This window comes from Acidobacteriota bacterium (assembly GCA_018001935.1).
GTDB lineage: Bacteria > Acidobacteriota > JAAYUB01 > JAAYUB01 > JAAYUB01 > JAGNHB01.
On sequence record JAGNHB010000024.1, the window covers coordinates 1 to 57671 of the forward strand.

Consider the following 57671-nt stretch of genomic DNA (forward strand, 5'->3'; position numbering starts at 1 on the left):
TGCTTTCTGTGATGTTACAGAACCGAACCCTCTTCGACATCAACCGAATGAATGGAAAGAACATCCAGGCAGATAAATCGTCGGGTACCACCCGACAATTTAGTGCTTGACATTACGTGGGAAGTCCCAAGATACTCCCACCGGCGCTCCGACGGCCTCCGCGCCGCACTCCCCATCGGTCCATTCAGATTGAACTGACGGGGTTCGGGCGTGCGTCGGGTGGGGGCGATCTTCATCCCCGTCAGGGGATGAATCTGTGTAGAACCGGCGGGAGTTTTGGTCTGTCCCCGCCTCGCGCGCCGCCGGGGGTGGATCGTGCCGCGGGGCGCCATCTCGGGCCGGCGGCGCGCGGGGCGGAGGAAACGTGGCCCCCCCAAAGCTACAAATGTTCGCCCCCTACGGGGGCGGGGCCCGTCGACCGTGGTGCGAACGCTGGTGACCCGCCGGGCTCTTCAGAAACAGATTCGCAACACGCACAAAAACAGAGGGTGCGAAATGTGGTTTCTGGCCGATTGGGCGGCGAGGGCGCCGGCCCGGGTTAGAGGCGGGCGCGGATGCCCTCCGCCGCTTTCCGGGGGGACATGATCCCGAACTGGAAAAGGAGCGTTTCCCCCGATTTCAGCCGGATCTCCAGCGCCTTCTGGAAAAAGGAGCGCTTGAGGACCGCGGCGTCCCCGATGCCGCCGAAGGGGATGACGAGGTGGTCGTCCAGCGTTCTGAAAGGTTGCGCGTGCGAAAGGCGTAAAAACGCCCTGTTGATCAGGGTGGCGGCGTTTTCCTCCAGCGACAGGCCCGCCTGGAAGTGGACGGCGGCGTTGGTCAGGTAGAGCTTGCCGGTGATCTTGGCGGAGTTCGGGGACGGGTCCCCCACGAAGACCGACCACTGCCCCAGGATCGACTCGCCCGGCTGCAGCCAGGTCTCGGCCATGGTTCCCTCCTTGCCCGAAAGCTCGGGCCCCGGATGCACCAGGGGCCCCACCCTCAGGATAGCGCGCGGGGCGGCCGGCCGCAACCATTTCGACGGCGGGCCCGCGCCCTTTTCAAACGGAAATCGACGTCTTGCGGTCCCCGTGCGGAAAATCCTGCACGCCCCGCGTCAACCTGGGCGACAATGAACGGGAGACGACATCCTGTTTCGACGGGGAGGAGACGATCATGAAAACGAGGCCAGGAACAGCCGGTCGGGACCGGGTCCCGGGTTTTGGGGCGGCGCTTTTCGGCCTGTTCGCGCTGTGGGCGCTCGGGGCGCCCCCGGCCGGGGCGGGGCCGTTGCCGAGCCCGCCCCCCGGGGAAGCGGCCCCGGGTTTCGAGGGGCGCTGGGACACCACCTACGGCCCCATGACCCTCGTCCGGGACGGCGACCGGGTCACCGGGTCCTACGTGTTCGGCGAGGCCCGCTGCACCCTCGAGGGGACCGTGGAGAAAGGGAAGTTCGTTTTCACCTACCGGGAGCCGTCCGCGTCGGGGGAAGGGTGGTTCGCGCTCTCGGCGGACGGGACGTCCTTCGCCGGCCAGTGGCGGGAACGGGAATCGGAGGCCTGGTTCCCCTGGACGGGGCGGCGGGGGGACGGCGCCGCCCGGGGGTTCGAGGGGCTCTGGGACAGCCGATACGGGCGCATCCGCCTGGTGGGCGAGGAGGGGAATCACCTTCGCGGCTGCTACGCCGCCCCCGACGGGTCGTCGTCGGAGGGGACCCTGGAGGGCGCCCTGGACGGGCGCAGGTTGAGTTTTCGCTACACCGAGGCGATGGCGAAGGGGGAGGGCTGGTTCGAACTCGCTCCCGACGGGTCGGGATTCACGGGGAAATGGCGGGCGGACGGAAGCGACAGATGGTCGGCGTGGGACGGCACCCGGGTGACGCCGGTCGCCGGCCGGAAGTGGCTGGTGGTGGTGGAGGCGAACTGGGAGCCGCGCCTGGGGGAGCGCGAGTACAGCTTCGGCGCCATGCTCAAGGCGTTCTTCCAGCGCTCGCCCAACGTCCGGGTGCGGCACCGCTTCTTCCGGGACGAGGCGGACGTCCGCTGCTGGCTTTCCGACGTGGCCTACCTCGCCGAGCCGGTGGTGGTGGTCCTCTCCAGCCACGGGCAGCCGGACGGCGTCCCCGCCGGCGGGGTGACCCTGGGCCCGAAGGTGTTCGCGGAGGCCCTGCGCTTTGCCCCGAACGTGGAACTGCTTCACTTCGCCTCCTGCCTGACCCTCAGCGAATCCTTCGGACGAGACCTCCTGGGGCGGCTGGCGCCGGGGGTGTCCTTCCCGGTTTCCGGCTACGCCACCTCGGTGGACTGGGGGGCCAGCGCCGTGCTGGAATTCCTGTACTACGACCTGGTCCTGGCCCGCGACCTGGACCCCGCGGAGGCCGCCCGGCAGCTGAGGGCCCTCGTGAGCTTCGCCGGCGACCGCGACGTGCCCGGCGCCCCCTTCGCCTCCGCCGGTTTCCGTTTCCTGCCGCCGAAACGGAAATGACGGCCTGCAGGAGGTTTGCGCGGCCCCATCGCGATAGCGGTCCGCGAGAATGATCCGCCGGCGCCCCCGGAACCGATCACCAGCCCCCTCCGCCTTTCGACAAAATGCCCGGGGAGATGAACCCCGGCCCCCTACCGGTTTCCAATATCTTGAAAAACGCCGCGGGAAAACCCGGGTGTAAACTGTTCCGGAGGGAAATGCCCATGACGCGATCGTTCCTGGGGATGACGGTGGGCAGGACACAGATGGGCGGGAACGAGGTGGTCTGCATCCTGCGCCGCCCGGCCCGGTGAAACGAGCCGGGGAAACGGACCCGGGCCGCCGGGCGAGGGTCCGGCTTCACTGCCCCCCGGCGAAGAGGGCATGGTTCTGGGTTTTCCACGCCGGGTCCACCGTGCCGAGGGAGGCGCTGCCGGCATAGCCGCCGGCATCGACGTACCAGACCCCGAGGGCGCCGGCCGGGGCGTGCCGCCAGAGGACGTCGCTCCGCCGGTCCCCGTCGAAGTCGCCGATCCCCGCCACCTGCCAGTCCGGGTCCGCGATGCCGCCGAGGTAGCCGGCCCCCTTCACGCCCGCCGCGTCCATGAACCACAGGGACAAATCGCCGGTGTTCTCGTGGCGCCAGAAGAGGTCCGCCCGGCCGTCGCCGTCGGCGTCCCCCAGGCCGATCACCTTCCAGGCGGGGTCCACCGTTCCGAGGCCCAGGCCGCCCCGGTAACCGGTCTCGTCCACGTACCAGACCGAGAGTTCTCCGGTGGGGGCGTAACGCCAGAGGAGGTCCCCCTTCCGGTCGGCGTCGAAGTCGGCCACGCCGGTCACCTTCCAGTCGGTGCTGTCGACCCGGCCGATGTTCCCGGGGGCGCGGTAACCGTTCCCGTCCAGCAACCAGAGGGACACGGTGCCGGACGGGACGTGCCGCCAGTAGAGGTCGGCCCGGCCGTCGCCGTCGGCGTCCGACAGCCCCCCGATCTGCCAGTCGGACCCGACCGCCCCCAGCCACGTGTCCCCGAGGCAGCCGGACGCGGACTCGAACCACAGGACGAGGTCGCCGGTCGTCCCGCTCTGCCAGAGGATGTCCGCCCGGCCGTCGCCGTCGATGTCGCCGAGGCCCGCCACCCGCCAGTCGGGCCCCGGGGCCGAACCGGCGAAAAAGGAACCGGTCACGCCGGCGGGGGCGAGGAGCCAGCCCGACAGGGCGCCGGAGGTGTCATTCCGCCAGAGGACGTCGGAGACGTCGTCGAAGTTGAAGTCCGCCACGGCGGGGTCGAGGGTCTTGACCACCACCCCGGCGTCCGCCGGCGTCAGGGCGCCGAAGGTGGCCGTCACGGTAAGGTCGGCCGGGGCGGCGGCGAAGGAAAGGTCGTCGAAAACGGCGAGCCCGGCCGTGGCGGTCCTTACCGGGGTCCCGCCCAGGGTCCCCGCGGACGGGGTGAGGGTGACCTCGCCGGTGTCGGCGGTCCGGTTGCCCCAGGGGTCGGCGGTCTCGACCCCGAAGGCCGGCCAGGTCAAGCCGGTCGTGACGGGCGTGACCGGCGGCGGCGACCAGCGGAGGCGGCTCGCCGCCGCGGGGCCCACCGTCACCGCCAGGGCGCGGCCGGGGTCGCTGCCGGTGGACAGGCTCCCGTCGTCGGCCTGGACCACGGCGGGCCCGGCCTTGTACAGCGTGAGGGCGGCGGTGGCCCGCCCGTCCGTGAACGTCAGGACCGTGCCGCTGCCGAAGGGGACGTCCGTCCCGTTCCTGTCGGTGACGGCGGGAGGCGTGACGGGGTCGGGCGAGGCGGCCGCACCGGAGAAGACCAGGGTCTTGTCGCCGGCGTAACCCGTGGCGGTCTTCCCGTACTGGTTGATGGCGGTGACGGTCAGGGCCCCGCCGGCCCCGGCGGTCGGGTTCGCCGCCCCGGCCAGCGCCAGGTGGTGCGGGTCGCCGGGGACGCCGACGGCCTGGATCACCACCGTCGGCGTGTAGTACAGGCCGGGGCAGGCGGAGGACGGCTGGAAGTCGATCACGGCCCGGAAGCCGTCGCCCAGGGCCGCCAGGGCGATCTCGAAGGCCCGTTCCTCCGTGGCGGCGTCGGCGCCGACGACGAAGACGGCCTGGTCGTTCAGGCCGCCTCCGCTCACCACGAGGCAGGGGTGCCGGGAGCCGTCGCAGAAGCTCTGCAGGGAGATCTGGCGGAGGGTCACGAGCCTCCAGTCCGCGGCCGAACAGGTGCCGGGCGTCGCCGCGGCGGACCCCACCGCCACGGATGCCCAGAGAAGAAAGCGTCGCGCCGTCAGGGTCCTCATGGTTTCCGCCTCCCGGTTCCAGTGCCCGCCCTCAGGGGACGGGGATGTCCTGAAGGGCCACCGTCGGGGTGAAGTAAACATCCGGGGTCCCCGAGAGCTGACGGTTGACGACGGCCCGCCGCCCGCACCGAAGCGCGGTCAACCCCAGGCGGAAACCCCAGTCGTCCAGCGTGGCGCTCTCACCGAGGATGTAGATGTTGTAGTAAGACGAACCATCCTCGGTCACGGACAGGCAGGGCCGATGGACGCCGTCGATGTAGTGCAGGGTCTGGACCTGCAACACCGTCACCGCACGCCAATCCGCGGCGGGCGCCGGACGAACCGCGGCGCCCTGGCCGGGGGGCCCGACGACGGCACCGCCGATCCCTGCCGTGACGGGCGGTGGGGCCGGAGGGGCCGGCAGGGCGGCCGCCGTCCCTGGCCGGGCCCCGGCGACGGGGACGTTCTGCACGGCGAAGAAGGAGGAGTAGCAGGGAGAAGTGCCCTGGAGGTCGATGACCCCGTAAAATCCCTTTTCCAAGGCGGTGACGGCCATCCGGAGCATCTGCTCCTCCTCGGCGGTGGTGGACCCGATGAGGTAGACATCGGCTGGTGACGGGAGGTCCGGGCCCGTGACATAGACGCAGGGATGCGTGACGCCGTCGGTGTACATCAGGTAACAGACCTGCAAAACCTGGACCAGCTTGAAGTTGGCGCTCGACAGGACGACCCCGGACGTCAGGGCGATCACGGCGGCCACCAGGAGCGATCTCGGCCGGGTTCGGTTCATTGTGTCCCCCTTCGCTGGCGGAATTCGGCAAGGCATCGGCCAATCCAGGCCCGGGTTTCAGTTTTCAATCGAAAACAATTATAGGCGCACCGGTACGGACGTCAAGCGGAAAGGGGACGGTCCCCGCGCGCGGTTCCCGGCTTCCTGAGCAACGGGGACCGGCGAAGCCCCCCGAACCGTTCAACCGTCCCCCCCGGCCGGGGGGAGCGGTTTTCGAATCCGACTTCGGCCCTGTTCTCCCGGAGGTCCGGGTGGGAATCTTGTCCACAATCCCATCCAATTGCTTCCCGACGGGTTCGCACTCAAGGCGCCGGGTCGCCCCCGGGGTCGTCCCGCCGGTACTCCAGCAGGTCGCCCGGCTGGCAGCCCAGTTCCCGGCAGAGGGCCTCCAGCGTCGAGAACCGGACGGCCCGGGCCTTCCCCTGCTTGAGCACCGACAGGTTGGCGAGGGTGATGTCCACCCGTTCGGCCAGCTCGGTGAGCTTCATCTTCCGCTTGACCAGCAACAGGTCCAGGTTCACGAGGATGGCCATCGCGCCCCTCACACCGTCAGGTCCTGCTCCTCGCGCAGGGAGACGCCGCGCCGGAACGCCTCCGCCAGCACCAGAAGCACCAGCCCCGCCAGGACGATCTCCGGGCGCACCTCCGAGGCGAGGAAAGCCCACGGCAGCGAGGCGCCCTCCACGGCGATCGACCCCTGGAACGTCCAGAGAACCAGCAGCTTGAAACCGGGGTTGAGGAGGCCGGCAAGGAGGAGGGCCCAGCCGGCCCGGAAGAGGCAGCGAGGGCTCCCCGCCTCGAAGAATCGCCCCTCGCTGAAGTGCTCGAAGAGGTTGGCGAGCTGGATCACCACCACGAAGTAGAGGCCGAGCGACAGGAACAGGCCGAGATAGAGGGTCCCCACCACGAGGCGGGGGATCCTCCGGTAGCGGTAGGAACCGTAGACGGTGTCCAGCTCCAGGCGGGCCGAGCCGTCCCGGGTTTCCACGACCGGGGGAGCGGCCCCCGCGCGAGGCTGGTCGATTTCGTACAGGTTGTCGATTTTCAGCGGGAAGAGCGTGAATTTCGCCAGGTCGTCCGCGTAGCGCAGGGAGAGCGCCATCCCGCCCAGCAGGCAGACGCCCCAGAGGAGCCCCGCCCCGAAAAAGACATGAATGAACCCCTTGACGATCCGCGGCAGCGTCACCAGCCCGGGTTTTGACATTGGAAACCTCCTCGCCGTCCTTTGAGGCCAGTATCGGCGAGAATCAGCTGATTGTCAATAAGAATTTATTGATTTTCGATAATTTTTTATCGCAAGTCGGGATGATTGGCCCTTCAACGTAAAACCGGGGCCAAATCGCGCAAGATCGTGGAGCCGCTCGCACGAAAGCTCCGGCGGGAGCATGATCTGCGGCTCCTGCCGTCTTCCTTGCGAAAATGTTTGAAATGGCGCCTTCCGGCAGAAGGTGCCTACGGGGCGCTGCGCTTTGCGTCGAGCTCGGCCCAGCGGGCGTAGAGGCGGTCGACTTCCGCCTGCGCGGAGGTCGCGGCGTGGTGGAGGGTTTCCAGGCGGGCCGCGTCGGAGGCGATGGCGGGGTCGTGGAGTTCGTCCGTCAGCCGGGCCAGCTCCGCCTCGGCGCCCTCGATGGCGGCCTCCATGGCGTCCCACTCCTTCTGCTCCTGCCAGGAGAGCCGCCTTGCCGGCCGGACCCTCACGGGAACCGCCGCCGCGGCCGCTTCGGCCGTCTCGCGCCGGCGGGCGGCGCGCCGCTCGCCCCGGTCGGCCTCGAACTGCTCCCGGTCGGCGTAGAGGGCGGCGCCCCCCTCGCCGTCGAGGCCCATCACCGCCGTGCAGACCCGGTCCATGAGGTAGCGGTCGTGGGTCACCAGGACCAGGGCCCCGGGGAAGAGCAGCAGGTTCTCCTCGAGGACCTCCAGGGCGGGCAGGTCCAGGTCGTTGGTGGGCTCGTCCAGGAGCAGCACATCGGCGGGGCGCAGCATGAGCCGCGCGATGAGGACCCGGGCCCGCTCGCCGCCGGAAAGGCTCCCCACGGGCTGCTCCAGCTGTTCCTCCCGGAAGAGGAAGCGCCGGGCCCACCCGATGACGTGCACCGACCGCCCCTGGTACACCACGGCGTCGCCGTCGGGGGCCAGGGCGCGCTTGAGGGTCCACGCCGGGTCCAGTTCGTCGCGGTGCTGGTCGAAGTACACCGCGCGGAGGCCCTCCGCCCGCTCCACGGTCCCGCCGTCCGGCTCGAGCGCCCCCGCCAGCAGGCGCAGGAGGGTGGTCTTCCCCGACCCGTTGGCCCCGGCGAGGCCCAGCCGGTGACCGGGAGCCAGGGCGAGGGAGAGGTCGCCCACGACGGTCCGCCCGCCCAGGGATTTCCGGAGGCCGCGGGCCGCCAGGAGCCGTCGGGAGCGCCGCTCGGTGGCCGTGAAGGCGATCCGGAGGGCGGCGCCCTCCCGCCGGCCGTCCATCTCCGCCAGGCTCTCCACCAGGTCGCGGGCGGCGTCGGCCCGCGCCTTCGACTTGGTGGTCCGGGCCTTGGGCCCCCGCCGCAGCCACGCCACCTCCCGTCGGACGGCGTTGGCCAGGGCGTCGCGCTCCCGGTCCTGCGCCCGGAACCAGTCGTCCCGCTTCTCCAGGAACGCGCTGTAGTTCCCCGGGCTGCAGAATAGGCCGTCGGGGTAGGCGGGGTTGAGTTCCATCAGGTGGGTGGCGGTGTTCTCCAGGAAGTAGCGGTCGTGGCTCACCGTGACGCTGGCGAAGCGCGCGGAATGGAGGACGGACTCCAGCCACTCGATCCCCTCCACGTCCAGGTGGTTGGTGGGCTCGTCCAGCAGCAGGAGGTCGGGCCGGGAGGCCAGGGCCGCGGCGAGGGCGAGGCGCTTGCGCCCGCCGCCCGAGAGGGACGCCGCCGGGGCGTCGGGGTCGGGCAGCCCCGCCTGGCCCTGGAAACGTTCCGCGTCGCCGGGCTCCCGGGCCGCGGCCTCCAGGACCGACCGGACGGTGGCGCCGTCCGGGAAGGCCGGCTCCTGGGCCACGAAGGCGGCCCGCGCCAGCTTCCGGCAGGCCACCTCCCCCGCGTCGGGAGGCTGACGCTGGGCCAGGATCTCCAGGAGCGTGCTCTTCCCCGCGCCGTTGGGCCCAATCAGGGCGTGCCGCTCCCCGTCCGAGACGGTGAGGGAGAGGTCGCTGAAGAGCGGCCGCGCGCCGAACTGTTTCGATATCCCGTTGACGGACAGCAAAAGGGCCATGGGGTCTCTTTCGGAAAGCCTCGATTTCCTGCCGGCGGCAAGGAGGTCTATCTTAGACCGGATCCGGCGGCTGTCAAGCCTCGATACCGCTTTGGGCTCCCGGGAGAAATCGGATGACTTGCGGCGAAGGGATCGCGCAGGGGGAAGGAAACCCGGCAGGATGTAAAGTCGGTTCCCGGTGGTCCCGGACGTCCCCTGGAGATAGCGGGGGTAGCCCCTGATCCGCCCGTCGGCGACGTTGACGCCCTCCCGCCCAAGGGTTAATCGAAATCTCCGCAGTCCGTAAAGCACTTTCTGAAAAGTGACACGGTCGTAAAAAGCCCGGATGAGTGTTAAACTCTCGTCCGGCACCGCAGCGTGTGCGGCGGGGCTCCCGGCCGCGCCCGCCTGCGGCCAAACCACCCCGAGGAGGGCGACATGAACGACCCCGACCGGATCGCGCCGGGCGACGACCTGGCCCACATCGGGCGGACACGCTCCCTGACCAGTCACCCGCCTTCCACGGAGGGGTCTCCTTTCCCCCTCGAGATCGTCCAGGGGCCGGCCCGATCCGACTTGGGGACCCTCGTGGTCCCCGGCCTGGTCCGGAACCTGTCCGACCGCTGGGTCGCCGTGTCCCTGCGGGTGCACCTTTACGACGGGGGCGGGCGGGAGCTGAATGCCACCCTGTCCACCGGGCGGCCCTTCACCGCCACCCCGCTCAACTTCACCCTGCCGCCCTTCGGCAGCGGCCCGTTCCTGGGGGTCACCGACGAGTCGGACGTGGAGGGCCTCGCGGCCTCCTGCCGGCTGACGGTGTACAGCTGCGAGGAGGCCCGGCGGCGACCGCGGGCGGAACTGCGGGACGTCGTCATCGAACTAGGCGACGACGCCCGGGCCACCGGGCTTTACGTCAACACCGGGAACGAGGACTGCCTCTACCCTTCCGTCGTCGGGGCGGGGTACACCGCCGACGGGGCGCTGTTCACGGCGGACGTGACGGCGCTGGGAGACGACGAGGGGAACGCGCTCCCGGCCCTGCCGCCCGGCCAGGCCCGCCCCTTCGTCTTCAGCTTCTCAACCCTCCTCGAAACCGGCATGCTGACCCGGCTGGAGCTGGTGCCCGGCTACGATTCGAAGACCGTGTGATGGGTGAACCCCGTCTCATGCCGGGCCATTCGACGGGGAAACGGGCCCGGGGTCGAGCGGGCCCCTCCCCGGTGACGCCGCCTCCCAGGCCTCCCAGAACGGGCCCCCCAGGGAGTGGATACGGATGTGGCCGCGCTCGGAGAGGGAGTTGAGGATCTTCGTCCGCTCCTTCTGGTACTGGCCCATGGGGTAGAAGTCGAGGATCCCGTTCTCGAAGAGGATGGAGGTGCAGCGCTCACAGGGCTCGATGGTGGTCACCGAAACCGTGCGGATCGACCGGGGGCGGTGCTTGCGCGTCACCTGGCGATAGAAGACCTCCCGAATGGAGGCGTCGTGATAGTAGCCCTGGTAGCAGTCGATCTCGGCGCACGGCGAGTAGCACAGGCGGTCGTCCTTGGCCCCGTAGCGTCGCTTGTTGCAGAAGCTGCGGTCGCAGCTCCAGTCCATCAGCCCGCTCTTGAACCCGTTGTACCCGACGGAGCGGATCTTTCCCGGGGCATTGTTCCCGCCGTCCCCGGAGCGCTCCTCCTCCTCGTCGTCGTAGAGGTCCAGCAGGACCGCGCCCACCTTGCGCTTGAGGCAGTTGGCCCGCAGCCGGGAGAGGATGGCCACCAGGCCGGCGAACTCGATCTCCGGGACCTCGGGGTGGATGCAGACCCTCCCCTGGAAGGGGTTGGACCACGGCCCCGCCCCCGGGTCCCCGTCCTCGACGGTCTGCGAGAGGTCCTCCGGGGACCAGAAGCCCTCCGGGACCCTCGCTTCGGGGGCCATCCGGGCCACCAGGGAGCGGTAGTCCCAGAAGCCGTTGGGCACTTTCTCCACCCGGGGCCGGTCCCCCATGATCCGCAGCACCTCCCGCTCCACCGGCCCCAGGGAGCCGTGGTAGTACAGGATCTTCCCGATCTGCCGGTTTTCCCCCTGCAGGAGCAGAAAGCGCTGGGGCGCGCGCAGGGTCAGCAGCACGCCGCCCCGGGTCATGGAGATCGGGAAGTTCAGCAGCAGGGAGGAGCCCGTGATGTACTCCGTGCCCATCTCCCGGCTGTTGTAGTCGAAGCCGAGGATGTGGCTCTGGTCGCCGCCCGAGAGCAGCACCGCGGCGTCGCCCCGGGGCGATCGCTTCGCCATGGCGAAGAGGATCAGCATGAGCAGCTCGATCTTGCTGGGGCGGCCGATCCGGTTCCAGGGCGTCGGGTCCGGGTCCTGGCCCACGGCGCAGCGCTGGTGGTAGGGAACGATGCCCCCGAAGGCCTCGAGGGCGTGAAGGGTCTGGTAGATCTCCTCGCGGGCGGCCTCGTAGCGCGACCCCGGCGCGAGGCCGCAGAGCATGCGGTAGCCCTCCTCGTTCTGCCGCTGCAGCAGCTGGTGGAAGGGGTAGTAACCCTGTTCGTCCAGGAGGGCATTCATGTCCCGGAACGGGTCGGCCTTTTCACCGGTCGTCATGGTCACCTCGCCTGAAGTCATTGTCGGGCGGCAACCGGGTACGTCCGCCTCGCCGCTTTGAAACCGGAGCGCCCTCGCGCTTCGCCCCGCCTGCCGCCTCCGGTTGCCCCGCCCGCTCCCTGTCCTTTCCGTCCTTTGGGTCGTTTTGGTCCTTTCGTCCTTTAGCGACCGCTCGAGGCCGCTCGGAGACCCGCCCCCCGGCACCGGGGCAACACCACGCAGCGCTTCACCCCAGGGAACCTCACTCGTCCAGGGGGAACAGGGAGAGCTGGTGGGGGTGGGCGGCGGGGTGCGGCGCCTCCGCCGCCGCCGGTTCTTCCGCCCCCAGGTCCTCCGGCGAGGGTGCCGCGCTTGCCCGGGGCGCTTCCGGGGCCCTTGTTTCGGCCGCATCGGGGGCACCGGCAAGCGCGGGGTTTTCGCCTTCGGCCTCCGTCCCGAACTCATCGCCACCCGGCAGTCCGTCCTCATCGGGCCCCGTCGGGGCTTCCTCGACGGGGAGCGGCTCCAGCGGGAGGACCTCCTCGACAACGGCCGGGCTGAGGCGCCGGCCGTGGGCCTTCCAGCTCTTGACGCCGATGAAGCCGGACAGCTCGACCTCCTCCTCGACGCCCGCCTTGCGCCCGCCGAAGACGAGCCTCACCCGCGGGAAGGCGTCGCCGGAGACCGTCACCAGCACGGACTCGGGGTGGTCGCCGATGAAGCGCACCAGCTTCTCGGTGGGCTCCACCGGGAAACGCTTGACGTAGTAGAAGCCGTCCTCGCCCTCCCGGTAGACGGCGGTGTACACCTTCTCCGGGTCGTACTTCTCGACGAGGGTGACGTCCGCCTCGTAGTGGTTGGCGAGATCGAAGTTGGTGGTGGTGTAGAGGCCCGACCGCGTGAAGGCCGCGATGCGGTCGTCGCCGGAGAAGTCGCCCAGGAGCCGGCCGCGGCCGTCGGCGTTGAGGCGCACCACGTCCGGGTCGAACCAGATGGGCCGGCCGCCCAGGGTGGAGACCCCGGTCTCCTTCAGGGCGACCCGGGCCACCGGGTGCTTCGTGACCAGGTTCCCCCTGGACGCGCGCCCCTTGATGGCCACGGCGCTGAAGTCGACGTTGAAGTGGAGTTTTCGCAGCAGCGGCTGCGGCTTGAGGGAGACGGTGACGGTCTCCGCCTCGCCGTTGGCGTTGGCGGTGAGGTAGAGCACCTGGCTCCCCGGCGTGCCCTGGCCCAGGTCGTACTCCTTGTCCCGGGTCACGCCGGTCACGGCGAAACGCTTGATGAAGGCGGGGCCGGTCTTGCCGTCCCGGTAGATGGCGTTGTAGATGGTCCGCTCGTCGTTCTTCTGGAAGACGCCCACGTGGACGATGTCCGGGCCGACGAAGGCCTTCTCGGCCACCTTCGTCACCACGTACCGTCCGTCCTTGAGGAAGACGATGATGTCGTCGAGGCCCGAGCACTCGGAGACGAACTCGTCCTTCTTCAGGCCGGTGCCCACGAAGCCTTCCTTCCGGTTCACGTAGAGCTTCTCGTTGGCCAGCACCACCTTGGCCGCCTCGATGACGTCGAAGCCCCGCAGCTCGGTGCGGCGCTGGCGCCCCTTGCCGTACTTCTCCCGGATCCGTTCGTAGTACGCGACGGCGTACGCCACCAGGTGGCCCAGGTGGTGGTCGACCTGCTCCATCTCCGCCTCCACGGCCCGGATGTGTTCGTCGGCCCGGAAAGCGTCGTAGCGGGAGATCCGCTTGATCTTGATCTCGGTGAGGGCGGCGAGGTCCTCGGCGGTCACCGCCCGCCGCAGGCGCTTCTTGTAGGGCTCGAGCCCCACATCGATGGTCTCCAGGATGGACTCCCAGGTCTCGCACTTCTCGATGCGCTGGTAGATCCTCTTCTCGATGAAGATCTTTTCCAGCGAGGAGCGGTGCCAGTCGTCCTCCAGTTCCTCCCGGCGGATCCGCAGCTCCTGCTCCAGCAGGCGGACCGTGTTCTCCACGGAGATCTTCAGGACCTCCTTCACGCCCAGGAACCGGGGCTTGTCGTCGTGGATCACGCAGCAGTTGACGGAGACGGACACCTCGCAGTCGGTGAAGGCGTAGAGGCCGTCGATCGTCAGGTCGGGCGACGTCCCCGGGACGAGGTGGACCAGGATCTCCACGTTCTCGGCCGTGTTGTCGTCGATCTTGCGGATCTTGATCTTCCCCTTCTCGTTGGCCGCCAGGATGGAGTCGATGAGCGACGAGGTGGTCTTGCCGCAGGGGAGTTCGGTGATGACCAGGGTCTTCTTGTCCAGCTTGGCGATCCGGGCGCGGGAACGGACGCGCCCCCCCTGCTGGCCGTCGTTGTAGCGGCTGCAGTCGGCCAGGCCGCCGGTGGGGAAGTCGGGGAGCAGTTCAAAGGGCCGCCCCTGCAGGTGGGCGATGCAGGCGTCGATCAGCTCGCTGAAGTTGTGGGGGAGGATCTTGGAGGAGAGCCCCACGGCGATCCCCTCGGCGCCCTGGGCCAGCAGCAGCGGGAACTTGACGGGCAGGAGGACCGGCTCCTTGTTCCGGCCGTCGTAGGAGAGCTTCCAGTCGGTGGTCTTGGGGTTGAACACCGTCTCCAGGGCGAACTTCGAGAGTCTCGCCTCGATGTAGCGCGGGGCGGCGGCGCCGTCGCCGGTGTAGACGTTGCCCCAGTTGCCCTGGGTGTCCACGAGCAGGCCCTTCTGCCCCAGGGCCACCAGGGCGTCGCCGATGGAGGCGTCCCCATGGGGGTGGTACTGCATGGTGTAGCCGATGACGTTGGCCACCTTGTTGTAACGGCCGTCGTCCAGGCGCTTCATGGCGTGCAGGATCCGCCGCTGCACCGGCTTGAGGCCGTCCGTCAGGTGGGGGACGGCGCGCTCCAGGATCACGTAGGACGCGTAGTCTAAGAACCAGCCCTCGTACAGGCCGGCGATGGGGCGCAGGTGGTGGAGCGCCGCCCCGGGCGCGACGGCGTCGGCCGGCCCGCCGTTTTCGGGTTCGAGGGTTTCCAGGCCGCCGTTATCCAGTTCTTCGCTCATCTTACGCCGTCTCTTCCAGGGGTTTGACATCCGTGCCGTCCGCCTCGACCCGGTCTTCCTCCACCTTCAGGTTGTCGATGATGAAGACCTGGCGCTCCGGGGTGTTCTTCCCCATGTAGAAGTCCAGCATCCGGGCGACGGCGTCGTCCTTGCGCAGCACCACCGGCTCCAGCCGCATGGCGGCGCCGATGAAGTGCTTGAACTCCTCGGGGGAGATCTCCCCCAGGCCCTTGAACCGGGTGATCTCGGGGTTGGGGCCGCAGGCTTCCACGGCGGCGCGCTTCTCCTCCTCCGAGTAGCAGTAGAGGGTCCGCTTCTTGTTCCGGACCCGGAAGAGGGGCGTTTGGAGGATGTGCAGGTGGCCGCGCTTCACCAGTTCGGGGAAGAAGTTGAGGAAGAAGGTGATGAGCAGCAGGCGGATGTGCATGCCGTCCACGTCCGCGTCGGTGGCGATGACGATGTTGTTGTAGCGCAGGTCGTCCAGGCTCTCCTCGATGTTGAGCGCCGCCTGGAGGAGGTTGAACTCCTCGTTCTGGTAGACCACCTTCCGGTCCATGCCGTAGGTGTTCAGCGGCTTGCCCTTGAGGCTGAAGACGGCCTGGGTGCTCACGTCCCGCGCCGTGGTGATGGAGCCGCTGGCCGAGTCGCCCTCGGTGATGAAGAGGGTGGTGGCCATGCGGTCCTCGTGGTTGGAGTCGAAGTGGACCTTGCAGTCCCGCAGCTTCCGGTTGTGCAGGCTGGCCTGTCGGGCCCGCTCCCGCGCCAGCTTCTTGATGCCCGCCAGGCTCCGGCGCTCCCGCTCCGACTCCTGGATCTTCTTCAGCAGCGCCTCGGCGGTGTCGGGGTTGCGGTGGAGGAAGTTGTCCAGCTCGGTCTTGAGGAAGTCGCCGACGAAGTTGCGCACCGTCGGCCCCTCCGGGCCCATGTCCTTCGACCCCAGCTTGGTCTTGGTCTGGGACTCGAAGACCGGCTCCTCGATCTTGAGGGCAAGGGCGGCGATGGTGGAGGTCCGGATGTCGGCGATGTCGAAATCCTTCTTGTAGAAGTCGCGGAGCGTCTTCACGATCGCCTCCCGGAAGGCCTGCAGGTGGGTGCCGCCCTGGGTGGTGTACTGGCCGTTCACGAAGGTGTAGTACTCCTCGCCGTACTGGGTGCCGTGGGTCAGGGCGATCTCGATGTCGTCTCCCTTCAGGTGGATGACGGGGTAGAGGCCGGGGGCGCCCATGTTGGCCGTCAGCAGGTCCAGCAGCCCGTTCTTCGACTGGAACCGCCGGCCGTTCAGCTGGATGACCAGCCCGGCGTTGAGGTGGGCGTAGTTCTGGACCTGGGCCTCGATGTACTCCGCCAGGAAGTGGTAGTGCCCGAAGAGTTCGGGGTCGGGCTCGAAGACGATCTCCGTCCCCGTCGGCTCCCCGGAGGGCTGAAGGTCGTGCTCCCGGACCAGCTCGCCCCGCACAAACTCCGCCGCCTTGACCTGCCCCTCCCGGAAGGCCCGGATCGCGAACTCGGTGGAGAGCGCGTTCACCGCCTTGATGCCCACGCCGTTGAGCCCGACGCACTTCTTGAAGACCTTGGAGTCGTACTTGGCGCCGGTGTTCATCCGGGAGGCCACCTCCACCACCTTGCCCAGCGGCACGCCCCGGCCGAAGTCCCGCACCCGCACCGAGCGGTCGGCCACCGTCACCACGATCTTCTTGCCGAACCCCATCATGTACTCGTCGATGGCGTTGTCGATCACTTCCTTGACCAGGACGTAGATGCCGTCGTCGGGGGAGGTGCCGTCGCCCAGCTTGCCGATGTACATCCCCGGCCGCTTGCGGATGTGCTCCTTCCACTCCAGGGTGATGATGCTTTCCTCGGTGTATGCGAACTCCGTCATTCCCTCACTCCAGCCCTGAAGAACCGGGTTTCAACCACGAAATACACGAAATACACGGACAGGATCGACGAACACACAAACCGTGGCGCAGGCTCCAGCCTGCGCGGGTGGCAAAGGGTTTGCAAGTCGATGTTGGTGCATTTCGTATCTGTTGGCGAAACCATCGGGATTCGACACGGGGGTGGAACCGTCTCCGCCACGGCTCGGTTCCGCTGTGACCCGGTCGGGGTACGGGCGATTCCCCCGTTCGTTCGCGGTCACGCCACCCGCCCTGAAAACAAAAAGGTTGATTCAATCGGGCGATGACCGTCCGGCGCCCGCACACGAAATCCGGAGTATGGCAGAAACCGGGGATTTTCGAAAGGAAATTCCACGGGCCGGCTTAATCCCCGGCCCCGACCAGGACGAAGGCCGCCCAGTGGAAGGGGTGGGCGAAGTCCCCCTGCGCGGCCAGGTCCGCCTGGGCCCGCCGGAGCGCGTCGTCCCGGGGCACGCCGGCGAGGATTTCCCGGTAGAAGATCTGCATGAAGTGCGCGGTGGACGCGTCCGAGATCGGCCACAGGGAGACGACGACGCTTCGGGAGCCGGCATACAGGAAAGCCCGCGTGAGGCCCAGGATGCCTTCCCCGCCGCAGACCTTCCCCACCCCCGTCTCGCAGGCCGACAGCACGACGCAGTCGCTCTCGAGCCGGAGGTTCTGGATGATCTCCCAGGCCTGGAGCAAGCCATCGTTCGCGGTCCCTTCCGCGTCGGCCGGCTTCCCCGGCGAGGGGCTCAGGGCCAGGGCCGAGTTCATGGGGAAGTCCGGGTCCAGCAGGCCGTGGCAGGCGAAGTGCACGAACCGCGTCTCCCGGGGCAGGCCCAGGGCCTGCGCTTTCGTGGCGTCCGGCCCAAGGTGGACCCGGGCCCGGCCGCCGAACAGGCGGGCGACGTCCTCGATCTCCTGCCGCGTCCCGGGAAGGGGGCCCAACTGGAAACCCCGGGTCTTCAGGGCGGCCAGTTCACCCGGGGTGTCGCCGGGTTTTCCCGGGTCGGGATACACCGGGTCGCCGAGGCCGGCCCAGTTCAGCCCTTTGGACGGGGACCCGCCACCGGCGCCGGACCGCAGGCCGGCGTAGACCGTCAGGGACGCCTGCACGGAGAGGGGGCGCTGGAGCCCCAGCGGCCGGGAGGGGTCCAGGCGGGCCTTGCCCCGGGCCGGGGTCTTCCCCGGGATCAGCGTGGAGAACGGCAGCAGGTGGAGCGGGCCGTCCGGCAGCAGCAGGATCCGCTCACACCCGGCGATTTCACCGGCGACGGGCCCCAGCAGGAGGGAAAACAGCTCCCGGGACGCCGCCCGCCACTCCTCGGAGTCCGTATCCGGCTGGCTCACCGCCTCCCGGTAGATCATGACCCGGTTCCCCAGTTCCTTCCGCCCCAGCTTCAGCCGGACGCCCCGCAGTTCGTCGCCCGTTGCCTTCCCCCGGGGTTTCCGCAGCGTGAAGAGGTAGCTCTCCGTCTCCCCCACGGCGTAGGCGACCAGGAGGTCACCGGGCAGCAAGGCATCCCGCATGGCGTTGTAGTCCAGGGGCTTCGGGTACTGAAGGGCCGCCAGGCGCGGGGAGGCCTTGCGGATCTCCTCGGCCAGGGCGTCCTCCTTCTGCGGCAGCATCAGCAGTTCCGCCCGCCAGCCCTCGACCCGCTTCGGGTCCGTTTTCTCCCCGGCCTGGGCGAGCTTGTCGGACAGGTAACGCCGCCGGCCCGTCAACTCCCGCTGCCGCTCCAGGAGCGCCGCCGGGATCTCCCCCCCGAGGTCGACGTAGCGCGAGGAGACCATCTCCAGCAGGGTCCGCGCCCGCGAGCGCTCGAGGGTCTCCAGGGCGGTTTGCGGCCGCTGCGTGTCCAGGAGGGCCGCGATCAGGTCCGTGTAGAACTCCCCGGTGACGGCGGAAAAGGCGGTCTTCGCCGACTCGCCGCCCACCTGGGCGCGCTGGGCCTCCAGGACCTCCACGGCCCGGGCCTGGAGTTCGGCCGACAGCGAGAGGGCCCCCGCGGCCTTCTCCGTCCGGGCCAGGTCCCGCAGGCTCTCGGCCAGGGCGCGGCTGCCCGGCGCCAGGCGCTCCTGGATGGCCACGGCCTTGCGGAGGTTCTCCCGCGCGGCGCCGAGGTCGCCCTGCTTCCGGAGCACGTTGCCCAGGCCGTCGAGGGTGAGGGCCTCGTCGAGGCTGTCCGGCGCGTGGCGTTGCTTGAGGGCCAGCGCCTTGAGGTAGAGTTCCCGGGCGGACGCCAGGTCCCCCTGCGCGGACCCGATGGCCCCCAGCGAGTTCAGGCTCTCGGCCACGTCGAGGGTGTCCGGCACCAGGCGCTCCTTCACGGCCAGGGACTTGAGGTGGAAGTCCCGGGCGGACGCCAGGTCCCCGCGGTCAATGGCCAGGCTGCCCAGGTTGTTCAGGATGTAGGCCGCCTCGAGGCCGTTCGGTGCCAGGCGCTCCCGGATGGCCAGGGCCTTGAGGTAGTACTCCCGGGCCATCGCCAGGTCGCCCTGCTTCCGGGCGGTGTTGCCCAGGCTGTCGAGGCTTGCGGCCACGGCCATGCCGCCCGGCGCCACGCTCTCCTGGATAGCCAGGGCCCGGGCCTGGAGTTCGCTCGCGGAGGCGAGATCGCCCTGCTCTTTAACCACAAAGCTCAGGTCGAGGAGGCAGGAAGCCAACGTCAGGCTCTTCGGGGCCAGCCGCTCCTGGATGGCCAGCGCCCGGGTGCAGCACGCCTTCGCCGACTTCAGGTCGCCCTGCCTCCGGTACACGTGGCTCATGGCGGCGAGGCAGTGGGCCACGTCGAGGCTCTCGGGCGCCAGGCGTTCGCGGATGGCCAGGGACTTCCGATAGTATTCCTTCGCCAGGGGCAAGTCCCCCTGCTCCACCAGCAGGATGGCGAAGTTGGCCAGGGCCTGGGCCAGGTCGAGACTGTCCGGGAGCACGCGCTGCCGGATGCTCAGGGCCTTTTCGAAGCGCTCCCGGGCCAGGGCGAAGTCCCCCAGGAGCGTGTCCAGGATGGCCAGGTTTTGCAGGGCCTTGGCGGACAGGATGCTGTTCGGCGTCCGTTGCTCGTGGATGGCCAGCGCCCGGCTGAAGTACTCCTTCGCGGCGACCGGGTCGCCCATTTCGGCGGCCACGGCCCCCAGGTTGTTGAGATTCATGGCCAGGGCCGTGCTGTCGGGCGCGAGGCGTTCCTTGAGGGCCAGCGACTTGAGAAAGTACGCCTTCGCCGCGGCCAGGTCCCCCTGGGCATAGACCACCATGCCCAGGTCCTGGAAGCTGTTGGCCAGCAGGAGGCTGTCCGGGGCCAGGCGTCCCCGGTCGGCCAGGAGCTTCTCGGCCAGTTGCCGGGCCTCGGGGAGCCGGCCGCGGTCGTATTCGAACTGGAAGACCCACCCCATGAGGACGACCCGGAGGGGTTCGGACGCCTCGTCCGTCAACGCCTCCCCGGCCTGGGCGAAGGTCCGGGCGGCGCCCTCGAGGTCGCCGCCCATCATGAGCGCGCGGCCGAGGAAAATCGCGGAAACGCAGGCCCAGTAGCTCGTCCCGGGGGCTTCCCGCCCGCATCGCTCCAGGACTTCCTTCAACTCCTTCCAGCGGTGGGCGTAGAAGTGGGCCTTCCCCAGCTCGGTCCCCAGCCAGAAGGCCGCTTCCGGGAAGCCGGCCTGCCGGGCCTCCTCCGCCAGCGCCTCCCAGGCTTTCCGGCCCTCCTCACGGGTCTGGGCCTTCTTCAGCTCCCCGCGGGCGGCATAAAAGCGTCGCAGGCCCTCCTCGGAAAGGTCGGCCCGGAAATCGCACTCCCAGTCCCCCTGGGGCAGGAGGACCGTGAGCGTCTCCTCCCCGCGCTTCAGGCCGAACCGGGTGTCGCGCCCCTTCTCCCAGGCGAGGCGGTAGCCGAGGACCTCCTCCAGCCGGGTCGCCGCCACGCCGTTGATCGCGACCACCCGGTCGCCGGCCTTGACCCCCGCCCGGGCGGCCAGGCCGTCCGCCTTGACCGTGTCGATCACCGCGAGCGGGGACCGCACGAGCGGCTCCGGCGTTTCCCCGGCGACGCTCACCCCGGCCCCGGCCAGGAGAAGAACCCAAACCACCGTTCGACCGAAGCGATTGCCATTTTGCATGATTCGCCCCCATCCGTGCTTCCGGGACCGGGGTCCCGCCCGTGGCCCGCCGGCAGCCGCACAGCGCGTTCCCCGGCATGCTCCCGGTTCCCCGGCCGCGCGAGCCAGTGCTTACCTTACACCATCGGGAAGTCCGCTGCAACCGCATGCGTCACAGGGTGTTTGACTCTCTTCCTCGACGTCCTGGCAATCCTTCTTCGGAATCGGAACCTCGGCGTCGATGTCCCCGGGGCCGGGGATCGCCACCCTGCGCGGCCTCACCCCGCCACCGGGTCGGCGCGCAGGCTAACCTCCTCCGGTGGGCCCTCCAAACCCGACCTTCCGCGCTGCCTCGTGACCGAGTCGCTCCCGATGGAAAAGGTGCTGCATTTCCAGGGACAGAATCGCCCCCTTCCCCTCGAAGACCCCGGCCAGGCAGCCGTCCTTCTCGTCCGAGGACAACCGGCCGATCCACGCCCGGACCGCTTCCGGGTCCGGTTCGACGTTCGTCCGGGGCGGCTTGGTGTCGAGGAAAGCCCGGGTCAAAGGCCCGACGGGCGCGAAAGCCTTTGACTTCCCTCGCGGTCCGGGGGTATGCTCCTCCTGAATTTTCCCTCCGGAGCCTCGCATGGAAGATCGGATTCTGAAGATCAAGCAGACGGCTTCCCCGCTTCGGCGGCAGCTCCTGGTGGTGGCCCTGATCACCCGTGAACTCCGGGAGCGGGGTGAGGCGCCGCCCGTGCTGATCGGGGGGTGTGCCCTCGCCTATTACACCCGCGAGGTTTACTTCACGGCCGACATCGATCTGGCCTACCCCTGTTCCACCGCGTTCGACGAGGTGCTGGACGACCTGGGCTTCCGCCGGGAAGGCCGTTACTGGGTCCAGGAGGAGTGGAACGTCGCCGTGGAGTGCCCCGCGGCCGACATGGCCGGGGAGGACGCCCCGCGGGAGGAAGTCGACCTCGGGGAGGGGTTGAGCCTCTGCGTCATCGGCCTGGAGGACCTCCTGATCGACCGGCTGAACGCCTGGGTGCACTGGAAATCGGCCGTGGACCGGGAGATGTTGCTGGTTCTGCTCCGGCGGTACGGGAAGGAACTGGACTGGGAGTACCTTCGGGTAAAGGCCGGGCGGCCGGAGAACGACGTCCGGGACGAACTGGCCCGCCTGGAGGCCGCCGCGGAGGCCGCCGATGAGAATCCGTAAACGCACCTTCGAAGAAACGTCCCCGGTAGCGGACCTTCTTCTCCGCCAGGCGATGGGCCTGGGCCGCTACCGGCACGTCCGCCCCCGGGACCCGGACAAGGAACGCATCCTGGTGAACCTGGCGCTCCGGATCATCGCCGAGCGGGAGAAGGACGACTTCATCCCCCTCGGGCCCCGCCGCCGCCGCGTGCGGATCGACTGACGACCCCACGACGGGGCGGGCCCTGGCGAAGCCACCGGGGTGTCTTCGCGACGGTTCGCGGGGCCTGGCGCTTTTTCGGCGGAGGCGAAAACCCCGAACTCACGTCCCCATCGGCCGGCGCATCCGGAGGAAGAGGACGGGGAGGTTCTCCTTCAGGCGGTTGAAGCGGCGGTCGAGGCGGTGGAGTTCCTTCCGGAGGTCCTCGTATCCCTTCAGGGTCCCCTCGCGGTTTTCAAAAAGCTCCAGGGCCTCCCGGAAGAGGCGGCTGGTGGACCGGGCCCCGAGGCGCCCGAGCAGGCCGATCCCTTCCCGGATGACGCCAAGACCCTGGTTCTCGTAAAGCTGGAGAAAACCGCCGTTGGCGACGTCCCCCTCGAGGCGGTTGAGGAGGGTGGCCTCCCGGTCGGTTCCGGCTTCGGCCAAGGCGATGAACGCCTCCACGTCGGGGTCCGGGGGCCGGAACATCTCTTCGGCGGTTTGCACGGATACGCCGAGGGCACAGGTGACGGAAAGCCTGCGGCCGGTCGTTTCCTCCCGCCAACCGAAGAGGGCGTCGGGGTCGCGGCGAAAGTCGTGGCCGGCGGCGTTGATCTCGAGGATGCAGGCTTCCGCGGCCCGTTCGGCGGCCTCCCGGACCCGGGAGCACATCAGGTGCTCGATGGCGGGTTTTTCCACGAGGTGTTCTCCGTCGTACGCGCCTTCTGCCGGAAGGCGCCCCTTTCGTTGGGTTCTCCGTGCGCCGCCCGGCAGGCGGTGCGTACTGTACGCGCCTTCTGCCGGAAGGCGCGCTTTTCGTCGGGCTTCCCGTGCGCCGCCCGGCAGGCGGCGCGTACAAGGCAGGCGGCGCGTACTTTTTATTCCCGCACGGCGCGGTCGAGGGCGGCGAAGCCCACGTCCATGAAGACCTCCGAGACCGTGGGATGCGCGTGGACGATGCGCACCATGTCGTAGAGGGTCCCCTCCATGGCCAGGATGGCCGCCGCCTCGGAGATCAGGTCCGTGGCGTGGGGGGCGACGATCTGGACCCCCAGGACCTCCCCGTAGAGCCGGCTCGACAGGAGCCGGATCACCCCCTCGGCGTTGCCCTCGGCCAAGGCCTTGGCGTTGGCGGTCAGCGGGAACTCGTCCACCCGGTAGTCGACGCCGGCCAGCTGGAGCCTCGGCTCGTCCTGCCCCACCTGGGCCATCTCGGGGGAGGTGTAGACGCACAGGGGCACCTGGTTCTCCTTCGCGTCCTCACGGACCCCGGCGATCCGGCCCACGGCGTGCAGACCCTGGGCCGAGGCGGCGTGGGCCAGCATCCGCCGGCCGTTCACGTCGCCCACGGCGTAGACCGTGGGCTGGCTGGTGCGGTAGGCGTCGTCGGTGACGAGGAAACCGTCCCGGGTGTCCAGGGGGAATTCGCAGGGCGGCAGGACGGCCTTCCGGAAGTGGGCGTTGACCAGCCGGTCCGCCGGCACCACCGTGCCGCTGACCCGTAGCCCCCCCTCCGCGACGCCTTCCACCCGGGCCTCGTTGACGACCCGGATGCCGTGCTGTTCCAGCAGGCGGGCGGCATATTGCGCGAAGAAGGGGTCGAAGAAGGGCAGGGCGGTAGGCCCCGGGACGAGCAGGGTGACATCCTTGCCCACCATCCGGAGGATCTGGGCGATCTCCAGGGCGTTGGGGCCTTCCCCCGCGACCGCCAGCCGGGTGGGGAGCGCCTCCAGTCGCCAGAGGGCGTCGATCTCGAGGACCATCTCCTCGGGCACGGGGAGCGGTCGGCGCTCGGGGCGGGAGCCGGTGGCCACCACCAGGGTCCCGGCGGTGACGATCCGGTTGTCCACTCGGACGGACTGCGGCGTCACGAGGGCCGCCTCGCCGCGGAGGACGTCCACCTTGTGTTTGTCCAGGGTTGCCCGGACGCCGGAGGACAGGCGCTGACCGATGTTGGCGGCGCGGGCGGCGGCGGCCGACCAGTCGAAGACGCAGGCCTCGGGCCGCACGCCGCGGATGCCGAAGCGCTCCGCCACCCGCAGTCGGACGAAGTAGCGGGCGCTCTCCATCATGGCCTTGACGGCGACGCACCCCCAGTGCATGCACATCCCCCCGATCTCGCCTTTCTCCACCAGGGCGGCCCGCATCCCGAGCTGCCCGGCCCGGACGGCGGCGATGTACCCGGCGGGGCCCGATCCGATGATGATGATGTCGTAATCCATGGTTCCTCCGTAGGCGCCTTCTGCCGGAAGGCGCTGGTTCGACTCGTTCCCCCCGTGCGCCGTGCGCCGCCCGGCAGGCAGCGCGTACGGTTACGCCAGCAGCAGCCGGACCGGCTCGCGCAGGGTCGCCATCACGTCCACCAGGAAGCGGACCGCCTCCCCGCCGTCGATGAGCCGGTGGTCCACCGAGAGGGAGAGGGGCAGCACCCAGCCAGGGACGACCGCCCCGCCGCGGACCCGCGCCTTTTGTTCCAGCCGCCCCACGCCCAGGATGGCCGCCTGGGGGTAGTTGATGACGGGCACGCCGAGCCATCCCCCCAACGCCCCGAAGTTGGTGACGGTGAAGGTCCCGTCCCGGAAGTCGTCGAGGGTGAGCTTGCGCTGCCGGGCCTTCTCCCCGACCTCGGCCACCCGGAGTGCCAGCTCCGTGATCGACAGCCTGTCGGTGTCGCGGATCACGGGCACCACCAGTCCCTCCTCGGCATCCACGGCGACCCCCAGATTGTAGTACTTCTTGTACACCACCCGGCCGCCCTCCAGGTCCAGTTCCGCGTTGAAGGACCGGTGCCGTTTGAGGGCCTCCGTCACCGCCCTGAGGATGAAGGCCATGTATGTCAGTTTCACGCCCCGCGAGAGCGCCTCGGCCTTCAAGCGCTCCCGCAGCGCCACCAGCTCGTCCACCTCCACCTCGTCCAGGAGGGTCATGTGGGCGGCGTTGTGCTTGGAGAGGCTCATGTTGCGGGCGATGGCCTTACGGATCTGGGACAGCGGTTCCGCCTCCACGCGCGGCGCCTCAGGCGCGGCGGCCGCCGCGGGGGCGGGGCGCCTGGAGGCCCCGAGGTCGCGGTGGTGGGCCTGGACGTCCTCCTTGAGGACCCGCCCGCCGGGGCCCGTCCCGGCAACCCGGCCGAGGTCCACCCCGAGTTCCCGGGCCATGGCGCGGGCGGTGGGGGTGGCCGTGACCTTGCGGGCGGGCCGCGCGGGCGCTTCCTCCGGTTCCGGGGCCCCGACGCCCTCGTCGGAGACCGGCAGGTAGGCGTTGTCGCCGGCCACCTCAATGGTCCCCACCACGCCGTAGCCGGGCTCCGCCACCGTGGTGCGCGGGGGCGGTGGCTCGTGGGCGACGGCCTGGGCCTCCTCGCCCTCCACGCCCGGGAGGTCGATCTCCACCAGGGGGTCCTCCACGTGGATGATCTCGCCCACCTTCCCGAACCGGGCCGAGATCACCCCCGTCTTCGGCGAGGGGATGTCGGCCACCACCTTGTCCGTCTCCATCTGGACCACGGGGTCGCCGGACTGGATGGACTGCCCCTTCTCCACGTACCACTGGAGGATCTTCCCCTCGTGGATCCCCTCGCCGATGTCCGGGAACTTGAAGATGTATCGCATGTCAGCTCTCCATGACCTTTTTCATTTCGTAGAAGATCCGGTCGGGACCGTGAAAGTAGAAGTGCTCGCCCCGCGCGTAGGGCGGCGCCGTGTCGAAGCCCGCGAGCCTCGCCGGGGGGGCTTCCAGGTGGTAGAAGGCCTCCTCGCAGGCCAGGGCGGACAGCTCGGCGCCCACCCCGCAGGTCACGGGGCCCTCGGTCACCGACAGGAGCCGGCCCGTCTTGCGGACGGAGGCCGCCACGGTCTCCCGGTCCAGGGGGAAGACGGTGCGCAGGTCCACGAGTTCCGCGGAGATCCCGGCCTCCTTCGCCAGCGCCAGGGCCCGCTGGCACTCCCGGACGTTGGCGCCGTAGGTCACCACGGTGAGGTCCTTCCCCTCGGACAGGACCTTGGCCTTGCCGATGGGGAGGGTGTAGCGCCCCTCGGGGACCTCCTGCTTGACGGCCCGGTAGATGCGCTTGGGCTCCAGGAAGATGACGGGGTCGTCGTCCTCGATGGCGGCGATGAGCAACCCCTTGGCGTCGTAAGGCGTCGAGGGGACGACCACCTTCAGGCCGGGCGTGTGGGCGAAGTAGGCCTCGTTGCTCTCCGAGTGCTGCTCCAGGGCCCGGATGGCGCCGCCGTAGGGATAGCGGATGACCAGGCGCATGGGGTAGCGCCCCCGGGTGCGGTTGCGCATGCGGGCCACGTGGCAGACGATCTGGTTGAAGGCGGGGTAGACGAAGCCGCAGAACTGGATTTCCACCACGGGGCGAAGGCCGGCGGCCGCCATGCCCACGGCGGTGCCCACGATGCCCGACTCCGCCAGGGGGCTGTCGAAGACGCGGGCCTCGCCGTACTTGAGCTGGAGGCCCTCGGTGGCCCGGAACACGCCGCCTTCCTTGCCGGCGTCCTCGCCGTAGATCACCACGGACGGGTCCTCCGCCAGTTTCACGTCCAGGGCCGAGGTCACGGCCTGGACCAGGGTCATCACTTTCACGCTCATTGTCGCGACTCCTTCCAGTTGAGGAACTTGCGGGTTTCGATCATCTGGCGCTTCAGCTCGTCCGGCATGACGGCGTAATGGAAGCGGAAGACGTCCTCCAGGGCGTAGGGCGGCTGGTTCTCCACCTCCGTGAAGCGGGCGTCGATCTCCCGCTTGAACTGCTCCACGGCGCGGGCTTCCCGGCCCGCGTCCCACATGCCCAGGGACTCCACGTGGAGGCGCAGGCGCCGGATGGGGTCCTTCGGTTCCCACAGGGCCTCCTCCTCCGGGGTCCGGTAGCGGGAGGGGTCGTCGGAGGTGGTGTGGGCGCCCCGCCGGTAGGTCAGCGCCTCGATGAGGACCGGCCCCTTCCCCGCCTCGGCGTGCTCCCGGGCGGCCAGGGCCGCGGCGTGCACGGCGAGGAGGTCGTTGCCGTCCACCTGGATGCCGGCGATGCCATAGGCGAGGGCCTTGATGGCGAGGGTCTTCGAGGCCGTCTGCTTCGACCGCGGGCAGGAGATGGCGTACTGGTTGTTCTGGCAGACGAAGACCACGGGGGCCTTCCACACCCCGGCGAAGTTGAGGGCCTCGTGGAAGTCGCCCTCGGAGGTGCCCCCGTCCCCGAAAAAGACGAAGACCACGCCGGGTTTCCCCTGGTACTTGAGGGCGTAGCCGATCCCCGCGGCGTGGAGGTTCTGGGACGAGATGGGGACCGAGAAGGGGAGCATGTTGGGGGCGCCCTCCAGCCGGCAGCCGTCCTCGCTGCCGCTGAAGTAGAGGAAGATGTCCTTCATCGTGGCGCCCTTGGCCAGCCAGGCGCCCAGCTCGCGGTAGGCGGGGCAGAGCCAGTCGATGTCCCGCATCACCAGGCCGACGCCCACCCCGATGGCTTCCTGGCCGAGGTTGGGCGGGTAGGTGTACATCCGGCCCTGGCGCTGGTAGGACACGGCCATCTGGTCGGCGGTGCGGACGAAGAGCATCTTCTCCAGCGCCGCCGCCCGGGCCTCGGGTGGAAGGCCGGGGTCCGCGTCGGTCGAGGCGATCCGGCCCTCGTCGTCCAGGATCCGGAACATCCGGTCCGAGAGGGGGTTGAACGTTTCCAGAATATCCATGGCGGTCTCCCTTGGGAATGGCGGTTCACCGTCGCGTCGTGCCGGGTCCGAAGAACTCCCGACTATTATAAACCGTTTCGACGACAGACCAAATACCATTGATGATCTCGGCGGGGGACGGATTCACCCGGCGGCGGGTGGCACGCGGCCCGCGGGGACGGCCGTGCCCTGATCCGGATGCGGGCCGGGCGGGTTGTCCGCCCGGAAGATTCGAGGAAATGCCGCTTGCCTTTTCCCCCGGGCGAGGAATAAAATGAAGAATCTGTTTGCTTCGCGTTAAGAATGGAGCACACGCCATGTTCAAGAAACTTTTGCCACGGGAAGTCAGCTTCTTCGACTACTTCGAGCAGCACGTCGACACCACGCTGGAGGCCAGCAAGATCTTCCTGGAAATCACCTCCAACGGGCCCGAGATGGAGTCCAAGGTCTCGCGGATCAAGGCCCTCGAGCACCAGGCGGACAACATCACCCACAAGTGCATCGAGGCCCTCCACAAGACCTTCATCACCCCCATCGACCGGCACGAGATCCACGCCCTCATCAAGCGGCTGGACGACATCACCGACGACATCGACGGCGCCGCGGCGCGCCTGGTGATGTACGAGCTGACCTCGATCCGTTCCGAGGCCCGGGACCTCGCCGAGATCCTGGTGAAGGCGTGCACCGAGCTGTGCAAGGCCGTCCGAGGCCTGCGGAACGTGGCGCAGGCCAAGGGGATCATCGACATCTGCATCCAGGTCCACCAGTACGAGAACGACGGCGACGTGGCCATGCGCACGGCCCTGGTCCGCCTGCTGAAGGAGGAGCAGTCGCCGGTGATGGTGGTCAAGTGGAAGGAGATCTTCGAGATGTTGGAACGCGCCACCGACAGCTGCGAGGACGTGGCCAACATCATCGAAGGCGTCGTGATCGAGGCGAGCTGACATGCCCCTGGAAACCCTGTGGTGGGTGGTCCTCGCCACCGTCCTGACCGCCCTGGCCTTCGACGTCATCAACGGGTTCCACGACGCGGCCAACTCCATCGCCACCATCGTCTCCACCCGGGTCCTCTCCCCGCGTTTCGCGGTCTTGTGGGCGGCCTTCTTCAACTTCGCCGCCATGTTCATCTTCGCCCCAAAGGTGGCCGACACCATCTCCAAGATCGTCATCATCGAGCAGGGGAAGCCCGCCTTCGTCTTCGTGGTGCTCAGCGGCCTGCTCGGCGCCATCGTCTGGGACCTGCTCACCTGGTGGTGGGGGCTCCCCACCAGCTCCTCCCACGCCCTCATCGGCGGCCTCGCCGGGTCCGGCGTCGCCTACGGCGGCTGGGGCGTCATCCACTGGGACAAGCTGGGCTCCGCCATGCTCTTCATCCCCATCGCCCCGCTGATCGGCTTCGTGGTGGCCTTCGCCTTCATGGTCGCCGTCATCTGGATCGTGCACAAGCAGCGCCCCCAGGCCGTGGACCGCTTCTTCCGGAAGGGGCAGCTGGTCTCCGCCGCCCTCTACTCCCTCGGGCACGGCGGCAACGACGCCCAGAAGACCATGGGGATCATCGTGGCCCTCTTCGTGGCCACCGGCGCCTTCACCGCCCACACGAGCCTCTCCCTCGGAAGCAGCCAAACGGCCTGGATCGTCCTCTCCTGCAACGCCGCCATGGCCATCGGTACGGCCCTGGGGGGGTGGCGCATCGTCAAGACCATGGGCATGAAGATGACCAAACTCAAGCCCATTGGGGGTTTCTGCGCCGAGACCGCCGGGGCCTTCACCCTCTTCCTGGCCACCGTCACGGGGATCCCCGTGTCCACCACCCACACCATCGCGGGCGCCATCGTGGGCGTGGGCGCCACCACCAAGCTCTCCGGCATCAAGTGGGGCGTCGCCATGCGCATCGTCTGGTCCTGGATCCTGACGATCCCCTTCTCCGCCGTCGTCGGCGCCGCCTGCTTCCTCTTCTTCAAGCTGCTGGTCCGCTTCTGAGCCGGGGCGGCCGCCAACAGATCAAATCACTGAAGCACGGACGAACCCGGTGGCGGGAGAGGAAGCCGTGTCGCCCCGGGCGGGAACGCCGCAACGTTCCCCCTTCCGCCGGCGGGAAACCTCACCGCCTTCCGGCCTTCCGGTAGGCCGCCAGGGCCGGCGCCAGGCGGGGGGTGGTCTCGTAGACGCCGCGGCGGTCGGTGCGCCGGAGGACCCCCGCGGCGAGCCACTGCTGGATGCGGGGGTGGGGGACCCCCTGCCCCGTGAGTTCGCGGGCGGTGATGGTGGGCGGGGGCGCCGGGGCCGCCTCGCCGCGGCGGGGACGTCCCCGCGGGCGGGCCGGCCGGGGGGCGGGGACCGATTCCGGGGCGGGCGCCGGGGCCGCCACGCTTCGCCGCGGGCGTCCCCGCGGGCGGGCCGGCGTCCCGACGGCCGGTGCGTCCGTCGGGGCGGGTGTCGGGGCCGCGGCGGGCTTCCCCTTCCCGCGGGGCGCGGCCGGCGGTGCGGGAAGGTCGTCCAGCTCGATGCCGAAGAGGCCGGAAAGGTCGGTTTCGTCCAGGCGGCTGTCCGCTTTCGGCGCGGTGCCCTTCAGGATGGCGTCCACGCCGGCACGGCCCGCCATCTCGCCGGGGTCCACCCCCCTCAGGCGGAAGAGCAGCTCGGGGGCGTGGTCGAGCCGGGCGCCCACCCCGTAGAGGGCGGCGGCCACGTGCTTGCACAGGGAGGCGTAGTCGGGGCAGGAGCAGGTGAAGCGGATCTCCCGGGGCGTGGGGAACAGACCCGTCCCCTCCCGGGTGATGACGGCCATCACGGCGTCGGAGAGCTTCCCCTGGAGCAACTCGAGGGCCGAGCCGATCTTCCCGGCGCACTCCGCCACCAGCGCTTCCCAGCGCCCCTTCGCGAGGGGGGCGATGTCCACCTCCACCCGGTAGAGGTGGGTGCCCATCACCAGCGCCTTCACCCGGCCCGTCTCCACCTTGAGGTCGAGGACCGTGCCGTTCCGCACGTAGGTGCGCCCGCGGGGGAGTCGGTTGGCGTAGTCCCCGTAGCGCTCCAGGTTGGCGCACCAGGCCTTTCCCCAGAAGGTGTCTGCCAGGGTGCGGCCCCGGACGGTCACCGGGGAGAGGTCCTCGCCCTTCTTCCGCCGGGCGGCCGCCTCCCGCTCGGCCTTCCTCCGCCGTTCCGCCACCGGCACGTACGGCGGAAAACCGTACCGGTCGTCGTCGTAGCGTCTGCGTCTTCGCATGGGTTCTCCTTCCGTTATCGCGTCGAGCCCGGGCGGCGACGAGCAACCCTCAGGCGTCGCCCAGGGCCGACCGGAGGTCCAGCGCCACCACCCGCAGCAGTTCGCGGTTGTCCAGTTCGGTGAGCACCGCCTCGCCGCCCCCGTCCACCACGTCGCGGGAAATCGCCTTCTTGCCCTCGATGAGTTCGTGGATCTTCTCCTCCACCGTCCCCCGGCAGACGAACTTGTGGACCAGGACGTTCCGGTGCTGACCGATCCGGAACGCGCGGTCGGTGGCCTGGTTCTCCACCGCCGGGTTCCACCAGCGGTCGAAGTGGATCACGTGGCCGGCCTCCGTCAGGTTCAGGCCCGTCCCGCCGGCCTTCATCGAGAGGACGAAAAACGGCGGCCCGTCGTCGCGCTGGAAGGTGTCCACCAGCTCTTTCCGCCGGCGGACGGGGGTCCCCCCGTGCAACACCAGGCCGGGACGGCCGAAAACCCCCGCCAGGAACCGCTCGAGGGGGTCCGTCATCTCCCGGAACTGGGTGAAGACCAGGGCCTTCTCCCGCCGGGAGGCCACGGTTTCCGCGATCTCCCCCAGCCGGTCGAACTTCCCGCTCTCGTCGGGGGGAAACTCCCCGCTCCCCAGCCAGTGGGCGGGGTGGTTGCAGATCTGCTTGAATCGCATCAGGAAGGACAGGATGACGCCGCGCCGCCGGATGCCGTCCAGGGTTTGGAGCAGGCGCTCCAGCTCCTCCACCGCCTGCTGGTAGAGGGCCGCCTGCCGCGGGGAGAGGGCGCACCAGGAGACCACCTCCGTCTTGTCGGGAAGGTCGGCGATCACCGAGCGGTCCGTCTTCATCCGCCGCAGGATGTAAGGGCGGGTCAGCCGCCGCAGGGGAGCGAAACCGTCGGGGCCGCCCTCCCCCAGGGCCTTGGCGAAGCGGCCGAACTCCCGGGACGAGCCCAGCAGCCCCGGGTTGAGGAAGTCGAAGAGGGACCAGAGGTCGGTGAGACGGTTTTCCACCGGGGTCCCGGTCAGGGCCAGGCGGGCGCCCGCGCGCAGGGCCTTGGCGGACCGGGTCTGGCGGGCGCCGGGGTTCTTGACGGCCTGGGCCTCGTCCAGCACCACCAGGGACCACTCCGTCTCCGCGACCCAGGGAAGCCGGAAAAGGGAGGCGTACGAGGTGATCACCAGGTCGTACCCCCGGACGGCCTCCGGGGAAAAGGCGGCCAGGTCCTCGGGGGGCGTCGCCGAGGCGTGGGCGGTGAGCAGCCGCAGCCCGGGGGCGAAGCGCTCCGCCTCCGAGCGCCAGTTGGCCAGCAGGGAGGCGGGCGCGACCAGGAGGGTCACGTGGCCGGGGGCCTCCGCCTGGAGCAGCAGGAGGAGGGCCAGGACCTGCATGGTCTTGCCCAGGCCCATGTCGTCGGCCAGGCAGGCGCCAAGCCGAAGGCGGTGGAGCAGGCGGAGCCACTGCACGCCCTTCCGCTGGTAGGGGCGGAGTTCGGCCTTGAGAGCGTCCCCGGGGTCGGCGGACAGCCCCGCCGCCGCGGACCCCCCGTCCAGGAGCCCGGCGACCCAGCGCCCCGCCGCCACCACCGACCAGGCGGAGCGCTCCTCGGGGGGCAGGGTCTCGCCGCCCTCCAGGCCGGCGCCGGCCAGCAGGCGCATCCCCTCGATGAAGGAGAGGCCGTCCTCGCCGGCCCTTTTCCCCACCCGCTCCCAGTGCTCCAGCACCTCCGACAGCTTTTCCCGGTCCACCTCCACCCACTTCCCCCGGATTCTCACCAGCCGGTCGGCCGCGGCCAGGATCCCTCGCCACTCTTCCTCCGAGAGGGGTTCGCCGTCCAGGGTCAGCTCCACCCGGAAGTCCAGCAGCGCACCCAGTCCCACCGAGACGGGCGGCCGATCCCCCAGGGTCAGGCGCACCTGGGGGCGCGGCGGGCGGCGGGGGTTCCACCAGTCGGGCAGGCGCACCACGACCCCTCCCTCCTCGAAGCAGGGGACGTCCTGGAGGAAGCGGTACGCCTCGTCCACCGTCCAGGAGAGGGGGTGGAAGATCTCCCCGGAGTCGGCCAGGGCGCGCAGGAACACGCTGTTCCGGGCCGCCTCGTGGATGGGGGTCAGCAGCCCCCGCAGGGCCTCCCGGTCGTCGGCGTACTCCCGGAGCGCCCGCTCCAGGGGCAGGTGCTGAAGCCGGGCCCCCTCCGACAGGCGGGACGTGTAGGTGGCCAGGAAGGCGAAGGGGCGGTCCGGGCGGTTCCGGTTTTCCGCCAGGTGGAAACAGATCCGCCCCACCATCCGCCACAAGGGGTTGGACGCGTGGAACCAGTCGGCCACGGTCCCGGGGTAGGCGGCCACCGCGCGGCGGAAGGCCTCCTGCATCCCGCCCCAGAGCGCGGCGAGCACGGGCGGGGCCAGGTATTCCCCCCCCGGCATGGGCGGGGCCGCGGCGGCGAGGTCCTCCCACTCCTCCCGGGGCGGGGCGACCTCGACGCGTTCCCGGAGGGACTCCAGGTCCGGCACCGCCCGGAGCCGCAGGGCGAAGGAGCGCCCGAGGTCGCGCCAGAACCGGGGGAGGGCCGGCAGTTCGGATGCCGTCTCCGCCACGCCGAGGTGAAGCAGGAGGCCGCCCCCGTCCCCGGGTGGAAGGGCGCCGAGCCTCTCGGCCAAAGCGGTCGGAAGGGCCTGCTCCTCCGCTTCCGCCGGGGCCAGGAAAAGCCCCCCGTGCGGGGAGAGCGCGAGGGTCAGGGCGGCGGTCGGGTCCATGGGGGACGTCTCCTTCCGGAATCCGGGGTCGAAGGATACCGCATCCGGGTGACCGATGCAATGCCTCGCTTCGGAAGTCGTTCCTTCCTCGCCGCCAAGTCGCCCTACCGCTGCCCGGCGCGGACCAATCGTTATGTCCTCTTGATTATTCATTACTTGCACTTCTGGCAGCTATCTCCCCATGATTTTATTGGGGTTAGACAGAACCTGGCACTGTACCCCGCCGCTTCCGACGGCGCTCCGGCGGCTTGCGCGCCTTGTTCCTGGGGTTAGTCAAAAAGCGGCGCTCCGTCAGACCTTCGCGCCGCACTCCCCAGGTCACCCCCACCGGCGCTCCGGCGGCCTGCGCGACGTACTCCCTATCGGTCCATTCAGATTGAATCCCTGACGGGGTGGGGGCCCGGCGGCACGCGGGGGGAATGGGTGTCCTGGCCCTTGATCGCAGGTGGTGGTCCTGATTCTGCTGGCGCTCGCCGTCCTTTTGGCCGTTGTGGATCGTGGCGTTTCGCGCCCTCGACCCGGGGGGATCGTGTACGCCGCGTCCACATGCCGCGGGGATCGTGGCCGCCGGGTCCCCACGCCGCCGGGATTGTGCCCGCCGCGTCCTCGCCCTGGGGGATCGTCCCCTCTGCGTCTTCACCCCGTCAGGGGTGAAATGTTTGTAGAAAAGGCAGTTACAAAGATTCTCCTCCCCCGCGCGCCGCCGGCCGGGATGTTGCCCGCGGCACGGTTTATCCCCGGCGGCGCGCGGGGGGAAATAATCAATAACCTCTATTACTACAAATGTTCGCCCCCTACGGGGGCGGGGCCGGTCGACCGCGGGGCGAACGGTGATGGCCCGCCGGGCTCTTTAGAAACAGATTCGCAACACATTTGTTGCGAAACGAGGTTTCTGGTCGACTGGACGGCCGTCCCGCCGCCCTCACCACAAGTATTACACGCCTGCGGCGTTCGGACGCCGATTTGTGCAAGGGCCGGAACGTCGTTGTGAGGGGGGCCAATCCCGTACGGCGCGCAGGTCTGACGGAGCGCCGGCTAGACTACGCCCTGGGGAGTGCGGCGCGCAGGTCTGAAGAGCGCCGGCTAGACTACGCCCTGGGGAGTGCGGCGCGCAGGTCTGACGGAGCGCCGCTTTGACCGCGCCGCGCAGGCTTCCGGAGCGGCGCGGGAATCGTGCCGGGAGGAGGAGGCCCGGCGCTCCGGGAGCGGTGCGCCCGTCCGGCGACCTTGCTGTCCCCGCGCTTGCGATGCGGCCCCCTTCCGACGGCGCTCCGGCGGCCTGCGCGCCTTGCTCCTGGGGTATGTCAAAAAGCGGCGCTCAGTGGGCGGGCGGGGGGGCGGCGTTCTCCTTGACGGCGGTGAGGCGCTCGAAGGCGGCCATGATGACGTCCACGGCCTCCGGGTGGTCCCGGATGTAGTCTGCCAGGCGGATCTGGGCGGCGAGGAAGCCCTTCCCCGCGTGATCGACGCGTTCCATGACGGGGCGGAGCGCCTCGGGGGGCTCCGGCAGCTTCGACAGCTCCGGGTGCCGGGCGGCGGCCGCCGTCATCGCGTCGCGGACGGCAGCCCAGTCCGCGGCCAGCCGGTCCATGGCGTCGGACATGGCCTTGGGGTCCCGGGCGGCGGCCAGGTCCCGGTTGAACCTTTCCAGGACGAACACGGACCGGTCGAGCGCGTTCACCAGGTCCCCGTACGCGCCTTCTGCCGGAAGGCGCGCGGGGTCAGCCTGGTCCATCGCGCCGCCCGGCAGGCGGTGCGTACTTTGGGCGCTTTCTGCTGGAAGGCGCGCGGGGTCGCTCGGGTCGGGTGCGCCGCCCGGCAGGCGGCGCGTACTTTGGGCGCTTTCTGCCGGAATGTGTCCGGGGTCGTTCGGGTCGGGTGCGCCGCCCGGCAGGCGGCGCGTACTTTGGGCGCTTTCTGCCGGAAGGCGCACGGGGTCGTTCGGGTCAGGTGCGCCGCCCGGCAGGCGGCGCGTACTGTAGTCGATGAGAAGGATCCCGGCGGCGGCGGAGAGGCCCACACCCAGCAGGAGCAGGGTCAGGAATCCGCCCCGGGCCCTCTTTTTCGCCATTTGCACTTCATTCGCGCCCATCGGTTTGGTCCCCCGTTTCCGGCAGCGGCAGGCAGACGGTGAAGGTGGTCCCCTCGCCCAGCCGGCTGGCGACGCTGATCTCCCCGCCGTGCCGCAACACGATGTTCCGGACGATGGACAAGCCCAGGCCGGTGCCGTCCCGGCGTCGCGAGCGGGACTTGTCCACCACGTAGAAACGCTCGAAGATGCGGTCCAGGTGCGCCTCCGGGATCCCCTCCCCGGTGTCGGAGACCTCGATCACGGCCCGGCGCGCCACCCGGCGGGCCCGGACGGTGATCCCGCCCTGCGCGGTGTGCCGGACCGCGTTGGAAACCAGGTTGGTGAACACCTGCTCCAGGAGGAACGGATCGGCCTGGAGCGGAGGGAAGCCCTCGGCGAGGTCCCGGGTCAGGGTGAGCCCCTTCCCGGCCAGCAGGGGGCGGAACTGCTCCTCCACATGCGACAGCAGCTCGCCCAGTTCCACGGGCTCGAGGTTCAGGGAACGGTCGCGGCGCTCCAGGTCCGCCAGCAGGAGCAGGTCGTCGGTGATCCGGGCGAGCCGCTCCGCATTCCGGCGAATGATGGCGGCGTGCTCCCGGTTGGGGGGGTCCTCCGACGCCATCATCTCCGCGTAGCCCTGGATGGACGCCAGCGGTGTCTTGAACTCGTGGGAGAAGTTCACCACCAGGTCGCGCTTGACGGCCTCGAGCCGCCGGAATTCGGTGATGTCGAACAGGAGCACGGCGGTCCGGTTCCCGTCGGAGAGGGGCGAGAGGCTGCACAGGAACTCCCGGTCGTGCAGGGCGAGCACCTCGGTCACCGGGGCCGCCGACGTGCCGGCGGCTTCCAGCAGCCCGCCGAAGCGGGGCGCCCGGATCACCGACCAGTAAGGTTTCCCGGCGACGTCGGCCGTTCCCGCCAGGGCGCAGAAGGCCTTGTTGGCCCGCACGACGGTGAAGTCGCGGTCGATCACGACGAGGGCCTCGCGGATGGCCGACAGGACGACGCTCCACTCCTCGTCCCGCCGCCCGAGTTCCCCGAACAGGCGCTGGACCTTCTCGGCCATGGCGTTGAAGGCCCCGGCCAGCTCGTGGAACTCCCCGGCCTGCCGCTGGTGGACCCGGGCGGTGAAATCCCCGGCGGAGAGGCGGCGCGCCGCCTGGGCGAGGTCCCCCATGGGCCGGGTCATGCGGCAGGTGATCAGGAAGGAGATCCCGAGGGCGAGGAGCAGGGCGGCCCCGCAGGCGGCCAGGAAGGACCCCAGGAAGGGGGCGGCCAGGGCGTCCATGCCGGCCAGCTCCCGGCTGGTCCGCAGGACGAAGCGGGCGTTCTCCCGGTTCGGCCAGGGGATGGCCACGTAGAGGCGGTCCACCTGGGTGGTCTCGCTGTAGCGGGCGGACTGCCCGTAACCGGTCTCCAGGGCCCGGGAAATCTCCATGCGCTGGGCGTGGCCTTCCATGAGCCGCGGGTCGTGGGCGGAGTCGGCGATCACCCGGCCGGCCACGTCCGGGGCGACGACGGTGATCCGCAGACCCAGCCGGCCACCCAGGTTCACCACCCGGCGGTTCAACTGTTCCTCCCCCTCATGGGCCAGGGTGAGATCCAGGTCGTCCCCCAGCGCCAGGGCGGCCAGGAGGAGCTGGCCCGCCACTTCCTGCCGGTTGAACTCCCGGGCGGAGCGGACGGTGGTGACGGCGACCAGGGCGCCGAAGAGGGCCAGCACGCCCGTGAAAGCCGACCAGATCTTGATGAAAAAAGGGATGCGTCTCATTCTTCGATCTTGTACCCCACCCCGCGGATGCAGCGGATGAAGGCCCCGGCCTCCCCGAGTTTCTCGCGAAGGTTCTTGACGTGGACGTCCACGGTCCGGTCCATGACGATCTTGTCCTTGCCCCACAGGCGGTCCAGGAGGGTCTCCCGGGTGTAGACCCGCCCCTTGCGCTCCCCGAGGATGCACAGGATCCGGAACTCGGTGGAGGTCAGCTCGACCTTGGCCTCGTGGACGAAGACCTCGTAGGTCTCGGGGTTCACCCGGATCACGTCGCCGATGCAGATGAGGCTTTCGTGGGGGTCCTTCTGGATGCTCCGCCGCAGGATCGCCTTGACCCGGGCCGTCAGTTCCCGGAGGGAGAAGGGTTTCGTGACATAGTCGTCGGCCCCCAGTTCCAGACCGAGGACCCGGTCGGCCTCGCCCCCCCGGGCGGTGAGGATCAGGATGGCGATGTCGGCGGTCTCCGCGTTGCCCCGGATCTTCCGGCAGATGTCCAGGCCGTCCGCGTCCGGCAGCATGAGGTCAAGCACCACCAGGTCCGGCAGCAGCTTCTCGAGGGCGGTGTGGAAGGACTTCCCGTCGGAGAAGGCCATGACGGAGTACCCGGCCTTCATGAGGGTCTCCTTGATGAGGCGGAGGAGGTCGGGGTCGTCCTCCACGATGGCGATGCGCGGTTTCACGACACCCTCCCGCCCGGGCCCTCCGTCGCCGGGCCGTCGTCGACATGGTGGTGTTTCACGTTGTGCCCTTCCTCCAGGTAGATCACCTGTTCGCAGATGTTGGTGGAGAGGTCGGCGATGCGCTCCAGGTTCTGCACCACGCGGACCAGCTTCATGGCCCGCTCGATGACCGCGGCGTCCGTGGCCATGAGGGGGAGGAGGTCCCGGACGATCTTCGCGCAGAGGGCGTCCACCGCGTCGTCCCGGCCGAGGACGTCCCGGGCGAGCTCCGCGTCCCCCCGGATGAAGGCGTCCACGCTGTCCCGCATCATGGCGATGCTCAGGTCGGCCATGCGGGGGGTGTCCTCGAGGGGCTTCACCTCGGGGCGCTCCACGAGGAAGAGCGAACTCTGGGCGATGTTCACGGCGTGGTCGCCGATCCGCTCCAGGTCGATGGACATCCGGACGGCGGCAAGGATCTGCCGCAGGTCCCGGGCCTTGGGCTCGTACAGGGCGATGATCCGGGTGCAGAGTTCCTCCACCTCCATCTCGAGGGCGTTGAGCTGGGGCTCCTCGACATCGATCACCTGTCGCAGGATGTCCGTCTGCCGCTCCTTCAGCCCCCGGACGGAGTGCTCGATCATGGCTTCCGCGAGGGTCGCCATCCGGATGACCCGTTCCTTCAGGTGCAAGATGCGTTCTCCCAACATTGGCTGTCCTCCGATCCGGTCCGTCCGTCCCGGCGCCCCGCGCGGGGCCCCTAGCCGAACTTCCCCATGAGATATTCCTCCGTGCGCTTGTCCTTGGGCACGGTGAAGAGGGTCTCGGTGCTCCCGAACTCCACCAGGTCGCCCAGGTACATGAAGGCCGTGTAATCCGAGACCCGGCTGGCCTGGGCGATGTTGTGGGTGACCAGGCAGATGGTGACGGTCTTCTTCAGACCCTCCATCAGGGCCTCGATGGAGGCCGTGGCCTTCGGGTCCAGGGCCGAGGTGGGCTCGTCCAGGAGGAGGACCTCGGGCTTCATGGCCAGGGCCCGGGCGATGCACAGGCGCTGCTGCTGGCCGCCCGAGAGGAAGGTCCCCTTCCGGTGGAGCTGGGTTTTCACCTCGTCCCACAGGGCCGCGTTGCGCAGGGACTCCTCCACCAGCACGTCCGCGTCGGAGCGCTTGAGCCGGAGCCCGTTCAGCCGGTACCCCGCCAGCACGTTGTCGTAAATGCTCAGGGTGGGGAAAGGGTTCGGGCGCTGGAAGACCATCCCGATCATCCGGCGCACCCGGTTCGGCTCCAGGGTGTACAGCTCCTGCTCCCGCAGGTAGACCCTGTTTTCGACCCGGGCGTGGGGCGTCAGCTCGTGCATGCGGTTGAGGCAGCGGATCAGGGTGCTCTTTCCGCACCCGGACGGGCCCATGATGGCCGTCAGGCGCTTCTCGTAGACGTGAAGGGTCACGTCCCGGAGGACCTGGTTGTCCCCGTACCAGGCGTTGATCGCCTCGGTTCTCAGAATCGGATACTCCATTTCTTGATCACCAGCCGGGAGAGGATGTTCGTGGACAGCACGACGAAAATGAGCACCACCGAGGCGCCCCACGCCACCGCCTGGTCGTCGGGCCAGGGGCTGCAGGCGCTTTTGTAGATAAGCTTCGGAAGGGCGTCCATGGGCTTGAGGGGGTCCGTTTCCATCAGGGGGTTCCCGAAGGCCGTGAACAGCAGCGGGGCGGTCTCGCCCGCCACCCGGGACACGCCCATGAGCACCGCGGACAGGATCCCGGGGAGCCCGCAGGGGATCAACACCTTCAGGACCGTCCGGTACCGGGGGACCCCCAGGGCGTAGGACGCCTCCAGCAGGTGGGACGGGACCAGCTTGAGGACCTCCTCGGTGCCCCGCACCACCAGCGGGAGCATCATCACGCCCAGGGCCAGGCCCCCGGCGAGGGCGGAGAAGCGACCCATGGCCTGGACCACCCAGAGGTTGAGGAGGATCCCGATGACCACCGAGGGCATCCCCTGGAGCACGTCCACCGCCAGCCGGGCCAGGTCGACGAAGCGCGACGGGCGGGCCTGCGCCAGGCACACCCCCGCCGAGACCCCGAGGGGGACCGCCACGGCCGCGGCCATGGAGACCATGACCAGGGACCCGACCAGGGCGTTGGCGATGCCGTCGCCCCATTCGTTGGGCGGCGTGGGGATGCGGGTGAGGAAGCCCCAGTCGATGTAGCGGACCCCGCGGGACACGATGTGCCACAGGATCAGGAGCAGCGGGGCCAGGGCCAGGAAGGAGAGGAAGTGGACCACGACCTGGAAGGTCCGGTTCTTTGCCTGCCGTAAGCGGAGTTTGCGGTCTCTCATGTCACACCCTCACGCTCGATTTCTTGATGATGACCGTGCCGACGGTGTTGATGAGGGCCGTCACGACGAAAAGCACCAGCCCGACGCCCACCAGGGCCGCGGTGTGCATGCGGGACGTGGACTCCGCCAGTTCGTTGGCGATGACGCTGGCCATGGTGTTGGCGGGGGAGAAGAGGCCTTTGGGGATCTCACAGAGGTTCCCGATCACCATGGTGACCGCCATGGTCTCCCCCAGGGCCCGCCCCAGGGAGAGCAGGATCCCGGCGAAGATGCCGGACCGCGCGTGGGGGATGACGACGTGACGGATGACCTCGTAGCGGGTCGCGCCCAGGGAGTAGGCGGCCTCCTTCAAGTCCGAGGGGACCATCTCGATCACTTCCCGGGCGATGGACGCCGTGTTGGGGATGATCATCACCGCCAGGACCAGCGAGGCGGCCAGGACGTTCGTCCCGAACTGGACGGTGGGGTCGATGGACTTGCCGACCGTCTGCACGAGGGGCACCAGGACCATGAGGCCCCAGAGACCGTAGATGACCGACGGGATGGCGGCGATGAGGTCCACGAAGCTCTTCGTGACGTCGGCGATTTTCCCGGTGCGCCGGTACTCGCCCAGGAACACCGCCAGGGCCAGCGAGAACGGGAGGGAGAGGGCGAGGGCCAGGAAGGACGTCAGCAGCGTCCCGACGAGGAAGGGGGCGACCCCGAAGACCCCCTTGGCCGCCTTGGCGGTGAGCCACGTGGCGACGAAGGGGGGGTAACCGGAAAACGGGAAGTCGGCGTAGATGTCGGAGGGCGGGGAGGGGTTCCACTCGGTCCCCGCCACGAAACTCCACCCGAAGTACTTCAGCGCCGGTGAGGCCCCGAGGTAGAGGGTGACGCACATGGCGACGAGGATGAGGACGAGCAGGGTCACCGACAGGCCCAGGCCGCCCTGAAAAAGGGTTTCCTTGATTCGCATCGACACTCGGTCACGAAGCCGCATGGTCATTCCCCGACGCGGTTCGCCGCGTCACGCCGACCGCCCGGAGCGCCGGGGGGAAGGCCCCGCCGGCGAACCGGGACGACGGTCTCACTTCATCAGGGGCTTGCCGTCGAACCGGATGGACCGGATGATGGCTTCCGCCTTGGCCACCACCGCCTTCGGCAGCGGGGCGTAGAGGAGGTCCTTGCAGTACATCTGCCCCTCGTGGGTCATCCACCACAGGAGCTTCACCATGGCCTTCACCTTGGCCATGGGGCGGCCGCCGTAGTTCTGCTCGGGGTAGACCAGGATCCAGGTAAAGGCCGAGATGGGATAGCCGTCCTTCGCCAGGGTGTCGGTGATGGTCGCCCGGGTGTCGGCGGGGATCTCGGTGACGGCCGCGGCGGTCACCGAGGCGATGGAGGGCTTGACGAACACGCCGCCCCGGTTCCGGATAAGGGCATAGGGCATCTTGTTCTTCTCGGCGTAGGCCAGCTCGACGTAACCGACCCCGCCGGCGGTCTGCTTCACCAGCTGGGCCACGCCGGGGTTGCCCTTGCCGCCGATGCCGCAGGGCCACTTGACGGCGGTCCCGGACCCGACGCGCAGTTTCCACTCCGGGCTGACCTTGGAGAGGTAGTCGGTGAAGACGAAGCTGGTGCCGCTGCCGTCGGAGCGGTGAACCACCGAGATGGTGGCGGCGGGAAGCTTGATGGACGGGTTGAGGGCCGCGATCCGGCCGTCGTTCCACGTCGTGATCCGGCCCAGGAAGATGTCGGCGATCACGTCCGGGGTCAGGTTCAGAAAGGGGCTGCCGGGGAGGTTGTAGGTGACCACCACCGCGCCGAGGCAGGTGGGGACGTGGAGCACCGACCCGCCGAAGGAGGCCATCTGGGCGTCCTTGACGTAGGCGTCGGACCCGGCGAAGTCCACGGTCTTCTGCAGCAGCTGCTGGATGCCGCCGCCGGAGCCGATGCCCTGGTAGTTGATCCGGACGCCGCTCTGGTTGAGGTAGACGTCGAACATCTTTGCGTACAGGGGTTCCGGGAAGGTGGCCCCGGCGCCGATCAGCTCCTGCTGCTGGGCGGGGGCGAAGGCGCCCCCGGCCGCCAGGAAAAGGGCCGTGAACAGAGTCAGAAGGCTAAGCTTGTGGCACATGGATCCTCCTTGCCGTCGTTGCGTCCCGCCGCCCGCGCTCGGGGGCGGCCGGGTTCTCGAGAGGACAGGGGGCGCGCGGTGCGAGCCCCCAGTTGCATCTTATGAACCGAAAATGAGGAAGGGTTAAATCCCGCGTGAAGATTGCGTGAATAGGGAACGGCGTTTCGCCGTTCCCTATCAGAATTTGAACTCCAGGTCCAGGAGCAGCCGCCGGAAGCCGGGCGCCGTCCCGGTGACGGGGTCCGTGAAGAAGAGCTGGGCCCCGAGGGTCAGGTTCTCGAAGATGCTGTACTTGGCGATGACGGCGGAACCCTTCCGGTTGTTGTGGCCGAAGTCGCTGTCGGTGAAGGCGCCCACGAGGGCGTCCGCCTCGATCCGGCGGTAGGTGTAGTAGACGGACCAGTCCCTGGCCTTCTTGTTCTGACCCACCAGGACGCCCACCTGCCAGGCGGTGTCCTGGTCGGCGTTCACACCGGTGTGGTTCATGTCGTTGAGGTTCTTGTAATATTCGAAGTTGGCCTCGACGGGGATGCCGCGGGGCTTGGCGTTGACCTTCGCCATGACGCCGAGGGAGTCGAACTTGCCGGCGGCCAGAACGTCGTTGTTGAAGCCGGCGGGGCGGATCACCGTGTTGCCGTTGGCGTACTTGAAGTTGGTGGCGTAACGGATGTAGTGGTAGTAGTTCGACGACACCGTCGCCGTCGCCGGCCCGACGGGGACGGTGACCCCGCCCTGGTACGCGAGCATGTAGGCGTCCGGCCCGGCGGCGTTTTCCTTGATGAAGAGCTGGCCCATGGTGAAGAAGGGCGTCACGCCGCCGAAGGTCTTCGTGAAAGTCTGGTAGAAACCCTCGGGGTTGACGTCGGTGTCGTAGACCAGCGGGGTGCCCGCGGTCTGGACGAAGACGTTCTTGAACTTGCCGCCCCCGAAGGTGAAGAAGTGGCCGGGGAGGTCCGGGGTCCAGGTAAGGTACGCCTGGTCGATCCAGGCGCCCTTGCGTTCCCAGCTCGCCCCCATGGTCTGGTTGGTGGACGTGGCTTCCCCGCCCAGGTCCGCGCCGCTCGAGAGGGTCGTGTTGCCCGAGGCGAACTGGAAGTAGCCGGTCAAACCGTAGCCGATGGTCTTCTGGACGTTCACGCGAAGCCGAAAGCGGAAGCGGTTTCGGTCGATGGTGGTGTCGTCAAAACTCGTCCCCTCGTAGCGGAGCCGGACGTCCCCGCCGAACTTGACCCCGGCCAGGTTGGTCTTCTTCATTTCCTTGGAGAGGGCCTTGTCCACCACGTCCATGGCCATCTTCTTGTTCTCGGTGTCCTTCTCGGCCAGCTCCGTCTTGGTGACCATCTCCTCCCGGCCGGCTTCCATCTCCTGCTTGAGGGCCTCGAGGGCCTCCTGCTGGGCCTTGATCTGGGCCTCCAGCTGCCGGATGCGCTCCTCCATGCCCGGGGCCGCGCCGGTCTCCTGGGCCGCCAGGGGCGCGGCGGCGAGGCCCAGCACCAGGATCAACAACAACTTCAGATGTCTCATCGGTACCTCCTGCGCAAAAGTAAGGGCGGAGTATCGCGCCGGAGATTGAGGCGCCGATGTGAAACAAATGAATTCTTGGTTAGCGGGGTCGGTGAACAGGCCCGGATCCTGGAGATCGCCTGCGCGGTGGCGACGAGCGCCGGCCGGGAGAGCGAAAACGGCCGGGCGTGGACGGCCGCCTCCTGGAACGGTTCTACCTGGTCGTGGAGATCCTGTCGGGCGAGGCGGAGGCCCGGGAATCGTTTCGCCGCCGCTTTGACCGCGTCGCGCAGGCTTCCGGAGCGGCGCGGGGAGAGTGCCGGCAGGCGAAGACCCCGCGCTCCGGGAGCGGTGCGTCCGTCCGGCGACCTGACGTCCCCCGCGATGGTGAGGCGGCCCCCTTCCGACGGCGCTCCGGCGGCCTGCGCGCCTTGCTCCTGGGGTTTGTCAAAAAGCGGCGCTCCGTCAGACCTTCGCGCCGCACTCCCCAGGCCACCCCCACCGGCGCTTCGGCGGCCTTCGCGGCGGGATCTCCGACGCCCGCCCGCCGGCCGGTGTCGAAATCCCAGGGTCATCCTCGCTCCGGAGAGGCGCGGGAGGGAAGGGGCGGAAGGGTTGATCCGCAGGGATTTTCGGAGTAGAATCGCCCCCGATCTTCTTTTCGGAGGTGCAGCGTGGGATGGCAAGGTGTTCTCGTCCGGATGACCGTTGCGGTCTTCGTGAGCTTGTGGGGGGGATCGGGCCTGGCCCAGGAAACGAAGCCCGCCGTGGGTTCGGAAACCGTGTGGAAACTGCCCCGGCCCCAGGTGGCGTCCAAGCCCGTACTGAAGATCCTGGAGATGCGCCGGAGCCAGCGGGAGTTCAGCCCCGAGCCCCTGCCGGACGGCGTCCTGGCCGAACTGCTCTGGGCGGCCACCGGCGTCAACCGCCCCGACACCGGGAAGCGCACCAACCCCACCGCCATGAACTGCCAGGAGATCGACGTTTATGTCGCCCTGGCCAAGGGCGTGTACCGCTATGACCACAAGGCCGGCGACCTGGTGCTGGTGGTGGCGGAGGACTTGCGGGAGCGCACGGGCGGGCAGCCCTTCGTCAAGGACGCGCCCGTGAACCTGGTCTTCGTGGCGGACCTGAGCCGGGTGAAATCCCCCCGGGGGCCCGTCGACCGGGCGCGGGCCGAAACCTACGCCGCCATGGACGCCGCCTTCGTCTCGCAGAACGTCTACTTCTACTGCGCCGCCGAGGGCCTGGCCACCGTGGTGCGGGGATGGTTCGACAAGGAGGCCCTGGGGGCGGCCCTGAAACTGGGTCCCGACCAGAAGGTGGTCCTGACCCAGACCGTGGGCTACCCCGTGAAGGGAGGCAAGTGATGACCGCGAAAAAACGGGGACGGGCCCCTGCCTTCTCGACGAGGCGCAACGGGCATGGCCGGGCCGTCCGGGCCATCATGGCCCTGCTGGCGGGACTTCTTCTCGGGGGGGTCTGCCGGGCCGGCATGCCCGACTCCGACTTCCGCCGCTTCCTGCGGGACGTCAAGCTGGGGACCCCGCTGGACGGGACCGTCCGCTACCTGCAATCCGCCGGCACGGACAATTTCCGCGGTCGTGAGTTCGGCCTGTACCAGGGCCAACTGGGCTCCCTCACGCTGAAAGTCAAACTGGAGCCCGTCTCGCGCCACGTGGTATGGATGGAGGTCCGCTGCCCGGGCAACCGCTTCGACGCCTGGCGTCCCGTCGTCACCAGCGCCGTGGGGGCGTCGGCGTCGCAGATGCAGTACTTCTGCGACGACACCCGGAGCAGGAGCATCGTCTGGCGGACGACCCACAAGCTCATGGCGGAGATCTCGCTCAGGGACTACACGTATTTCCGCCTGGTGGACGAGAGCTTCTTCGAGCGGGTCTACGCCCTGTGCGAGCCCAAGCCCGAGGAGAAACCCGTCATCATCATCCCCCGGGAGTGATTTCCACCACGAAATACACGAAATACACGGACGGAACAAAGAGCCGATTCCGCCTCACACAAAGACACAGAGACGCAAAGCCTCGCAAAGGATCTCCTTGCAATTCAGTAGATTCGCTTTGCGGGGCTTGGCGACGTGGCGCCTTTGCGTAAGGCCTTTTCAACGATACGTGGTCAGGTTGCCTAAGCGGTCGCGCGCGGAAAAAAACCACGAACCACACGAACCACACGAACCACACGAACGAGTGCAGATAACGGGAGACTTGAATTGATATCCAGGAGCCGGGGTGCCGGCCCTGTTCGTGTCGTTCGTGTGGTTCGTGGTTGTTATTCTGTTGGGCTGGCGGGGGGGAGGGCGGGGACGGGGAGGGAGACCACGCAGTCCGCCTTTTCACACACCACCAGCAGGCGTTTGCCGTCCGGCGTGAACGCCACGTCCACGGGGCCCTTGGGGACGCTCACCGCCGGTAGGCTCCCCGTCAGCGCCGCGTCGACGGAGAGGAACGCCACCACCCCGGCCCGGTAGCAGGCCACGGCCAGGAGCCGCTCGTCGGGCGAGAGCGCGACCCGGAACGGCCCCCCGGGCAGCGGCCGCTTCTCCAGGACCTGCTTCCGGCGGACGTCGTAGACCCACACGTCGTTGGACCGGGAGTGGGCGATGAAGAGCTTCCGGCCGTTCCCGTTCAGGGCCAGGCCGTCGGGCCCGTCGCCGACGGGCAGGGTCTGGGTGCCCTTGAAGGTCTCGAGGTTGACCACCGACAGGGTGTTCTCCGCGCTGTTGGCCACCCAGGCCGTCTCGCCGGAGGGGTGGACCGCCACCGCCAGGGGCTTGACGCCCACCTTCGCGGTGGCGGCGATGCGCCGCGTCTCCAGGTCCACCGCGTCGAGGCGCCCGAACTTCCCTCGGCCGTAGTTGGCCACCAGGACCCGGTAGCCGTCCGGCGTCAGGGCCATCTCGGTGGGCAGGTTGCCGACCTTGAGGGTGTCCTTCAGCTCGAGGGCGGGGTACTCCACCACCTTCACCAGCCCGGCATTCATGTTGGAGACGTAGAGGAGCTTCCCGTCCGGGGAGAAGACCAGCCCGAGCGGTCCGAATCCGATCTTCACCCGCGCGGTCTCGCGCAGGGGGTCCAGGGCGAGGACGGACAGCTCGTCGGAGGCGAAGTCCGTGACCACGGCGCTCTTCCCGTCCGGGGCGAGGCGCACGAAGTTGGGGCCCTTGCCCACCTTGACGGTCTGCAGGCCGGGAGGGGGCGGGGCGGCCGCCAGGAAGGCGGCGGCGAACCAGGGGGCGAGGGTGGCGAGCCGGCGCATGTCAGTCCACCCCGAGGGCGCGACGGCAGGCCCGGAGGGTGTTTTGCATGAGCAGCGCGATGGTGAGCGGCCCGACGCCGCCCGGGACCGGGGAGACGGCCCCGGCGCGCTCCACGACCGTGCGCCACTCCACGTCGCCGGCAAGGGCGCGTCCCTTCTTGAGCAGCGTGCGGTGCTGGGGCGAGTTTTCGCCGGCGATCCGCACGATCTCCGCCTCGTCCTCGACGCTGTTGATCCCCACGTCCACCACCACGGCCCCTTCCCTGACGTAGTCCGCGGTGATCAGCCCGGCCCGGCCCACGGCGGCCACCAGGACGTCCGCCTGGCGGCAGACGCCCGGGAGGTCGGCGGTCTTCGAGTGGGTGCTGACCACCGTGGCGTTGCGGGCCAGGAGCAGCTGGGCCACGGGCTTGCCCACGATGACGCTGCGGCCCACCACCACGGCGGTCTTTCCCTCCAGGGGGACCTGGTAGGCGTCCAGCAGCGCCATGACGCCGGCGGGGGTGCAGGGGACGAGATCAGGGCGTCCGGCCAGGAGTCGCCCGAGGTTGTAGGGGTGGAAGCCGTCCACGTCCTTTTCGGGGCGGATCAGTTCCAGGAGTTCCTCCGACGGGAGCCCCTTCGGCAGGGGCAGCTGCAGCAGGATCCCGTGAACTGCGGGGTCGTCGTTGAGCCCCGTCAGCACCTCCCGGACTGCAGCGGCCGAGGCGTCGGCCGGCAGGGGCACGTGCCGGGACCCCATGCCGATCCGCCCGCAGGCGTCGATCTTGCGCTTGACGTAGACGTGGGAGGCGGGGTCGTCGCCCACCAGGACCGTGGCCAGGGTGGGCGCCGTGCCGGCCCGCCCCCGGAGGGCCTCCACCTCCGCCTTCACCTGGTCCAGGATGCCGTCCGCCGTTTTCGCGCCGTCGAGGATCGTCGCCGTCATGGGTCACCTCCCGTGAGGGGCGAGCATACCAGAACCGGCCCTCCCGGGCAAGACCGCCGTGCCGCCCGTTTCCAACGGGCGCACGAGAACGGTTTTTTCTCGGGCGGAATTGGTATACACTGGGCGGGCCCCGGGAAACCTGTCCGAATCGGGGGGGGCGGCGATTGCGACAGCGACAGCGATTGCGATTGCGATACCGATACCGATACCGATACCAATTGCGATACCGATACCGACAGCGACCCCGAGGGGTGGGAGTTTGAGGGAGAAAGAAGGCAGCATGAAGATCCTTTGCATCGGCGACATCATCGGGCGGCCGGGGCGGCGGGTGCTCCGCGAACTCCTTCCGGAGCTGCGGCGCCGGCACGGGATCGACTTCGTCGTGGGCAACGCCGAGAACGCCGCGGGGGGGTTCGGGCTCACCGCCGAGGTGCTCAACGACCTGCTGCAGCTGGGGGTCGACGCCCTGACCACGGGCAACCACATCTGGGACCGGAAGGAGTCCACCCCCATCCTGGAGCGGTCGGAACGCGTCCTGCGCCCCCTCAACTACCCGCCGGGCGTCCCCGGCCGGGGCTTTTCGGTCTTCCCCACCACCGGCGGGGTCCGGGTGGGGGTCCTCAACCTGGAGGGGCGCGTGTTCATGTCGGCCCTGGACTGCCCCTTCCGCGCCGCCGACGCCGCCCTGGAGCGCCTCCGCGAGCAGACCCCCGTTATCGTGGTGGACTTCCACGCCGAGGCGACCTCGGAGAAGATGGCCCTCGCCCGTTACCTGGACGGGCGCGTCACGGTGGTGTTCGGAACCCACACCCACGTGCAGACCGCGGACGAGAGGATCCAGGCCGGCGGGACCGCCGCCGTCACCGACGCCGGGATGACCGGCGGCCACGACTCCGTCATCGGCATGCAGCCCGCCCCCTCCGTGCGCCGCTTTCTCACCCAGCTCCCCGTCAAGTTCGAGCCCGAGAAGAACGGCCTCCGCCTCAACGCCCTCCTCGTGGAGGCCGACCCTTCCACCGGCAAGGCCCTGACGGCCACGCGGCTGAACCTCCCCCTGGACACGCACTGAGGGCGCATGGGAAGCCTTCTCGCCGCCCTGATCCGACGCCGCCCCCCCACCGGTACGCCGGGGGAGGGAGGGCGCCCCGGGCAAGGGGCGGACGCCTCCCGGCAGGGGTGGCGCCGCTGGGGCGTCCTGGCGGGCCTCCTGGCGGTGCTGGCCACGTTCCCCCTCTGCCGGTCGGGCTACCTGCGGGAAGCCTTCACGGACATCGATGAGGTGATCTATCTGGTCACTGCCGACGCCATGGCCCAGGGCCAGCGGCTCTACACCGACATCTGGGACCACAAGCCCCCGCTCCTGTACCACCTCTACGGGTGGGTCCTCCGGGCCGACCCCTCCGTCCGCGCGATCCGCTGGTGCGCCCTCTTCCTGGCCGCGGGCAACACCCTCCTGGTTTTTCTCCTGGCCCGGCGGCTCTTCTCGGCGGCGGGCGGGGTGGCCGCCGCCTGGCTCTTCGCCGTCTTCACCGGCTTCTACTGGGCCAACGCCCTCCAGACGGAGCTGTTTTTGGTCCTGCTCCAACTGGCGGCCCTGCTGGTCCTGCTGCGTCGTCCCGGCCCCTTCGGGCGACCGGTCCGGCTCTTCCTCGTCGGGCTGCTCTTCGGGGCGGCCTGCATGATCAAGTACGTGGCCCTGTTCACCTTCGTGCCGCTCGCCCTCCTCGCCGCCTGGGGCGGTCGGGAGCACGGCGGCTGGCGGAAGGCCGCCGGGGGCCTCGCGGCGGGCGTCGCCGGCTTCGCCGCGGTCCCGGTGTTCTACCTGGTGACGATGGGGCTGGACGGGACCCTGGCCGACGCGTACGCCGCCACCGTGAGCTACAACGCCGTCTACGTCTCCCACGACGCCTGGAAGCTCTTCGTGACGTACGGGCGCTTCTTCCTCTTGGACTTCGCCCGGGAGCAGTGGTTCCTCCTGGCCCTGGGCTTCGGCGGGGCCGCGCTGGCCGCCGCCCGGCTCCGGCGGGCCACGGACCGGGAGGCGTCCTTCGCCCGCGCCCTGGTCCTGGTGTGGCTGGGCGCTTCCCTCGTCGCGGCCGCCTCGCCCCTGAAGTTTCTCCATCACTACAACTACATGTTCCTGCCGGGCTTGTGCTGCTTCGCCGGGATTTTCTTCTCCCGGGAGAGCGCCCCGGGAGCCCCGCCGGGCGGGCGAAGGGGGCCGGGCCGTTTCCGGGCCGCCCTCCCCGTGGCCGCGGCGGCGGCGATCCTGGCCGCGACGGCGCCGCTCGTCGTCGTGCAGGCGCGGGAGAACCGCGAGCGGCTCCGCTCCCTGCCGGAGCGGGTGGAAAGCTCCAACCACGAGTCGGTGCTCCTCGGGCGCTACCTTCGCCGGCACACCGCCCCGGGCGAGCGCATCTACCTCTGGCGGAACTACTATCTCGACACCTACTTCTACGCCGGGCGGCTCCCCGCCAGCCGGGTCTTCGTCTGGTTCTACTGGCTGCGCGACTTCCCGCCCCCCGGCGGCTTCGCTGCCCTCGAGACGGACTTCCGCCGTCACCCGCCCGTCTACATCGTGACGGGCGGGAGCGACATCCTGGCCGGGCGGGACTTCCCCCCCATGGAACGGATCCTGAGGGAGGAGTACCGAGAGGAGCAGCTCCCCGACGCCCTGCGGAACCGCCTCACCCCGACCCGCCGCGACCAGGTCCGCCTCTTCCGCCGCATTCAGCCCCCCCTGCCGTTCCTACGCGACGTCCCGTCGCGGACGTTCCTACGCGGCGTCCCGTCGCGGACGTTCCTACGCGGCGTCCCGCCGCGGACGTTCCTTCAAGCCCTCCCCGCGTGACCCCCCATGGCCAAGCGACCCGCCTTTTTCGTCAGCATCGTCACCTGGAACTCGGCGGCCGAGATCGGCCAGTGCCTCGAGAGCCTCCGGCAGCAGACCTTCCGGAACTTCCGGGTCGGGATCCTCGACAACGCTTCCTCCGACCGCACGCTGCGGACGATCCGCCACCTGTCGAGCCTGGTGAGCGTCCTGGTGACCTCCCCGGAGAACCTGGGCTACTCCGGCGGGCACAACCGGCTCCTCACCCGGGCGCACTCCGACTACGTCCTTTTCCTCAACCCCGACGTCCGGCTGGCCCCGGACTTCCTCGAGACCGCCCACGCCGCCCTGGAGGCCCGGCCGGAGTGCGGGAGCCTGGCGCCCCGGCTGCTCCGGATGGCCGGCGTCGAGGAGGCCTTCGCCCCGCTGCGTTTCCTCGATTCCGCCGGGATGTTCTGGACCCGGTCCCAACGGCACTTCGACCGGGGGAGCGGCCAACCCGACGACGAGCGGTACCGCCGTTCGGAGTACGTGTTCGGGCCCTCGGGCGCCGCCGCCGTTTACCGCCGGGCGTGCCTGGACGACGTGGCGTTCGGGAAGGAGGTGTGGGACGAGGACTTCTTCGCCTACCGCGAGGACGCCGACCTGGCCTGGCGGGCCGCCTGGCGGGGGTGGAAGTGCCTCTACGCCCCGGAGGTGACGGCCTGGCACGTCCGGAAGGTCCTCCCGCGGGGCCGCAGCCGCTACCCGGCCGCGGTCAACCGGCACTCGGTCAAGAACCGCTTCCTGCTGCGGATGAAGAACATGCCGTTGTCGACCTTTCTTCGCTTTTCCCCCTGGATCCTGGCCCGGGACCTCTGCGTGCTCGCCGGGGTGTTCCTCAAGGAGTTCCGCTCCATCCCGGCCTTCGGGCAGGTCCTGCGGCTGGTCCCGCGCTTCCGGGCCAAGCGGCGCCACGTCATGGGCCACCGCAAGGCCGGCGCCGCGGACCTCGCCCGCTGGTTCACCCAGTCCTCCCGCCCCTTGACGGAAACGGCCGAGCCTCAACGTACGGAGGTCGGAAAATGCAAAGTTTGACGAGCCCGCAAAAAGTCGCGAAAGGGAGATTTCCCGCGAATAACACGAATATACGCGAAGTTATAACACGAATAATATCTATTGATTGTTGATTTCTGATTCGCGTTCATTCGCGTGATTCGCGAGTAAAATGCGACTTTTGCGGGGGTGTCATCATTGGTTTTTCCCAAGAGTTACCTTTCCTTGCCGAGTTGCTCTTTTTTCCAGAATATTACTCTGTTAACTCCTCGGTCTCCGCGCCCTCCGCAGTTTGCTTGGTGGCTTGATTATCCGTCCTTTTTTCTGCGTGTTCTGCGTGTTCTGTGGTCCGATGCGGCCCCGGTCGTCACTCGGGTTTCGCGGGGAAGCGGGCCTCGAAGCGGACGATGGCGCGTTCCAGTTCCACGAGGGCCTCCAGGCGGGGCGACTTGCCCATCCGCTCCCGGAGGGCGGCGGTCGGCTGCCACCCTTCGGACCGAACCCCCTCGAATCCCGGGGCGAGGCGGGCCGGGTCGCGGCCGAGGTAGAGGCTCTCGCCCGGGAGGAAGGAATACTCGAGGCTGTTGCGGGCCAGGTCCTTCAGTTCGAGGTAGGTGGCTTCCTGCTCACGGACGGCGTGGAAGAACTCCATCGTGAGGTTGGTCCGGCTGACCCCCTCGTCGTCGGTGTTGAGGCACAGGGGCACCCTCGCCTCCCGGTAGAGCCGGAAGGGGTGGGCCTTGCCGGCAACCCCCAGGATCACCCGGTTGCTGGTGAGGCAGATCTCCACGCAGATCCCCTCGTCCCGCATCTTCCGCAGCAAGCCGGGCAGGTCGCGCTCCCACATCACCGAGACCCCGTGCCCGATCCGCCGGGCGTGCCCGGTCTCGATGGACGTGCGGATCCGGTCCAGCAAGGACTCCAGCGGGGCGATGTCCAGGGTCAGCTCCCCCGCGTGCAGGGTGACGGCGGGCCGCCCCAGGCGCTTCCACAGGAAGTCCAGGATCCGCATGTGGGCCCCGAAGTACTGGTCGGAGTTGGGCTGGTCCTCGGCCGAGAGCAGGTTGACGCCCACCACCCGGGGGTCGGCGCGGACCGCCGCCAGGGCGAAGGCGATGGGGGCGAAAAGCTCGTCGGGCGGGGACTGGCGGTAAAGGGCCGTGATGTAGCGCAGGCCGAAGGGGGCGGCCGTCCCGGTCGGCGAGGGGGTCCCCAGCCGCCGGGCCAGGGCCTCGTCCCGGGCGTCCAGGCAGCGCTTCACCGCGGAGACGTACCGGTCGAGTTCCGGTTGAACCGCCCCGAAGGCGGCCTCGAGGTCCGCGTCGGTGGGGTCCTCGGGCAGGGGGGTGGGCAGCCGGAAGCGGGCGACCCCCTCGTCCGCGCCGACAATGGGGGCCATGACCTCCAGGTAGCCCACGTTCTGCTCCCGCGCCCGCCGGATCACCTCCGCCAGCATGTCTTCGACGGGGTACGCCGCCCGCACCGCGGGGGACGCGTAGCTGAAGGCCTCGAAAAAGTGGTCGTGGCCGGTCATGCCCTCCACGGCAAGGCCGCGGGTGCTGACGCGGTTGAGCCACTGCGACAGGAGCTTCCGGTCGGTGCGGAGCTGTGCCGCCGGCACCCGGTTCTTCCCGGGACCGTCCACGAAGAGGCGGGCGGCGGTGTCGTAGTACAGCCCCGCCTTCAGGGCGGCCTTCAACCAGAACTCGGCGTAGACCGCGCCGGCGAGGTGAGTGTGGAGTTCCCCCCCCTTCGGCATCGCCTTGAGGAAGGCCACGAGGTCGGCGTCCCGGGGGAGGGCCTTCCGGAAGGCGGCCTCGGCCTCTTTCTCACCGGCGGGGAGGGACAGGGCGAAGAGGCCGGCCAGGAGAAGAACGGCCAGGATCGCCCGTTGAATGCGGGGGTTGCGGTGTTGCGTCATGGCGGGATGATCTCCGTTGCGGGCGGCTTTTCGGGAACCGCCCTTCAGGCTTTGGATGCGGGCCGGCGTCCGTCGGTTCCGGCCGCGGGTCCCCCGACACCATAGCATCATCCGGGCGGTAACATCAACCCCCGCGAAGCGCGGGAGGGGAGGGGGCGGGAAAGAAGGGCGCGGAGGCGCCGGGGAAAGGAGAGGAGGTGTGGGAGTTATGGGAGTTATGGGAGTTATGGGAGTTATGGGAATTATGGGAATTATGGGAATAGTGGGAGGAGAGGGAAAAGTAGGCGCGATTCGCGGGGGGAAGAGCCTTTCGTGGCTATTGGCGGGGACCTTCTTTCTCCCAATTGAGGGTGACGCCGCCGTAGACGGTGGTGGAGTGGCCGTTGACGCTCGCGGCGCCGATGGCGTGCTTCGCACGGTCCCCGAGGGGGATGGAGCAGGCCGCCGTGGGGACCAGGGAGAAACCCTTCCCCAGCGGGAAAGTGAAACCGACCTGCAGTTCGGCGTTGTAGGGCCCGGCGAACTTCTCGTCGCTGGGGTCCAGGCCCATGTAAGCGTTGTCGAGGTTGAACCCGACGTTGGCGCCCACGTCGAAGGTGGCGTCCCGGGGCAGCTTGAAGGAGTGGCTGACGGCGGCCTGGAGGAAACCGCCCTTGCCGGCGTCGACATCGACATAGACCGCTAGCGTGGGGTTGAGCACCGTGTCGAGGCTGCCGGAGACGTACAGCTCCTGGGACCTCTGGTCGAAGAAGCCCATGTAGTTGTAGCCGGCTTCCAGGGTGAGGGGCCCCAGCTCCCAGGCGTAGGCGAGGGTCAGGTCCACCTCGGACCAGCGCGTCCCCTCGAAGTCGTAGTTCGACCAGAACGTGGCACTGAAGCCCTTGTAGCCCACCGTGGCGCTCTCCTGGCCCACGAAGCCCTCGGAGAGCCGCTGCCCTCGCCAGACATAGTTGCTCAGGAAGGCGCTGGAGGCGGAAAACTCCACGTCACCGGCCAGGGCCGGCACGCCGCAGAGCGTCATCAGAAGAGCCACGCACGGAAACAGGGGCCTCGGGAAACGTCCCACGGTCCACCTCCGGTGGGGATTTCAGTCGATCCGGCTCGAGAAACCGCCGCACCAGGCGTCGCGGAGGGTCATCACCTCGTCCACCAGGACGGTGTGGCCGTTCACGTGGACGATGAACTCGCCCGTGGTCACCTCCCCCACGACCTGGCAGGGGACCGACCGGCCGCGGGCGATCTCCAGGATCCGGGGAACGTGGCGGGGCTCGGCCGACAGGACGATCCGGCCCTGCGACTCGCCGAAGAGCAGGGCGTCGTCCCGGATCTCGGACTCGAGGGTCACCTCGCAGGCCACGTTGGGCAGGGGGCTGGCGAAGCAGCACTCGGCGAGGGCGACGGCGAGCCCGCCGTCGGAGACGTCGTGGCAGGAGGCCGGCAGCCCCTCGGCGGTCATGTCCAGCACCGCCTCCTGGAGCTTCCGCTCCGCGGCCAGATCGACGTCGGGGACGGGCCCCCACTTCTTCCCGTGCACCACCTCCAGGTACTCGGAGCCGCCCATCTCCTCGCGGGTTTCCCCCAGGAGGATCACGGCGTGGCCGGGGGCCCTGAAGGCGATGTCCACGCAGCGGGAGACGTCGGGGATCAGCCCCACGACCCCCACCACCGGGGTCGGGAGGATCCGGCGCCCCAGGGTCTCGTTGTAGAGGCTCACGTTCCCGCCCGTGATGGGCGTCCCGAAGGCCTCGCAGGCCTCGGTGAGCCCGTCGATCACCTCCGAGAAGGCCCACATGGTCTCGGGATCTTCGGGGGAGGCGAAGTTGAGGCAGTTGGTGGCGGCGATGGGGCGGGCCCCGGCGCAGACCAGGTTCCGGCAGGCCTCCGCCACCGCGATCATGGCCCCCCGCCTCGGGTCCAGCCACGTGTAGCGCCCGTTGCCGTCCAGGGTCATGGCCAGCCCGTCGGGACGGCCCTTGAGCCGCAGGACCGCCGCGTCGCCGCCCGGCTGGAAGACGGTGTTGGTGCGCACCATGTGGTCGTACTGCTCCCAGACCCAGCGCTTGCAACAGAGGTTGGGGGCGGCCAGGAGGTTCTTGAGGACGCGGAGGAGGTTCGCCGGGAGGAAGACGGTCTCCGGCGTGGCCCGGTTGAGGGTGTCCAGCCGTTCGGGGCGCCGCATGGGGCGGCGGTAGAGGGGGGCGTCGTCGGTGAGGGCCCGGTTCGGGATGGCGGCCACCGTCTTTCCACCGTGCAGGACGTGCATGTGGCCGTCGTCGGTGACCTCGCCGATGGCCACCGCGTCCAGGTCCCACTTGCGGAAGACGGAGAGCACCGCCTCCTCGCGGCCTTTCTCGACGGTGAGCAGCATCCGTTCCTGGGACTCCGACAGCATGATCTCGTACGAGGACATCCCCTCCTCGCGCTGGGGGACGCGGTCCAGCTCGATGCGGGTGCCGAGCCCGGCCCGGGCGCCCATCTCGCAGGTGGAACAGGTGAGCCCGGCGGCCCCCATGTCCTGGATCCCCACGATGGCGCCGGTCTTGAACGCCTCCAGGCAGGCCTCGAGGAGGAGCTTCTCCATGAAGGGGTCGCCCACCTGGACCGTGGGCCGCTTCTCCTGGGAACTCTCGTCAAACTCGGCGGAGGCCATGGTGGCCCCGTGGATGCCGTCGCGGCCCGTCTTCGAGCCGACGTAGATCACGGGGTTGCCCACGCCCTCGGCCTTGCCGTAGAAGATGCCGTCCCGCCGGGCGAGGCCGAGGCAGAACACGTTGACCAGCGGGTTTTCCGCGTAGCTCTCGTCGAACCAGGTCTCCCCGCCGACGGTGGGGATCCCCATGCAGTTGCCGTAGCCGGCGATGCCCGAGACCACCCCCTCGAGGATGTAGCGCGTCCGGGGGTCCATGATGGAGCCGAAGCGGAGGGAGTCCATGCAGGCCACCGGGCGGGCACCCATGGTGAAGATGTCGCGGATGATGCCGCCGACGCCCGTGGCCGCCCCCTGGTACGGCTCGATGAAGGACGGGTGGTTGTGGGACTCGATCTTGAAGACGGCCACCTCGCCGCCCCCGATGTCCACGACGCCGGCGTTCTCGCCCGGGCCCTGCACCACCCGCTCGCCCGTGGTGGGGAGGCGCTTGAGGTGGGCCCGGGAACTTTTGTAGGAGCAGTGCTCTGACCACATCACCGAGAAGATCCCCAACTCGGTGAGGGTGGGCGTGCGGCCGAGGGTCTCCAGGATCCGGCCGTACTCTTCGGGCGTCAACCCGTGGGCGGCGATCTGTTCCGGGGTGAAGTCGCAGGCGTCTTCCGTCGTCATTCCGGCCTCCGTCACGCGGGTTTTCACGCCGTCCCCGCGGGAATAACCGCCGCGCGGTTCGTAAGGACGTGAGGCGCATTGTACCACCGGGAGCCGAAAGTCGGAACCCGTTTTCGATGTTTCCGTGACTTTGCGAGTCCATCAATATCAGTCACTCAAACGTATTGCCCTTATCTTGTTTTTATTCTACCTGTAGACAAGAATGCCGGCGTTCCCGAGAACGTGCTTCTTCAAAACATCGATCTGGTGATTTCGCGTGGAATCAGCGCTATCTATGGAATCTCGCTTGCAGTCAGCACGTCCTAATCCCGGGTGAGACTGTTGATCAGACTGACGGCTTCGGGGTAGCGGGCGCAGAGGTCGGCGCGGCGGCCGAGGGTGAAGTCGGCGACGTCGAAGCCGGGGGCCATCGTGGTGCCCATCAGGGCGAAGCGCCCGCCGGGGGCGAGCCGGCAGCCCTGCCAGGAACCGGCGGGGACCACGAACTGGACCCGCTGCCCGCCGAGGATGTCCGGTCCTAGCGTGATGG

At 69.1% G+C, this 57671-nt stretch carries 42 protein-coding genes and 1 pseudogene (1 of these 43 running past the window's edge); 11 read left to right on the forward strand and 32 right to left on the reverse strand.

The window, feature by feature from the left end:
- Window positions 1-538: 538 nt before the first annotated feature.
- Window positions 539-928, reverse strand: a complete 390-nt coding sequence (locus KA419_10790; GenBank protein ID MBP7866427.1) for a hypothetical protein — start codon at window positions 926-928, stop codon at window positions 539-541.
- A gap of 227 nt (window positions 929-1155) precedes the next feature.
- Here KA419_10790 and KA419_10795 point away from each other — a divergent pair, with 227 nt between their 5' ends.
- Window positions 1156-2463, forward strand: coding sequence for a hypothetical protein (locus KA419_10795; protein ID MBP7866428.1), 1308 nt, complete (start codon window positions 1156-1158; stop codon window positions 2461-2463).
- 339 nt (window positions 2464-2802) lie between these two features.
- On the opposite strand, the gene KA419_10800 is transcribed toward KA419_10795, so the two are convergent.
- The 5 genes from KA419_10800 to KA419_10820 form a co-directional block, all read right to left on the reverse strand.
- Window positions 2803-4749 carry a VCBS repeat-containing protein gene (locus KA419_10800; protein MBP7866429.1) on the reverse strand — a complete coding sequence of 649 codons (1947 nt, stop codon included), beginning with the start codon at window positions 4747-4749 and terminating at the stop codon, window positions 2803-2805.
- A 31-nt stretch (window positions 4750-4780) separates the two neighbouring features.
- The gene (locus KA419_10805) at window positions 4781-5518 is read right to left on the reverse strand and encodes a hypothetical protein (protein MBP7866430.1); all 738 of its coding nucleotides are present in this window, start codon (window positions 5516-5518) and stop codon (window positions 4781-4783) included.
- Window positions 5519-5820: 302 nt separating this feature from the next.
- Window positions 5821-6051: a helix-turn-helix transcriptional regulator gene (locus KA419_10810; GenBank protein ID MBP7866431.1), complete on the reverse strand. Its 231-nt coding sequence runs from the start codon at window positions 6049-6051 to the stop codon at window positions 5821-5823.
- A gap of 8 nt (window positions 6052-6059) precedes the next feature.
- On the reverse strand, window positions 6060-6722 hold the full coding sequence (locus KA419_10815) for a DUF2975 domain-containing protein (protein MBP7866432.1): 663 nt from the start codon (window positions 6720-6722) through the stop codon (window positions 6060-6062).
- Between the two features lie 248 nt (window positions 6723-6970).
- Complete coding sequence (locus KA419_10820; GenBank protein MBP7866433.1) at window positions 6971-8758, reverse strand: ABC-F family ATP-binding cassette domain-containing protein; 1788 nt, start codon at window positions 8756-8758, stop codon at window positions 6971-6973.
- A 417-nt stretch (window positions 8759-9175) separates the two neighbouring features.
- Between KA419_10820 and KA419_10825 the strand changes: the two genes are divergently transcribed.
- A complete protein-coding gene (locus KA419_10825) occupies window positions 9176-9886 on the forward strand; it encodes a hypothetical protein (protein ID MBP7866434.1) in 711 nt (236 codons plus the stop codon).
- Between the two features lie 15 nt (window positions 9887-9901).
- Here KA419_10825 and KA419_10830 read toward each other — a convergent pair whose 3' ends face one another.
- From KA419_10830 to KA419_10845, 4 genes and pseudogenes are all read right to left on the reverse strand, one after another.
- Window positions 9902-11326: a hypothetical protein gene (locus KA419_10830; GenBank protein ID MBP7866435.1), complete on the reverse strand. Its 1425-nt coding sequence runs from the start codon at window positions 11324-11326 to the stop codon at window positions 9902-9904.
- 457 nt (window positions 11327-11783) lie between these two features.
- Window positions 11784-14348: pseudogene (locus tag KA419_10835) on the reverse strand (DNA gyrase/topoisomerase IV subunit A).
- Between the two features lies 1 nt (window position 14349).
- Window positions 14350-16227: a type IIA DNA topoisomerase subunit B gene (locus KA419_10840; protein ID MBP7866436.1), complete on the reverse strand. Its 1878-nt coding sequence runs from the start codon at window positions 16225-16227 to the stop codon at window positions 14350-14352.
- A 382-nt stretch (window positions 16228-16609) separates the two neighbouring features.
- Window positions 16610-20362 (reverse strand): tetratricopeptide repeat protein, encoded by a 3753-nt coding sequence (locus tag KA419_10845; protein MBP7866437.1) that lies wholly within the window; start codon window positions 20360-20362, stop codon window positions 16610-16612.
- A 607-nt stretch (window positions 20363-20969) separates the two neighbouring features.
- Between KA419_10845 and KA419_10850 the strand changes: the two genes are divergently transcribed.
- Both KA419_10850 and KA419_10855 read left to right on the forward strand, forming a co-directional pair.
- Window positions 20970-21545, forward strand: a complete 576-nt coding sequence (locus KA419_10850; protein ID MBP7866438.1) for a hypothetical protein — start codon at window positions 20970-20972, stop codon at window positions 21543-21545.
- Window positions 21532-21747 (forward strand): hypothetical protein, encoded by a 216-nt coding sequence (locus tag KA419_10855; protein MBP7866439.1) that lies wholly within the window; start codon window positions 21532-21534, stop codon window positions 21745-21747. Before KA419_10850 ends, KA419_10855 begins: the two co-directional genes overlap by 14 nt.
- A gap of 99 nt (window positions 21748-21846) precedes the next feature.
- Here the strand turns inward: KA419_10855 and KA419_10860 are convergent, their stop codons facing one another.
- The 5 genes from KA419_10860 to pdhA all read right to left on the reverse strand — a co-directional run bounded on the left by KA419_10860 (window position 21847) and on the right by pdhA (window position 27410).
- The gene (locus KA419_10860) at window positions 21847-22422 is read right to left on the reverse strand and encodes a DUF4375 domain-containing protein (protein MBP7866440.1); all 576 of its coding nucleotides are present in this window, start codon (window positions 22420-22422) and stop codon (window positions 21847-21849) included.
- 179 nt (window positions 22423-22601) lie between these two features.
- Window positions 22602-23945 (reverse strand): NAD(P)/FAD-dependent oxidoreductase, encoded by a 1344-nt coding sequence (locus KA419_10865; GenBank protein MBP7866441.1) that lies wholly within the window; start codon window positions 23943-23945, stop codon window positions 22602-22604.
- A 90-nt stretch (window positions 23946-24035) separates the two neighbouring features.
- Complete coding sequence (locus tag KA419_10870; GenBank protein ID MBP7866442.1) at window positions 24036-25334, reverse strand: 2-oxo acid dehydrogenase subunit E2; 1299 nt, start codon at window positions 25332-25334, stop codon at window positions 24036-24038.
- 1 nt (window position 25335) lies between these two features.
- On the reverse strand, window positions 25336-26319 hold the full coding sequence (locus KA419_10875) for an alpha-ketoacid dehydrogenase subunit beta (protein ID MBP7866443.1): 984 nt from the start codon (window positions 26317-26319) through the stop codon (window positions 25336-25338).
- Entirely contained in the window at window positions 26316-27410 is a 1095-nt protein-coding gene (pdhA, locus tag KA419_10880) for a pyruvate dehydrogenase (acetyl-transferring) E1 component subunit alpha (GenBank protein MBP7866444.1), read from the reverse strand. Before pdhA ends, KA419_10875 begins: the two co-directional genes overlap by 4 nt.
- A 296-nt stretch (window positions 27411-27706) precedes the next feature.
- Here pdhA and KA419_10885 point away from each other — a divergent pair, with 296 nt between their 5' ends.
- Entirely contained in the window at window positions 27707-28333 is a 627-nt protein-coding gene (locus KA419_10885; protein ID MBP7866445.1) for a DUF47 domain-containing protein, read from the forward strand.
- Between the two features lies 1 nt (window position 28334).
- Window positions 28335-29369 carry an inorganic phosphate transporter gene (locus KA419_10890; protein MBP7866446.1) on the forward strand — a complete coding sequence of 345 codons (1035 nt, stop codon included), beginning with the start codon at window positions 28335-28337 and terminating at the stop codon, window positions 29367-29369.
- Window positions 29370-29490: 121 nt separating this feature from the next.
- On the opposite strand, the gene KA419_10895 is transcribed toward KA419_10890, so the two are convergent.
- The 11 genes from KA419_10895 to KA419_10945 form a co-directional block, all read right to left on the reverse strand.
- Window positions 29491-30615 carry an SWIM zinc finger family protein gene (locus KA419_10895; protein ID MBP7866447.1) on the reverse strand — a complete coding sequence of 375 codons (1125 nt, stop codon included), beginning with the start codon at window positions 30613-30615 and terminating at the stop codon, window positions 29491-29493.
- Window positions 30616-30664: 49 nt separating this feature from the next.
- Window positions 30665-33364 (reverse strand): DEAD/DEAH box helicase, encoded by a 2700-nt coding sequence (locus KA419_10900; protein MBP7866448.1) that lies wholly within the window; start codon window positions 33362-33364, stop codon window positions 30665-30667.
- A 1318-nt stretch (window positions 33365-34682) separates the two neighbouring features.
- Window positions 34683-35435, reverse strand: coding sequence for a hypothetical protein (locus tag KA419_10905; protein ID MBP7866449.1), 753 nt, complete (start codon window positions 35433-35435; stop codon window positions 34683-34685).
- A gap of 7 nt (window positions 35436-35442) precedes the next feature.
- Window positions 35443-37206: a HAMP domain-containing protein gene (locus tag KA419_10910; protein MBP7866450.1), complete on the reverse strand. Its 1764-nt coding sequence runs from the start codon at window positions 37204-37206 to the stop codon at window positions 35443-35445.
- Window positions 37203-37886 (reverse strand): response regulator transcription factor, encoded by a 684-nt coding sequence (locus KA419_10915; protein ID MBP7866451.1) that lies wholly within the window; start codon window positions 37884-37886, stop codon window positions 37203-37205. The genes KA419_10910 and KA419_10915 overlap by 4 nt, the downstream gene beginning before the upstream one ends.
- Window positions 37883-38557, reverse strand: coding sequence for a phosphate signaling complex protein PhoU (gene phoU, locus KA419_10920; GenBank protein ID MBP7866452.1), 675 nt, complete (start codon window positions 38555-38557; stop codon window positions 37883-37885). Before phoU ends, KA419_10915 begins: the two co-directional genes overlap by 4 nt.
- Window positions 38558-38625: 68 nt before the next feature.
- On the reverse strand, window positions 38626-39384 hold the full coding sequence (gene pstB / locus KA419_10925; protein MBP7866453.1) for a phosphate ABC transporter ATP-binding protein: 759 nt from the start codon (window positions 39382-39384) through the stop codon (window positions 38626-38628).
- Window positions 39366-40214, reverse strand: a complete 849-nt coding sequence (pstA, locus tag KA419_10930; GenBank protein MBP7866454.1) for a phosphate ABC transporter permease PstA — start codon at window positions 40212-40214, stop codon at window positions 39366-39368. Before pstA ends, pstB begins: the two co-directional genes overlap by 19 nt.
- Window position 40215: 1 nt before the next feature.
- Entirely contained in the window at window positions 40216-41172 is a 957-nt protein-coding gene (gene pstC / locus KA419_10935) for a phosphate ABC transporter permease subunit PstC (protein MBP7866455.1), read from the reverse strand.
- Between the two features lie 111 nt (window positions 41173-41283).
- Window positions 41284-42333, reverse strand: coding sequence for a phosphate ABC transporter substrate-binding protein PstS (gene pstS, locus KA419_10940; GenBank protein MBP7866456.1), 1050 nt, complete (start codon window positions 42331-42333; stop codon window positions 41284-41286).
- 177 nt (window positions 42334-42510) lie between these two features.
- On the reverse strand, window positions 42511-43857 hold the full coding sequence (locus KA419_10945) for a putative porin (protein ID MBP7866457.1): 1347 nt from the start codon (window positions 43855-43857) through the stop codon (window positions 42511-42513).
- Window positions 43858-44537: 680 nt separating this feature from the next.
- On the opposite strand from KA419_10945, the gene KA419_10950 reads away from it, so the two are divergent.
- Both KA419_10950 and KA419_10955 read left to right on the forward strand, forming a co-directional pair.
- Window positions 44538-45206, forward strand: a complete 669-nt coding sequence (locus tag KA419_10950) for a SagB/ThcOx family dehydrogenase (protein MBP7866458.1) — start codon at window positions 44538-44540, stop codon at window positions 45204-45206.
- Complete coding sequence (locus KA419_10955; protein ID MBP7866459.1) at window positions 45206-45796, forward strand: hypothetical protein; 591 nt, start codon at window positions 45206-45208, stop codon at window positions 45794-45796. Before KA419_10950 ends, KA419_10955 begins: the two co-directional genes overlap by 1 nt.
- Window positions 45797-46122: 326 nt before the next feature.
- Here the strand turns inward: KA419_10955 and KA419_10960 are convergent, their stop codons facing one another.
- Window positions 46123-47109: a YncE family protein gene (locus KA419_10960; GenBank protein MBP7866460.1), complete on the reverse strand. Its 987-nt coding sequence runs from the start codon at window positions 47107-47109 to the stop codon at window positions 46123-46125.
- 1 nt (window position 47110) lies between these two features.
- Complete coding sequence (locus KA419_10965; protein MBP7866461.1) at window positions 47111-48037, reverse strand: bifunctional 5,10-methylenetetrahydrofolate dehydrogenase/5,10-methenyltetrahydrofolate cyclohydrolase; 927 nt, start codon at window positions 48035-48037, stop codon at window positions 47111-47113.
- Window positions 48038-48317: 280 nt separating this feature from the next.
- On the opposite strand from KA419_10965, the gene KA419_10970 reads away from it, so the two are divergent.
- Genes KA419_10970 through KA419_10980 form a run of 3 tightly spaced genes read left to right on the forward strand, consistent with a single transcriptional unit; the run spans window position 48318 to window position 51944 of the window.
- The gene (locus tag KA419_10970) at window positions 48318-49106 is read left to right on the forward strand and encodes a TIGR00282 family metallophosphoesterase (GenBank protein ID MBP7866462.1); all 789 of its coding nucleotides are present in this window, start codon (window positions 48318-48320) and stop codon (window positions 49104-49106) included.
- 6 nt (window positions 49107-49112) lie between these two features.
- The gene (locus KA419_10975; protein MBP7866463.1) at window positions 49113-50888 is read left to right on the forward strand and encodes a glycosyltransferase family 39 protein; all 1776 of its coding nucleotides are present in this window, start codon (window positions 49113-49115) and stop codon (window positions 50886-50888) included.
- A 6-nt stretch (window positions 50889-50894) separates the two neighbouring features.
- Window positions 50895-51944 (forward strand): glycosyltransferase family 2 protein, encoded by a 1050-nt coding sequence (locus KA419_10980; protein MBP7866464.1) that lies wholly within the window; start codon window positions 50895-50897, stop codon window positions 51942-51944.
- A 325-nt stretch (window positions 51945-52269) separates the two neighbouring features.
- Here KA419_10980 and KA419_10985 read toward each other — a convergent pair whose 3' ends face one another.
- The 4 genes from KA419_10985 to KA419_11000 form a co-directional block, all read right to left on the reverse strand.
- Window positions 52270-53823 (reverse strand): hypothetical protein, encoded by a 1554-nt coding sequence (locus KA419_10985; protein ID MBP7866465.1) that lies wholly within the window; start codon window positions 53821-53823, stop codon window positions 52270-52272.
- A 316-nt stretch (window positions 53824-54139) separates the two neighbouring features.
- A complete protein-coding gene (locus KA419_10990) occupies window positions 54140-54889 on the reverse strand; it encodes a hypothetical protein (GenBank protein MBP7866466.1) in 750 nt (249 codons plus the stop codon).
- 21 nt (window positions 54890-54910) lie between these two features.
- Window positions 54911-57142, reverse strand: coding sequence for a phosphoribosylformylglycinamidine synthase subunit PurL (gene purL / locus KA419_10995; GenBank protein ID MBP7866467.1), 2232 nt, complete (start codon window positions 57140-57142; stop codon window positions 54911-54913).
- Window positions 57143-57444: 302 nt separating this feature from the next.
- On the reverse strand, window positions 57445-57671 hold the 3' end of the coding sequence (locus KA419_11000; GenBank protein MBP7866468.1) for a cupin domain-containing protein. It continues 280 nt past the right edge of the window; 227 of the gene's 507 nt are visible here — the last part of the coding sequence; its start codon lies beyond the right edge, outside the window; the stop codon is at window positions 57445-57447.

What these genes read in the sequence shown, in the direction of transcription:
- KA419_10875 (MBP7866443.1), bottom strand. Translation starts at nt 26,319, where the DNA reads ATGAGCGTGAAAGTGATGACCCTGGTCCAGGCCGTGACCTCGGCCCTG.
- KA419_10830 (MBP7866435.1), bottom strand. Translation starts at nt 11,326, where the DNA reads ATGACGACCGGTGAAAAGGCCGACCCGTTCCGGGACATGAATGCCCTC.
- KA419_10795 (MBP7866428.1), top strand. Translation starts at nt 1,156, where the DNA reads ATGAAAACGAGGCCAGGAACAGCCGGTCGGGACCGGGTCCCGGGTTTT.
- KA419_10790 (MBP7866427.1), bottom strand. Translation starts at nt 928, where the DNA reads ATGGCCGAGACCTGGCTGCAGCCGGGCGAGTCGATCCTGGGGCAGTGG.
- purL (MBP7866467.1), bottom strand. Translation starts at nt 57,142, where the DNA reads ATGACGACGGAAGACGCCTGCGACTTCACCCCGGAACAGATCGCCGCC.
- KA419_10840 (MBP7866436.1), bottom strand. Translation starts at nt 16,227, where the DNA reads ATGACGGAGTTCGCATACACCGAGGAAAGCATCATCACCCTGGAGTGG.
- KA419_10905 (MBP7866449.1), bottom strand. Translation starts at nt 35,435, where the DNA reads ATGGCGAAAAAGAGGGCCCGGGGCGGATTCCTGACCCTGCTCCTGCTG.
- KA419_10825 (MBP7866434.1), top strand. Translation starts at nt 9,176, where the DNA reads ATGAACGACCCCGACCGGATCGCGCCGGGCGACGACCTGGCCCACATC.
- KA419_10820 (MBP7866433.1), bottom strand. Translation starts at nt 8,758, where the DNA reads ATGGCCCTTTTGCTGTCCGTCAACGGGATATCGAAACAGTTCGGCGCG.
- KA419_10955 (MBP7866459.1), top strand. Translation starts at nt 45,206, where the DNA reads ATGACCGCGAAAAAACGGGGACGGGCCCCTGCCTTCTCGACGAGGCGC.
- pstB (MBP7866453.1), bottom strand. Translation starts at nt 39,384, where the DNA reads ATGGAGTATCCGATTCTGAGAACCGAGGCGATCAACGCCTGGTACGGG.
- KA419_10910 (MBP7866450.1), bottom strand. Translation starts at nt 37,206, where the DNA reads ATGAGACGCATCCCTTTTTTCATCAAGATCTGGTCGGCTTTCACGGGC.
- pstC (MBP7866455.1), bottom strand. Translation starts at nt 41,172, where the DNA reads ATGCGAATCAAGGAAACCCTTTTTCAGGGCGGCCTGGGCCTGTCGGTG.
- KA419_10800 (MBP7866429.1), bottom strand. Translation starts at nt 4,749, where the DNA reads ATGAGGACCCTGACGGCGCGACGCTTTCTTCTCTGGGCATCCGTGGCG.
- KA419_10845 (MBP7866437.1), bottom strand. Translation starts at nt 20,362, where the DNA reads ATGCAAAATGGCAATCGCTTCGGTCGAACGGTGGTTTGGGTTCTTCTC.
- KA419_10870 (MBP7866442.1), bottom strand. Translation starts at nt 25,334, where the DNA reads ATGCGATACATCTTCAAGTTCCCGGACATCGGCGAGGGGATCCACGAG.
- KA419_10975 (MBP7866463.1), top strand. Translation starts at nt 49,113, where the DNA reads ATGGGAAGCCTTCTCGCCGCCCTGATCCGACGCCGCCCCCCCACCGGT.
- KA419_10810 (MBP7866431.1), bottom strand. Translation starts at nt 6,051, where the DNA reads ATGGCCATCCTCGTGAACCTGGACCTGTTGCTGGTCAAGCGGAAGATG.
- pstA (MBP7866454.1), bottom strand. Translation starts at nt 40,214, where the DNA reads ATGAGAGACCGCAAACTCCGCTTACGGCAGGCAAAGAACCGGACCTTC.
- KA419_10865 (MBP7866441.1), bottom strand. Translation starts at nt 23,945, where the DNA reads ATGGATTACGACATCATCATCATCGGATCGGGCCCCGCCGGGTACATC.
- KA419_10885 (MBP7866445.1), top strand. Translation starts at nt 27,707, where the DNA reads ATGTTCAAGAAACTTTTGCCACGGGAAGTCAGCTTCTTCGACTACTTC.
- KA419_10945 (MBP7866457.1), bottom strand. Translation starts at nt 43,857, where the DNA reads ATGAGACATCTGAAGTTGTTGTTGATCCTGGTGCTGGGCCTCGCCGCC.
- KA419_10895 (MBP7866447.1), bottom strand. Translation starts at nt 30,615, where the DNA reads ATGCGAAGACGCAGACGCTACGACGACGACCGGTACGGTTTTCCGCCG.
- KA419_10815 (MBP7866432.1), bottom strand. Translation starts at nt 6,722, where the DNA reads ATGTCAAAACCCGGGCTGGTGACGCTGCCGCGGATCGTCAAGGGGTTC.
- KA419_10900 (MBP7866448.1), bottom strand. Translation starts at nt 33,364, where the DNA reads ATGGACCCGACCGCCGCCCTGACCCTCGCGCTCTCCCCGCACGGGGGG.
- KA419_10855 (MBP7866439.1), top strand. Translation starts at nt 21,532, where the DNA reads ATGAGAATCCGTAAACGCACCTTCGAAGAAACGTCCCCGGTAGCGGAC.
- KA419_10850 (MBP7866438.1), top strand. Translation starts at nt 20,970, where the DNA reads ATGGAAGATCGGATTCTGAAGATCAAGCAGACGGCTTCCCCGCTTCGG.
- KA419_10960 (MBP7866460.1), bottom strand. Translation starts at nt 47,109, where the DNA reads ATGCGCCGGCTCGCCACCCTCGCCCCCTGGTTCGCCGCCGCCTTCCTG.
- KA419_10805 (MBP7866430.1), bottom strand. Translation starts at nt 5,518, where the DNA reads ATGAACCGAACCCGGCCGAGATCGCTCCTGGTGGCCGCCGTGATCGCC.
- KA419_10965 (MBP7866461.1), bottom strand. Translation starts at nt 48,037, where the DNA reads ATGACGGCGACGATCCTCGACGGCGCGAAAACGGCGGACGGCATCCTG.
- KA419_10985 (MBP7866465.1), bottom strand. Translation starts at nt 53,823, where the DNA reads ATGACGCAACACCGCAACCCCCGCATTCAACGGGCGATCCTGGCCGTT.
- KA419_10970 (MBP7866462.1), top strand. Translation starts at nt 48,318, where the DNA reads ATGAAGATCCTTTGCATCGGCGACATCATCGGGCGGCCGGGGCGGCGG.
- pdhA (MBP7866444.1), bottom strand. Translation starts at nt 27,410, where the DNA reads ATGGATATTCTGGAAACGTTCAACCCCCTCTCGGACCGGATGTTCCGG.
- pstS (MBP7866456.1), bottom strand. Translation starts at nt 42,333, where the DNA reads ATGTGCCACAAGCTTAGCCTTCTGACTCTGTTCACGGCCCTTTTCCTG.
- KA419_10950 (MBP7866458.1), top strand. Translation starts at nt 44,538, where the DNA reads ATGACCGTTGCGGTCTTCGTGAGCTTGTGGGGGGGATCGGGCCTGGCC.
- KA419_10980 (MBP7866464.1), top strand. Translation starts at nt 50,895, where the DNA reads ATGGCCAAGCGACCCGCCTTTTTCGTCAGCATCGTCACCTGGAACTCG.
- KA419_10890 (MBP7866446.1), top strand. Translation starts at nt 28,335, where the DNA reads ATGCCCCTGGAAACCCTGTGGTGGGTGGTCCTCGCCACCGTCCTGACC.